At 63.3% G+C, this 57,671-nt stretch carries 48 protein-coding genes, 2 pseudogenes and 1 riboswitch (1 of these 51 running past the window's edge); of the genes and pseudogenes, 23 read left to right on the top strand and 27 right to left on the bottom strand.

All coding sequences use genetic code 11. The annotated features are described in order from the left end of the window. From DBO86_RS18120 to DBO86_RS18060, 13 genes are all read right to left on the bottom strand, one after another. A protein-coding gene (locus tag DBO86_RS18120) for a methyl-accepting chemotaxis protein (protein ID WP_108234429.1) crosses the window boundary here: on the bottom strand, positions 1-1,610 show its 5' portion. It extends 325 nt beyond the left edge of the window; the window shows 1,610 of its 1,935 coding nt (coding positions 1-1,610); its start codon is at positions 1,608-1,610; the stop codon falls past the left edge of the window. Between the two features lie 161 nt (positions 1,611-1,771). Continuing rightward, positions 1,772-3,067: an adenylosuccinate synthase gene (locus tag DBO86_RS18115; protein WP_108234428.1), complete on the bottom strand. Its 1,296-nt coding sequence runs from the start codon at positions 3,065-3,067 to the stop codon at positions 1,772-1,774. Positions 3,068-3,123: 56 nt separating this feature from the next. Beyond that, the gene (locus DBO86_RS18110; protein WP_074855073.1) at positions 3,124-4,311 is read right to left on the bottom strand and encodes an ATP phosphoribosyltransferase regulatory subunit; all 1,188 of its coding nucleotides are present in this window, start codon (positions 4,309-4,311) and stop codon (positions 3,124-3,126) included. Between the two features lie 37 nt (positions 4,312-4,348). Continuing rightward, on the bottom strand, positions 4,349-4,534 hold the full coding sequence (locus DBO86_RS18105) for a DUF2065 domain-containing protein (RefSeq protein WP_092379767.1): 186 nt from the start codon (positions 4,532-4,534) through the stop codon (positions 4,349-4,351). 105 nt (positions 4,535-4,639) lie between these two features. Further along, complete coding sequence (gene hflC / locus DBO86_RS18100) at positions 4,640-5,509, bottom strand: protease modulator HflC (protein WP_017678667.1); 870 nt, start codon at positions 5,507-5,509, stop codon at positions 4,640-4,642. Continuing rightward, a complete protein-coding gene (gene hflK, locus DBO86_RS18095; protein ID WP_075745215.1) occupies positions 5,509-6,675 on the bottom strand; it encodes an FtsH protease activity modulator HflK in 1,167 nt (388 codons plus the stop codon). Before hflK ends, hflC begins: the two co-directional genes overlap by 1 nt. 97 nt (positions 6,676-6,772) lie before the next feature. After that, positions 6,773-8,074 carry a ribosome rescue GTPase HflX gene (gene hflX, locus DBO86_RS18090; protein ID WP_108234427.1) on the bottom strand — a complete coding sequence of 434 codons (1,302 nt, stop codon included), beginning with the start codon at positions 8,072-8,074 and terminating at the stop codon, positions 6,773-6,775. A gap of 12 nt (positions 8,075-8,086) precedes the next feature. After that, complete coding sequence (gene hfq / locus DBO86_RS18085) at positions 8,087-8,347, bottom strand: RNA chaperone Hfq (RefSeq protein ID WP_003459200.1); 261 nt, start codon at positions 8,345-8,347, stop codon at positions 8,087-8,089. A gap of 100 nt (positions 8,348-8,447) precedes the next feature. After that, entirely contained in the window at positions 8,448-9,419 is a 972-nt protein-coding gene (gene miaA / locus DBO86_RS18080; protein ID WP_108234426.1) for a tRNA (adenosine(37)-N6)-dimethylallyltransferase MiaA, read from the bottom strand. A gap of 50 nt (positions 9,420-9,469) precedes the next feature. After that, entirely contained in the window at positions 9,470-11,341 is a 1,872-nt protein-coding gene (gene mutL, locus DBO86_RS18075) for a DNA mismatch repair endonuclease MutL (RefSeq protein ID WP_108234434.1), read from the bottom strand. An 8-nt stretch (positions 11,342-11,349) separates the two neighbouring features. Then, positions 11,350-12,777, bottom strand: a complete 1,428-nt coding sequence (locus DBO86_RS18070; protein WP_208630493.1) for an N-acetylmuramoyl-L-alanine amidase — start codon at positions 12,775-12,777, stop codon at positions 11,350-11,352. A 10-nt stretch (positions 12,778-12,787) separates the two neighbouring features. Next, positions 12,788-13,255, bottom strand: coding sequence for a tRNA (adenosine(37)-N6)-threonylcarbamoyltransferase complex ATPase subunit type 1 TsaE (gene tsaE / locus DBO86_RS18065; RefSeq protein ID WP_039964293.1), 468 nt, complete (start codon positions 13,253-13,255; stop codon positions 12,788-12,790). Continuing rightward, on the bottom strand, positions 13,243-14,742 hold the full coding sequence (locus DBO86_RS18060) for an NAD(P)H-hydrate dehydratase (RefSeq protein ID WP_108234424.1): 1,500 nt from the start codon (positions 14,740-14,742) through the stop codon (positions 13,243-13,245). Before DBO86_RS18060 ends, tsaE begins: the two co-directional genes overlap by 13 nt. 60 nt (positions 14,743-14,802) lie before the next feature. Here DBO86_RS18060 and queG point away from each other — a divergent pair, with 60 nt between their 5' ends. After that, positions 14,803-15,867 carry a tRNA epoxyqueuosine(34) reductase QueG gene (gene queG, locus DBO86_RS18055; RefSeq protein ID WP_104730128.1) on the top strand — a complete coding sequence of 355 codons (1,065 nt, stop codon included), beginning with the start codon at positions 14,803-14,805 and terminating at the stop codon, positions 15,865-15,867. An 84-nt stretch (positions 15,868-15,951) separates the two neighbouring features. On the opposite strand, the gene orn is transcribed toward queG, so the two are convergent. Continuing rightward, positions 15,952-16,494: an oligoribonuclease gene (orn, locus tag DBO86_RS18050; protein WP_003459177.1), complete on the bottom strand. Its 543-nt coding sequence runs from the start codon at positions 16,492-16,494 to the stop codon at positions 15,952-15,954. 29 nt (positions 16,495-16,523) lie between these two features. Beyond that, on the bottom strand, positions 16,524-17,318 hold the full coding sequence (locus DBO86_RS18045; RefSeq protein WP_108234423.1) for a class I SAM-dependent methyltransferase: 795 nt from the start codon (positions 17,316-17,318) through the stop codon (positions 16,524-16,526). 87 nt (positions 17,319-17,405) lie between these two features. Between DBO86_RS18045 and rsgA the strand changes: the two genes are divergently transcribed. Continuing rightward, a complete protein-coding gene (gene rsgA, locus DBO86_RS18040) occupies positions 17,406-18,437 on the top strand; it encodes a small ribosomal subunit biogenesis GTPase RsgA (protein ID WP_084340809.1) in 1,032 nt (343 codons plus the stop codon). Here the strand turns inward: rsgA and motB are convergent. Both motB and motA read right to left on the bottom strand, forming a co-directional pair. Then, complete coding sequence (gene motB / locus DBO86_RS18035; protein WP_108234422.1) at positions 18,431-19,426, bottom strand: flagellar motor protein MotB; 996 nt, start codon at positions 19,424-19,426, stop codon at positions 18,431-18,433. The two genes, rsgA and motB, sit on opposite strands and share 7 nt — an antisense overlap. A 3-nt stretch (positions 19,427-19,429) precedes the next feature. Further along, positions 19,430-20,281, bottom strand: a complete 852-nt coding sequence (gene motA / locus DBO86_RS18030; RefSeq protein ID WP_108234421.1) for a flagellar motor stator protein MotA — start codon at positions 20,279-20,281, stop codon at positions 19,430-19,432. A gap of 119 nt (positions 20,282-20,400) precedes the next feature. Here motA and DBO86_RS18025 point away from each other — a divergent pair, with 119 nt between their 5' ends. The 5 genes from DBO86_RS18025 to DBO86_RS18005 all read left to right on the top strand — a co-directional run bounded on the left by DBO86_RS18025 (position 20,401) and on the right by DBO86_RS18005 (position 27,823). Continuing rightward, positions 20,401-21,924: an HDOD domain-containing protein gene (locus DBO86_RS18025; protein WP_108234420.1), complete on the top strand. Its 1,524-nt coding sequence runs from the start codon at positions 20,401-20,403 to the stop codon at positions 21,922-21,924. Positions 21,925-21,974: 50 nt separating this feature from the next. Continuing rightward, positions 21,975-22,790 carry a rhodanese-like domain-containing protein gene (locus DBO86_RS18020; protein ID WP_108234419.1) on the top strand — a complete coding sequence of 272 codons (816 nt, stop codon included), beginning with the start codon at positions 21,975-21,977 and terminating at the stop codon, positions 22,788-22,790. Positions 22,791-22,860: 70 nt separating this feature from the next. After that, on the top strand, positions 22,861-23,721 hold the full coding sequence (asd, locus tag DBO86_RS18015; RefSeq protein WP_074855083.1) for an archaetidylserine decarboxylase: 861 nt from the start codon (positions 22,861-22,863) through the stop codon (positions 23,719-23,721). 167 nt (positions 23,722-23,888) lie between these two features. Further along, entirely contained in the window at positions 23,889-25,691 is a 1,803-nt protein-coding gene (locus DBO86_RS18010) for a molecular chaperone (RefSeq protein ID WP_108234418.1), read from the top strand. Between the two features lie 62 nt (positions 25,692-25,753). Further along, positions 25,754-27,823 carry an EAL domain-containing response regulator gene (locus tag DBO86_RS18005; protein WP_108234417.1) on the top strand — a complete coding sequence of 690 codons (2,070 nt, stop codon included), beginning with the start codon at positions 25,754-25,756 and terminating at the stop codon, positions 27,821-27,823. 226 nt (positions 27,824-28,049) lie between these two features. Here DBO86_RS18005 and serB read toward each other — a convergent pair whose 3' ends face one another. Further along, on the bottom strand, positions 28,050-29,264 hold the full coding sequence (gene serB, locus DBO86_RS17995; RefSeq protein WP_074855085.1) for a phosphoserine phosphatase SerB: 1,215 nt from the start codon (positions 29,262-29,264) through the stop codon (positions 28,050-28,052). A 174-nt stretch (positions 29,265-29,438) separates the two neighbouring features. Between serB and DBO86_RS17990 the strand changes: the two genes are divergently transcribed. Further along, positions 29,439-30,965, top strand: coding sequence for an AhpA/YtjB family protein (locus DBO86_RS17990; protein WP_108234416.1), 1,527 nt, complete (start codon positions 29,439-29,441; stop codon positions 30,963-30,965). A 65-nt stretch (positions 30,966-31,030) separates the two neighbouring features. Here the strand turns inward: DBO86_RS17990 and DBO86_RS17985 are convergent, their stop codons facing one another. From DBO86_RS17985 to DBO86_RS17970, 4 genes are all read right to left on the bottom strand, one after another. Next, the gene (locus tag DBO86_RS17985; protein ID WP_003459158.1) at positions 31,031-31,939 is read right to left on the bottom strand and encodes a hypothetical protein; all 909 of its coding nucleotides are present in this window, start codon (positions 31,937-31,939) and stop codon (positions 31,031-31,033) included. 145 nt (positions 31,940-32,084) lie between these two features. Beyond that, positions 32,085-32,894, bottom strand: coding sequence for an aldo/keto reductase (locus tag DBO86_RS17980; protein ID WP_017678645.1), 810 nt, complete (start codon positions 32,892-32,894; stop codon positions 32,085-32,087). Then, positions 32,891-34,066 carry an NAD(P)/FAD-dependent oxidoreductase gene (locus tag DBO86_RS17975; protein WP_108234415.1) on the bottom strand — a complete coding sequence of 392 codons (1,176 nt, stop codon included), beginning with the start codon at positions 34,064-34,066 and terminating at the stop codon, positions 32,891-32,893. Before DBO86_RS17975 ends, DBO86_RS17980 begins: the two co-directional genes overlap by 4 nt. 96 nt (positions 34,067-34,162) lie before the next feature. After that, on the bottom strand, positions 34,163-34,495 hold the full coding sequence (locus DBO86_RS17970) for a DMT family transporter (protein WP_108234414.1): 333 nt from the start codon (positions 34,493-34,495) through the stop codon (positions 34,163-34,165). Between the two features lie 89 nt (positions 34,496-34,584). Here DBO86_RS17970 and DBO86_RS17965 point away from each other — a divergent pair, with 89 nt between their 5' ends. Together DBO86_RS17965 and waaA are read left to right on the top strand one after the other, a co-directional pair. Then, positions 34,585-35,472 (top strand): LysR family transcriptional regulator, encoded by an 888-nt coding sequence (locus DBO86_RS17965; protein WP_108234413.1) that lies wholly within the window; start codon positions 34,585-34,587, stop codon positions 35,470-35,472. Between the two features lie 43 nt (positions 35,473-35,515). After that, positions 35,516-36,781 (top strand): lipid IV(A) 3-deoxy-D-manno-octulosonic acid transferase, encoded by a 1,266-nt coding sequence (gene waaA, locus DBO86_RS17960; protein ID WP_108234412.1) that lies wholly within the window; start codon positions 35,516-35,518, stop codon positions 36,779-36,781. A 246-nt stretch (positions 36,782-37,027) separates the two neighbouring features. On the opposite strand, the gene DBO86_RS17955 is transcribed toward waaA, so the two are convergent. After that, positions 37,028-38,467: a TolC family outer membrane protein gene (locus DBO86_RS17955; protein WP_108234411.1), complete on the bottom strand. Its 1,440-nt coding sequence runs from the start codon at positions 38,465-38,467 to the stop codon at positions 37,028-37,030. Positions 38,468-38,690: 223 nt separating this feature from the next. Beyond that, a riboswitch (TPP riboswitch) is annotated at positions 38,691-38,797 on the top strand. A 97-nt stretch (positions 38,798-38,894) separates the two neighbouring features. Between DBO86_RS17955 and thiC the strand changes: the two genes are divergently transcribed. From thiC to DBO86_RS17905, 10 genes are all read left to right on the top strand, one after another. Next, positions 38,895-40,778, top strand: coding sequence for a phosphomethylpyrimidine synthase ThiC (thiC, locus tag DBO86_RS17950; protein ID WP_108234410.1), 1,884 nt, complete (start codon positions 38,895-38,897; stop codon positions 40,776-40,778). Between the two features lie 104 nt (positions 40,779-40,882). Continuing rightward, entirely contained in the window at positions 40,883-41,482 is a 600-nt protein-coding gene (locus tag DBO86_RS17945) for an NUDIX domain-containing protein (RefSeq protein WP_003459150.1), read from the top strand. Further along, positions 41,473-41,925, top strand: a complete 453-nt coding sequence (locus DBO86_RS17940; protein WP_021487849.1) for a DUF1249 domain-containing protein — start codon at positions 41,473-41,475, stop codon at positions 41,923-41,925. Before DBO86_RS17945 ends, DBO86_RS17940 begins: the two co-directional genes overlap by 10 nt. Before the next feature lie 199 nt (positions 41,926-42,124). After that, positions 42,125-42,940 carry a 3',5'-cyclic-AMP phosphodiesterase gene (gene cpdA, locus DBO86_RS17935; protein WP_108234409.1) on the top strand — a complete coding sequence of 272 codons (816 nt, stop codon included), beginning with the start codon at positions 42,125-42,127 and terminating at the stop codon, positions 42,938-42,940. Between the two features lie 61 nt (positions 42,941-43,001). After that, positions 43,002-43,613 (top strand): YqiA/YcfP family alpha/beta fold hydrolase, encoded by a 612-nt coding sequence (locus DBO86_RS17930; protein WP_108234408.1) that lies wholly within the window; start codon positions 43,002-43,004, stop codon positions 43,611-43,613. 15 nt (positions 43,614-43,628) lie between these two features. Beyond that, positions 43,629-45,527, top strand: coding sequence for a DNA topoisomerase IV subunit B (gene parE / locus DBO86_RS17925; RefSeq protein ID WP_064493910.1), 1,899 nt, complete (start codon positions 43,629-43,631; stop codon positions 45,525-45,527). Next, positions 45,527-46,510, top strand: a complete 984-nt coding sequence (locus DBO86_RS17920) for an esterase-like activity of phytase family protein (protein ID WP_108234407.1) — start codon at positions 45,527-45,529, stop codon at positions 46,508-46,510. The genes parE and DBO86_RS17920 overlap by 1 nt, the downstream gene beginning before the upstream one ends. Positions 46,511-46,545: 35 nt before the next feature. Next, complete coding sequence (locus DBO86_RS17915) at positions 46,546-47,037, top strand: retropepsin-like aspartic protease family protein (protein WP_425266808.1); 492 nt, start codon at positions 46,546-46,548, stop codon at positions 47,035-47,037. Between the two features lie 28 nt (positions 47,038-47,065). Continuing rightward, positions 47,066-49,315, top strand: a complete 2,250-nt coding sequence (parC, locus tag DBO86_RS17910; RefSeq protein ID WP_108234405.1) for a DNA topoisomerase IV subunit A — start codon at positions 47,066-47,068, stop codon at positions 49,313-49,315. 172 nt (positions 49,316-49,487) lie between these two features. Beyond that, the gene (locus DBO86_RS17905) at positions 49,488-50,210 is read left to right on the top strand and encodes a PqiC family protein (RefSeq protein ID WP_039964285.1); all 723 of its coding nucleotides are present in this window, start codon (positions 49,488-49,490) and stop codon (positions 50,208-50,210) included. 183 nt (positions 50,211-50,393) lie between these two features. On the opposite strand, the gene hldE is transcribed toward DBO86_RS17905, so the two are convergent. After that, on the bottom strand, positions 50,394-51,815 hold the full coding sequence (hldE, locus tag DBO86_RS17900; RefSeq protein WP_108234433.1) for a bifunctional D-glycero-beta-D-manno-heptose-7-phosphate kinase/D-glycero-beta-D-manno-heptose 1-phosphate adenylyltransferase HldE: 1,422 nt from the start codon (positions 51,813-51,815) through the stop codon (positions 50,394-50,396). A gap of 98 nt (positions 51,816-51,913) precedes the next feature. Beyond that, positions 51,914-53,746, bottom strand: coding sequence for a lipid A export permease/ATP-binding protein MsbA (gene msbA, locus DBO86_RS17895; protein ID WP_108234404.1), 1,833 nt, complete (start codon positions 53,744-53,746; stop codon positions 51,914-51,916). Between the two features lie 110 nt (positions 53,747-53,856). Between msbA and DBO86_RS17890 the strand changes: the two genes are divergently transcribed. The 3 genes and pseudogenes from DBO86_RS17890 to DBO86_RS17880 all read left to right on the top strand — a co-directional run. Beyond that, on the top strand, positions 53,857-54,507 hold the full coding sequence (locus DBO86_RS17890; protein ID WP_108234403.1) for a lipopolysaccharide kinase InaA family protein: 651 nt from the start codon (positions 53,857-53,859) through the stop codon (positions 54,505-54,507). Between the two features lie 12 nt (positions 54,508-54,519). Beyond that, complete coding sequence (locus DBO86_RS17885; protein ID WP_423387486.1) at positions 54,520-55,722, top strand: O-antigen ligase family protein; 1,203 nt, start codon at positions 54,520-54,522, stop codon at positions 55,720-55,722. A gap of 67 nt (positions 55,723-55,789) precedes the next feature. Further along, positions 55,790-56,341 (top strand): annotated as a pseudogene (locus DBO86_RS17880) (CatB-related O-acetyltransferase); the annotation flags it as partial. Here the strand turns inward: DBO86_RS17880 and DBO86_RS17875 are convergent. Together DBO86_RS17875 and DBO86_RS17870 are read right to left on the bottom strand one after the other, a co-directional pair. Then, on the bottom strand, positions 56,331-57,209 hold the full coding sequence (locus DBO86_RS17875; RefSeq protein WP_108234401.1) for a glycosyltransferase family 2 protein: 879 nt from the start codon (positions 57,207-57,209) through the stop codon (positions 56,331-56,333). The pseudogene DBO86_RS17880 and the gene DBO86_RS17875 sit on opposite strands and share 11 nt — an antisense overlap. A 22-nt stretch (positions 57,210-57,231) precedes the next feature. Then, a pseudogene (locus DBO86_RS17870) lies at positions 57,232-57,671 on the bottom strand (IS1595-like element ISAchd1 family transposase); the annotation flags it as partial.

The following is a 57,671-nucleotide window of genomic DNA, read 5'->3' as shown; positions in this document are numbered from 1 at the left end:
AGGGCAGCGATATGGGTCTGGATATCGCCGGTGGACTGCTGAGTCTTGCTCGCCAGCGCACGCACCTCGTCAGCCACCACGGCAAACCCGCGACCACTCTCACCAGCGCGCGCCGCCTCGATGGCGGCATTGAGCGCGAGCAGGTTGGTCTGTTCGGCGATGGACTGAATCACCGTCAGTACCACCTCGATCTGCTCGCTCTGCTTGGCCAGCCGCTCGATCACCGCCGAACCATCAGCCACCCGCGCCACCAAGCCTTCGATCAGCGCTGACAGACGCTGAGCAATCGCCGCATTTTCGTGCGCGGCCTGGCGGATGGTGTCGACGCGCTGCAGCGCATCCTGCATGGCCTGGCTTTCCGCCTGCGCCTCATCGGCCATTTGCTCCAACGCCTGCAGGCTGCCCGCCACCTCATCGCGCTGACGACCAGCAGCGGCCTCGGCCGCCACGCCGCGCTGAGTCAGGCTGCGAATCTGCTCACCGGTACGCAACGCCACCTCACCCGACTCACGCACGATGGGTTGCAGCTTGGCGATGAAGCGATTGACTGCATCGGCCATCTCGCCGACCTCGTCCTGACTGTCGATGCTCACGCGCCGGGTCAGATCGCCCTCGCCCGCAGCCAGATCGTTCAGCGCCGCGCTGAGCAGGCGCAAGCGACTGAGCACTCGCCAGCCAAGCACCAGCGCCACCACGACCATTGCCAGCGCCCCCACGATCAACAGGCCGAGGGCGATGTTCCAGCGCAGCGAATCCGCCGCCACGCGCACCGACTCACCACCGTTGCGTGCCATTTCCTGGGTGTAGCGCTCAGCCGACTGCAGACGCTCGCGCAGCGCACCGGTCGCCTCCTCGGCAGCACCTGCCAGGCTGCTGTCGACCAACTCACCGGCACCACTGACCAACGACGCAAAGCGGCCGTCGAGCGCGGCCAGCTCCTTTTCCACCACATCCAGTGACAGGCCCATCTGCACCTTGCCGATCGACGCCCCCATCGGACTGATTTGCGCCTCGACCACGTATACACGCGGATCACGCGAGGCCGCCTCCACCAGCTTCTCCAGCGGCGAGTCACCCTGCCCGGCAGCGACCAGCTCACGCACCTGCGCATTACTGCGATTGAAGTTGCGCGTCAGGCGCTGACCATCGGCGTCATAGATGATGGCGAACAACACCGCCGGATCCTGCTGGGCGATTCGGGTAAGCGCAGTGAGCGCAGGAATATCCAGATCCCAAATGGACTTCGGCGCCACCCCAGCCAGCAATTGCGCGAGCGCCTGACCGGACTGTTTGAGATTGCCCTCGAGTACCACGCGCAACTGAGCCTGCTCATCCTTCAACTGCCCGGAAAGCCCCTCACCAAGGCGAGCCCGGGTACTGCCGGCCAACGCAGCGAGGCCCTGACTCATCTCACGCTCAGCCATGTTCAACTCTTCACCCAGGCGGCGGCTCTCACCGCCCAGACGCTGCGCCAGATCCTCGACCATGCCGTCGACCGAGGCGCGCATCAGCCAAACAGCCAAACCGACCTGCACCAACATGGCCAGGCCAAGCGCGACGAACACCGGGCGCAACAAACGGCTACGCAACATGGAAACGATGGCGAACACTGGGGACACTCCTCAACAACCGTAATAGCTATAACGGCGACTTCCGGGATTTATTGAATATAAGCAAAGCGCATGCCCAGCTCCTATGCAGGAGCGCCCGTACGGACGGACACAAAAAAGCCGCCCGAAGGCGGCTCCTGTGCGACTCGAGAGCATCTCGATCAGGCAAACGGATGACGCAGTACGATGGTTTCGTTGCGATCCGGGCCGGTAGAGATGATGTCGATCGGCGCACCAACCAGCTCTTCCACACGCTTGATGTAGGCACGAGCAGCGGCCGGCAGGTCTTCCAGGGTCTTGGCGCCCAGGGTGGATTCGCTCCAGCCGGGCATTTCCTCGTAGACCGGCTGCAGGCCGATGTAGCTGTCGGCGTCGGTCGGCGCATCGACCAGCACCTGGCCATTGGCGTCTTTGTAGCCGGTGCAGATACGGATGGTTTCCAGACCGTCGAGCACGTCCAGCTTGGTCAGGCACAGGCCGGAGATGCTGTTGATCTCGATGGCGCGACGCAGGATCACCGCATCGAACCAGCCGCAACGACGGGCACGACCAGTGGTGGCGCCGAACTCGTGGCCACGCTTGGCGAGGAAGGCGCCAACGTCATCGAACAGCTCGGTCGGGAACGGGCCGGAACCGACCCGGGTGGTGTAGGCCTTGGTGATACCGAGGATGTAGTCCAGGTACAGCGGACCGAAACCGGAGCCGGTGGCGATACCGCCAGCGGTGGTGTTGGAGCTGGTCACGTAGGGGTAGGTGCCATGGTCGATGTCCAGCAGCGAACCCTGGGCACCTTCGAACATGATGTCCTTGCCCTCACGACGCAGGTCATGCAGCACCGCGGTGACGTCAGCCATCATCGGCTTGAGCAGCTCGGCGTATTCCATGCACTCGTCGAGTGTCTTCTGGAAGTCGATGGCCGGCTCTTTATAGAAGTTGACCAGCTGGAAGTTGTGGTAGTCCAGCAGTTCACCCAGCTTGGCGGCGAAGCGCTCGCGGTGGAACAGGTCACCGACACGCAGGCCACGACGCGCGACCTTGTCTTCGTAGGCTGGGCCGATACCGCGACCGGTGGTGCCGATCTTGGCATCGCCACGCGCCTTCTCACGCGCCTGATCCAGCGCCACGTGATAGGACAGGATCAGCGGGCAGGCTGGGCTGATGCGCAGACGCTCACGCACCGGCACACCCTTCTCTTCCAGCTTGGTGATTTCGCGCATCAGAGCATCGGGAGCGACGACCACACCGTTGCCGATCAGGCACTCGACGCCGGCACGCAGGATACCGGACGGAATCAGGTGCAGGACGGTCTTCTCACCGTTGATCACCAGGGTGTGGCCAGCGTTGTGACCGCCCTGATAACGCACGACTGCAGCGGCATGCTCGGTGAGCAGGTCGACGATCTTGCCCTTGCCCTCATCACCCCATTGGGTGCCCAGGACGACGACATTCTTACCCATAAACTTGTCCTCTTCGCGCAAGCTTCGATGCCGGCCGCGGGCCGGCGAAAATGTATTCAGGACGCCAGGGGCGCCACCTGCCAACGTCCATCGCGCAGCGTCAGCAGGCGATCACAGCCTGCTTCGCGCGCATCCGCCTCGCTCTGCCCGGGCAGCGCCTGTACCACGCGCTCGCCCTCACCACGCAGACGACGAACGGCCTGCCACAGATAGAGGTCATGATTGTCCGGCGCCCAGACACCGCTGAGCGCCTCATCCACACGCATGTCACCCAGGGTTACCAGGGTCTTCAGGTCCGTGGAGAAGCCGGTAGCCGGGCGCGCACGACCGAATACCGCGCCAGTATCGTCATAACGCCCCCCCTGAGCGATGGCACCGCCCTCACCCGGCACGAAGGCCGCGAACACCACGCCGGTGTGATAGTTGTAGCCGCGCAACTCGCCCAGGTCGAAGTACAGCGGCAGCTCCGGATAACGCAGCTCCAGCGCATCGGCGATGGCCACCAGCTCATCGAGCGCAGCGTGCACCGCATCCGGCGCCTCGACCAGCACGGCCTGGGCCAGATCCAGCACTTCCCGGCCGCCACACAGCTCGGCGAGCGAACGCAGCATGCTGCCCAGGCCCGCCGGCAACGCGGCGGTCAGGCTCTCGATCTCATCCATGGCCTTGCGCTGCAGCGCATCGAACAGTTGCTGCTCGGCCTCACCGGACAGACCGGCGGCACGCGCCAGACCACGGTAGATGCCGACATGACCGAGATCCATGTGCACGTCCGGCACCGCAGCCAGCTCGAGGGTCTCGACCAGCAGGCTGATCACTTCGATGTCGCTAGCCGGACTGGCGTCGCCATAGAGCTCGGCACCCAGCTGGATCGGGCTACGCGAGGTAGTCAGTGCACGCGGCTGCGCATGCAACACGCTGCCGGCATAGCACAGACGGCTCGGCCCCTCACGGCGCATGGTGTGAGCATCGATGCGCGCCACCTGCGGGGTGATGTCGGCACGAAAGCCCATCTGCCGACCGGACAACGGATCGGTGACCTTGAAGGTACGCAGGTCGAGATCCTGGCCAGCGCCAGTCAGCAGGGATTCCAGGTACTCGATATGGGGGGTGACGACGAACTCGTAACCCCAACGTTGGAACAGATCCAGCACCTGACGGCGTGCCGCCTCGATGCGTGCCGCTTCCGGCGGCAGTACTTCTTCGATGCCATCTGGCAGCAGCCAGCGGTCTACCGTTGCCATTTCGCCATTCCCCTCTCGATCCGGGCGGCACAAGCCTTCAGTGAAGCAGATATAGAAGGGCCGAACCCAGCAGCATGCTGGCCAGCCCCATAAGGCGCAGTCGGCGGTCGGGCAGACGAGCTGCCTGCATGACCGCTCCGCGCCAATGGCGCGGATAGAGGAAGGGCAGGATGCCTTCCAGCACCAATACCAGACACAGTGCGATGCCGAGTTCCTGCCACATGATTCCCACAGACGCAAAAAAGCCGGGATTTTCCCGGCTGCCGCATGATACCACGTTTTACCTTGCGGTCACCCTGGCGACGCATCGCGCCGCCAGGGTTGCCGATCAAGGCCTGGATTTTTCCAGGTAGCGGAAGAAATCGCTGCCCGGGTCCAGCACCAGCACATCACGCTTGTCAGCGAAGCTTTCGCGGTAAGCCTGCAGACTACGGTAGAAGGAGTAGAACTCCTGATCCTGACCGAAGGCGTTGGCGTAGATGGACGCAGCCTGGGCATCACCGTCACCGCGCAGCTCTTCAGCTTCACGATAGGCTTCAGCCAGCAGTACGCGGCGCTGACGATCGGCATCGGCGCGAATACCTTCGGCCAGCTCACGACCCTTGGCGCGATGCTCGCGCGCTTCACGCTCACGCTCGGTGCTCATCCGCTCGAACACGCTGCGGTTCACTTCGCGCGGCAGGTCGATGGCCTTGACCCGAACATCGACCACTTCGATACCCAACTCACGCTCGGCGGCGCGGTTGAGGGTCGCGGTCACGTCAGCCATCAGCGCATCACGCTCGCCGGATACCGATTCGTGCAGGGTGCGCTTACCGAACTGGTCACGCAGCGATGCTTCCAGACGACGCGCCAGACGCTCGTCGGCGACCTGCTTCATGCCCGAGGTGGACTGATAGAAGCGCTCGGCATCCTTCACCCGCCACTTGGCATAGGCATCGACCATCAGCGCTTTCTTCTCCAGGGTCAGGAAGCGCGAGGACGTCGAGTCCAGCGTCAGCAGACGACCGTCGAAGATACGCACCTGGTTGACGTAGGGGATCTTCACATGCAGGCCGGGCTGCACATCAGGCTGAACCACTCGCCCGAACTGCAACAGCACCGCACGCTCGGTCTGCGCCACGATATAGAAGCTGTTCCACGCCACCAGGGCCACAACCACGGCCACGATCAGGCCGATCAGGGACTTGTTGTTCATCAACGGCCCTCCCGGGTACGCAGGTTACGCTGCGACATATCGCTGCTCAGCGGCACGGCCGGATCACGCGCTGTCGAATTGCTGCTGTTGGCAGAACTGGAGGAAGAAGCACCACCACGGCTGTCGATCATCTTGTCCAGCGGCAGATAGAGCAGGTTGTTCTGCCCCTTGTCACCGGTGACCAGAACCTTGCTGGTGTTGCTCATCACTTCCTGCATGGTGTCGATGTACAGACGCTCGCGAGTGATCTCGGGCGCCTTGCGGTACTCGGCGACCAGCTTGGTGAAGCGATCAGCCTCACCCTGGGCACGAGCGATGACTTCATCACGGTAACCGTTGGCCTCTTCCAGCAGACGCTGGGCCTGACCACGCGCTTCCGGAATCACGCCGTTGGCGTAGGACTCGGCCTGGTTCTTCTCGCGTTGCTCGTCTTCACGGGCACGGATCACGTCATCGAAGGCTTCCTGAACCTCACGCGGCGCCGCAGCGCTCTGGATGTTCACCTGAGTGATGGTGATACCGGTGCGGTAGTTGTCGAGGAAACGCTGCAGGCGCTCACGCACCTCGCTGGCTATCAGCTCACGACCTTCGGTCAGCACCTGATCCATCTCGGTGGAACCCACCACATGGCGCACGGCACTGTCGGTAGCGTGCTGCAGACTGACTTCCGGCTGCTCGACGTTGAGCACGAAGTCCTGCAGGTTGCTCACCCGATACTGCACGGTCAGCGGCACTTCGATGATGTTCTCGTCTTCGGTCAGCATGGCGCCCTGCTTACTGTAGGCGCGCTCACGCGTGACGTTTTCCTGGAACTTGCGATCGATTGGCGGGAAATAGATATTCAGGCCCGGACCAACGGTCTCGTGGTACTTACCGAAGCGCAGCACCACGGCCTGCTCCTGTTCGTCCACCACGTAGATCGCGCTGTACAGCCATACCACCGCCAACAGGCCGAGACCGACGAACAGCAGGCCGAAGCCACCGCCGCCACTGCGACCAGAGTCGTCGTCACCACGTTTCTTGCCACCGCCAAACAGCCCGTTGAGGCTTTCTTGCAGCTTGCGGAACGCTTCGTCGAGATCCGGCGGCCCCTGCCGGCCACCGCCTTTGCGGCCGCCCCAAGGGTCTTGATTGTTCGAGTTGCCACCCGGCTCATTCCAAGCCATAGCGTTCACCGTACTAATAAAGCGAAGGCGCGCCCACGGCGCGCCGGCCAATGCTACCCAAAGCCCTATGGTGACAGCAAAGCCACCGTCCCAGGCTTTATTGCAAAGTATGTTGCTCGATGAAGGTTTGAGGCTCCAAACCTTCGCGACTCACCAGGCGATTGAGCTCGACTCGCGGCAAACGTACCGCCAGCAAGCTGCGCCCCAACTCGTCATGTTCTTCGCTCTGCACCGCCCCCAACGCGAAGAACTGCGCACGCAGTCGCCCCAAACGTTGCGGCAGCTGCAGCGTGGCGACGAACAAATCTTCGCCCAACAGCTCCGCCACTGCTTGACGCAACAGCTCAAGACCACGCCCCTCGCGGGCCGACAACCAGACACGCAGCGGCTTGCCATCAGCATCGCGCTGGATCTGCGGCTCGACACCATCCAACAAATCCAGCTTGTTGTATACCTCGAGCATCGGCAACTCGTGTGCGCCGATCTCCTTGAGCACGTTCTGCACCTGCTCGATCTGCGCCATGCGCTCAGGCTCATGGGCGTCGATCACATGCAACAGCAGGTCGGAATTGCTCGATTCTTCAAGCGTAGCGCGGAAAGCCTCGACCAGCTTGTGCGGCAGATGGCGAATGAAACCCACGGTATCGGCCAGTACCACGGGACCCAGGTCGTCGAGCTGCAGACGGCGCAGGGTCGGATCGAGTGTGGCGAACAGTTGATCGGCCGCATACACCTCGGAGGTGGTCAGGGCATTGAACAAGGTGGACTTGCCGGCGTTGGTGTACCCCACCAGGGAGACCGATGGAATATCCGCGCGCCTGCGCCCACGGCGCGCCTGCTCGCGCTGACTGCGCACCTTCTCGAGCTTCTGCTTGATCTGGCGAATACGCACGCGCAACAAGCGGCGGTCGGTTTCCAGCTGGGTTTCACCCGGACCACGCAGGCCGATACCACCCTTCTGCCGCTCGAGGTGGGTCCAGCCACGCACCAGGCGCGTGCTCATGTGATCAAGCTGAGCCAACTCGACCTGCAGCTTGCCTTCGTGAGTGCGCGCACGCTGGGCGAAGATATCGAGGATCAACCCGGTACGATCGAGCACACGGCATTCGAAGGCACGCTCGAGGTTGCGCTCCTGGCTGGGCGTCAGGGTGTGATTGAAGATGACCAGGTCGGCCTCGGCGGCCTTGACGTGGTCGCGCAGCTCCTCGACCTTGCCGCTGCCGATAAGGAACTTGGCAGTCAGACGACTGCTGGGCACACTGAAGAAAGCGACCATGTCGGCGCCTGCCGACATGGCCAATTCCTGGAACTCCTGGGGGTCTTCGCTCGCCTCGGAGTCTTGGCCTTCCAGATGAACCAGGATGGCCCGCTCACCGCCCTCATGACGCTCGAAGAACAATGCAGCCCCCTATCAGGCGTTACCTGGCTCGCCATCGGCCTGCTCGGCATCGCCAGCACTCGGCAGGCGCACCGGACGGCTGGGTACGACGGTGGAAATGGCGTGTTTGTAGACCATCTGGCTGACAGTGTTCTTCAGCAGGATGACGAACTGGTCGAAGGATTCGATCTGGCCCTGCAGCTTGATGCCGTTGACCAGATAGATGGAAACAGGGACGCGTTCCTTACGCAGGGTATTCAGGTAAGGGTCTTGTAGCGAATGCCCTTTTGACATGTGCCGCACTCCTTTCGAGGATCAATTTCAATAATTTTAGTAGGTAAACAATGGCTTCAGGCCGTCCCACCCCCAAGGATAGACGACCAGCGGCAAGGTCTCATTTCAATATGGAGACGCTTTCCAGGTATTTCAAGACGCGAGACAGATTGTCGCAGGCCAGGCTATCGAGCCAATGCAAGTTCTCCCAACCGCGTAGCCAGGTGAACTGACGCTTGGCCAATTGCCGCGTGGCGATGATGCCCCGCTCGACCATCTCGTCCCGGGACAGCTCGCCATCGAGGTATTCCCATACCTGGCGATAACCCACCGCCCGTATAGACGGCAATCCCGCGTGCAAGTCACTTCGTCTACGCAGGGCTTCGACCTCTTCCACGAAACCCTGTTCCAACATCACCCGAAATCGTTGAGCGATGCGGTCATACAAAACCTGACGCTGCGCTGGTGCGATAGCAAGCTGAGCAACAGTATAGGGTAATTGCCCGGCGCCTGATGTACCCGCATCGGGATTTCCTGCAGCCTGGCGCAGGCGATGCTCGGTCATGCTCAGGCCGCTCACGCGATAGACCTCAAGCGCCCGAGTCAGACGCTGCGGATCGTTGGGATGGATGCGCGCGGCGGACTCTGGATCGACCTCAGCCAGCTCCCGATGCAGCGCCTCCCAACCTTCGGCTGCAGCCCTTGCTTCCAGCTCGGCACGGATGGCCGGGGCGGCGCTGGGCATATCGGCCAAGCCCTCCAACAGCGCCTTGTAATAGAGCATGGTGCCGCCTACCAGCAGCGGAATACGGCCACGCGCCGTGCTCTCGGCCATGGCGGCCAGCGCATCGGCGCGAAACTCCGCCGCCGAATAGCTCTCGGCCGGATCACGAATATCGATCAGGGCGTGAGGAAACGCGTCGAGAATGACGCGCTCAGGCTTGGCCGTGCCGATGTCCATGCCACGATAGATCAGCGCCGAATCAACGCTGATCAGGTCACACGGCAAGACGCGCGCCAGCTCCAGGGCCAGGTCAGTCTTGCCAGCGGCTGTCGGGCCCATCAGGAAGATTGCAGGAGGAAGCGCAGGCATCGATATAACTCGGCAACAAAGACGGGAGCCCTCGGCGGGGCATTGCTCAATTACTGACCACGCATGAACAACTTGTCGAGCTGATCCATGCTCAATTGCGTCCAGGTCGGACGCCCGTGGTTGCACTGGCCGCTGCGCTCGGTCTGTTCCATATCACGCAATAGGGCGTTCATCTCGGGAATGGTCAGGCGCCGGTTGGCGCGCACCGCACCATGGCAGGCCATGGTCGCCAGCAGCTCGTTGAGGTGCGCCTGGATACGGTCGCTGGTGCCATATTCGAGCAGATCGGCCAGCACGTCGCGCACCAACTGGGTCGCTTCGGCCTGCTTGAGCAGCGCCGGAATCTGGCGGATCGCCAGCGTCTCCTCTCCCAGGCGCTGCAATTCGAAGCCCAGACGCTGGAACCACTGGCCATGCTCCTCGGCGCAGTCGGCTTCGCGCTGACTGAGAGCGATAGACTCCGGTACCAGCAACGGCTGGCCGCGCAACCCCTCACTGGCCATCGCATGCTTCAGGCGCTCGTAGGTGATGCGCTCATGCGCGGCGTGCATGTCCACCACAACCATGCCCTGGGCATTCTCGGCGAGGATGTAGACCCCCTTGAGCTGCGCCACGGCATAGCCGAGCGGCGGAATGTCGCCCTGCTCCTGCGGCAGCGCTGCGGACGACGCAGCGGGCAGCGGGGCGAAATACTCGCGATAGGTGGCTTGCGCTTCGGCAGCCGGTACGCCGGGGTTGCTAGCTTGTTGCTGATAACCAGCACCTGCACCACGCCAGGCCGGCTGCGCATTGGCCACCGGGGTTTCCAGCACACTGGCAGCCAGACCCATTTCGCCCTGCGGGCCAAATTCTCCGGCGGCCAGGCCGCTTGCACGCGACATGGGGGAGATGGCCGCCGGAGCGGCCACCTGATCTTCCGGGCGTACATCGGCCAGCGCACGGTGCAACGTACCGTAAAGGAAGTCATGTACCATGCGGCTGTCACGGAAGCGCACTTCGTGCTTGGTCGGGTGAACGTTGACGTCCACCGTGCTCGGGTCGATTTCCAGAAACAGCACAAAGGTCGGGTGACGGCCGTTGAACAGCACGTCGCGATAGGCCTGGCGCACCGCATGAGCGACCAGCTTGTCGCGCACCATGCGGCCGTTGACATAGAAATACTGCAGATCCGCCTGACTGCGCGAGAAGGTGGGCAAGCCGACCCAGCCCCACAGGCGCAGACCGCCGCGCTCGATCTCGATGGGCAGCGCCTGCTCGAGGAACGCCGGGCCGCAAACCGAGGCCACACGACGCGCCCGGCTGATCTCGTCACCCGCCTCGTGCAGGCTGAGCACCGTCTTGCCGTTATGGCGCAGGTGAAAGCCGACATCGAAACGGGCCAGCGCCAGGCGCTTGATCACTTCCTGCAGGTGATCGAATTCGGTTTTCTCGGCGCGCAGGAACTTGCGCCGTGCCGGGGTATTGAAGAACAGATCTCGTACTTCCACCGAGGTGCCCACCGGGTGCGCAGCTGGCTGCACCCGTGGCTCCATGTCACGCCCCTCGGTTTCCACCTGCCAGGCCTGGTCGGCGTCGGCGGTACGCGAGGTCAGGGTCAGGCGCGACACCGAGCTGATCGAGGCCAGCGCCTCGCCGCGAAAGCCCATGCTGAGCACGGCCTCGAGATCTTCCAGCTCGCGAATCTTGCTGGTGGCGTGGCGAGCCAGGGCCAGCGGCAGGTCGTCCGGGGCGATGCCGCTGCCGTCGTCACGCACCTTGAGCAACTTGACGCCGCCCTGCTCGACGTCGATATCGATACGCCGCGCACCGGAGTCAAGGCTGTTTTCCAGCAGTTCCTTGGCGACCGAAGCCGGACGCTCGACCACCTCGCCCGCAGCGATCTGGTTGGCCAGGCGCGGGCTGAGCAAATGAATACGGGACATGACACTCACTACTGGGCTGCCAGCGCTGTGGCGGGTATCTGCAATGTCTGGCCGACTTTGATCACGTCACCATTGAGCTTATTGGCACTGCGCAATGCCACCAGACTGATCTGGTAGCGCTGGGCGATCAGCGCCAGGCTCTCGCCGCGTGCCACCACATGCTCACGCGGGCCGGCAACGATCTTGCCTTCATCACGCAGCCAGGCTACGTAGGTGCCGGGCGGCGGATTCTCGTGGAAGAACTGCTTGACCCCGGTGGTAATGGAGCGCGCCAGTGCCTGCTGATGGCTGGCAGTGTGCAGCTTCTTCGCCTCATTGGGATTGGAGATGAACCCGGTTTCCACCAGGATCGAAGGAATATCCGGCGACTTCAGCACCATGAACCCTGCTTGCTCGACGCGCCGCTTGTGCAGCGGGGTGATGCTGCTCATGTTCGACAACACCTTCTGCCCGACATTCAGGCTGGAAGACAGCGACGCAGTCATCGACAGGTCCAGCAGCACGCCGGCGAGCATCTTGTCCTTGTCGTCGAGACTGACGTTGCCGGCACCGCCGATCAGGTCAGACTGGTTCTCGGCATCGGCCAGCCAGCGAGCGGTCTCGGAGGTTGCTCCGCGCTCGGACAAGGCATAGACCGACGCACCGAAGGCCGAAGCGCGCGGCGCTGCATCGGCATGAATGGACACGAACAGATCCGCGCCCTTCTTGCGCGCAATCTCGGTGCGCTTGCGCAGTGGAATGAAGTAATCCCCCGTGCGTACCAACTCGCCGCGAAAGCCTTTCTCGGCATTGATCTGTCGCTGCAATTCCCTGGAAATGGCCAAGGTCACGTTCTTCTCGTACTGCCCTTTGACCGGCGACAGCGCACCAGGGTCTTCGCCACCATGGCCGGCATCGATGGCGATAACAATATCGCGCTTGCCGTTGGGCACAGGCGTCAGCTTGGGTGGCGGCTGGGTCGGCGTGACCGGCACGGGCGGCGCGCTGGCGGCAACGCTGGAGGTCGGCGCAGAGGGCGGCGCACTGCCCTGATCGAACAGGTCGACAACCAGGCGATGGCCGTACTGCTGATTGGGCGCCAGGGTAAAGCTCTTCGGCGAAACCGGTGCCGACAAATCGATGACCACGCGCAGGTCATCAGCGCTGCGCTGCGCCGAGCGCACACCGGTGATCGGGGTGTTGGCCAGCGAAAGTTGCTCGAGACTGGTAGCCAACTTGGCGCCACTGACGTCGATAACGATGCGATCAGGTGCGGCAAGGGTGAACACGCTGTGCTGTACCGGGCCAGACAGATCGAAGACCAGACGGGTATTGTCCGGGGCACGCCACAGACGCACGCTCCGTATATCGGAGGCAGCCAGGGCCTCGGCAGCCAGGGCCGCCAACAACACCCCCACAGCTGTAACCAGCGCGCCTATGCGCATAACCAACCCCATCGCTTCTTATTCATTCCTTGCTGCTCAGGGCCTTGCACCAGGCCTCCCCTCGAGCCCCATACCCCTGCAGCAACAGCGAACGGCCGCTCGCTTGAGGGCTAATGGTAATGTCCAGGTCGGGCTTTGGCAAAACGCCCGCGCCACGCTGCGGCCACTCGATCAGGCACAGAGCGGCACCTTCGAAGTAATCGCGAATCCCGAGAAACTCAAGCTCCTCGGGATCGACCAGGCGATACAGGTCGAAGTGGAAGGCGCGTACGCCACCAATCTCATAGGGTTCGACCAGGGTGAAGGTCGGGCTCTTGACTGCCCCGACATGGCCCAGGCCGCGCAGAATACCGCGTGACAGGGTGGTCTTGCCGGCCCCCAGATCACCATGCAGATAAATCGTGCCGACACCTCCACTGACCTCGGCGATCGACGCGCCCAACGCCAGCATCGCAGCCTCGTCGGCCGCCTCGAATCTCACTTCGTACAAGGACACACCTCCTCCAATAACTGACGAATGGTACAGGGCAGATCACCGGCAGCCAGCCCGCGCCCCTGCGCAGCCAGCACCTCACCGGCACGTGCATGCAGCCATACCGCCAGGCAGGCCGCATCATACGCGGCCATGCCCTGCGCTAGCAGCGCACCAATCAATCCAGCCAGAACATCACCCAAGCCGGCTCCTGCCATCGCTGGATGGCCGCGATCACACAGCGCCAGACGTCCATCCGGCGCGGCGACCAGACTACCGGCGCCCTTGAGCACTACCACCAGACCAAAACGTTGCGCCAGGGCCCGCACGGCAGCCGGCCGATCAGCCTGCACGCTTGCGGTATCGATACCCAGCAAACGCGCCGCTTCACCCGGATGCGGCGTCAACACGCCATGACGCGGAGCACTGACCTGCCCAGCCGCAAGCAGATTCAACGCATCGGCATCCCATACCTGCGGCTGATCGCTACCCGCCACGCCAGACAGCAAACTACGGCTCCAGGCCCCCTGACCCAGGCCAGGCCCTACCACGCAGACATCGGCGCGCTCGACCAGTCTCAGCAACTGATTGGCCGAGGCTAGCGCGGCACACATGATTTCTGGCCGACGTACCAGGGCGGCAGCAACATGTTCAGCGCGCGTGGCCAACGACACTAACCCGGCACCGGCACGCAGCGCGCTATCGGCGCACAGCAACGCAGCGCCGCCCATTCCCAGGTCACCCCCAACTACCAGCAGGTGACCGAACTGACCCTTGTGTGCCACTGGCGAGCGGGCGGCCAGACGCGGCAGGTTAGCTGGATCGAGACGCTGCGCCACGCTGGGCGCCCGAGCCAATAGCTCAGCGTCGCCCTGTAGATCGTCGAACTGCAACTCGCCGCACAACTGCGGGCCGACACCCGTGAACAGGCCGAGCTTGAGCGCGATAAAGGTCACCGTCAGGTCGGCGCGCACCGCCACCCCCAGGCGCGCGCCGCTATCGGCGTGCAAACCAGAAGGAATATCCACCGCCAGCACCGGCAAGCCACTCTGGTTGAGCATGCGCATCGCCTGGGCATAAGGCTCACGCACCGCACCAGCCAGCCCCGTGCCGAGCATCGCATCGACCACGATGCCAGCCAGTGGCGCGCATTCGCTCCAGGGCAGCACATCCACGCCCGCCCTTCGCGCCTCGGCGCAGGCCTGCTCAGCATCGCCACTCAGAGCAGCAGGATCACCCACCGCCAGCACGCGCACGCGCCAACCGGTACGCTGAGCCAGAGCCGCAATCAGGTAGCCGTCACCGGCATTGTTACCACGCCCGGCCAGCACGGTGATTTCGCCGGCATCCGGCCAGCGTCTGCGCAAGGCGCGCCAGGCCGCGTGGGCGGCGCGTTGCATCAACTCGAAACCGGGCGTGCCGGCGGCGATCAACTGCGCATCCAGCGCACGCACCTGTTCGGCACTGTGCAGGCTCAACGGTAAAGAGGCTGGTAGTAGATGCATGGCTCGCTCACCACGGATGTCTGGCAGAATTATACCTACGTCCATCGCCTGCGCCCGCCCATGTCCGATCAAACCCTCGACCTCAATGCTCTGGCCCTGTCCATCAAGGACTGGGGGCGTGAGCTGGGCTTTCAGCAAGTCGGCATCACCGATGTCGAGCTGGGCGAACACGAGGCGCACCTGCAACGCTGGCTGGCAGCCGGCTATCAGGGCGAGATGGACTACATGGCCGCCCACGGCAGCAAGCGCTCACACCCGGACGAACTGGTACCTGGCACCCTGCGCGTGGTGTCGCTGCGCATGGACTACCTGCCCGGCGACACGCAGATGGCCCAGCGCCTCAACGAGCCGGAACAGGCCTACGTGTCGCGCTACGCCCTGGGCCGCGACTACCACAAACTGATCCGCAAGCGCTTGCAACAACTGGCCGAACGCATCCAGCAGCAGATCGGTCCGTTCGGCTACCGCGCCTTCGTCGACAGCGCCCCGGTGCTGGAAAAGGCCATCGCCGAAAAAGCCGGTCTCGGCTGGATCGGCAAGAACACCCTGGTGCTCAACCGCAAGGCCGGCAGCTATTTCTTTCTCGGCGAGCTGTTCGTCGACCTGCCACTGCCGGTGGATGTCCCACACGCCAGCGAGCATTGCGGGCGCTGCAGCGCGTGCATGGATATCTGCCCCACTGCGGCCTTCGCCGGGCCCTACGCGCTGGATGCCCGGCGCTGCATTTCCTACCTGACCATCGAGCTGAAAGGCTCGATCCCCGAAGAGTTGCGTGCGCCCATCGGCAACCGGGTGTTCGGCTGCGACGACTGTCAGATCGTCTGCCCCTGGAATCGCTTCGCTCGCCCCACCGAACAGGGCGACTTCCAGCCGCGCCACGGCCTGGACAACAGCGGCCTGGCCGAGCTGTTCATGTGGACGGAAGAGGAGTTTCTCAGCCGCACCGAAGGCTCGCCGCTACGCCGTGCCGGCTACGAGCGCTGGCTGCGTAACCTGGCGGTCGGCCTGGGCAATGCGCCCTCCACCATCCCGGTACTACAGGCTCTGCAGGCGCGCCGCGAACACCCTTCAGCGCTAGTGCGCGAGCATGTGGCGTGGGCCCTGGAGCGGCACGGCGCTTTGTAGCCTGGACGAAATCCGGGAGTGGCGCCGCCCGTTTGCCCGGATTACATCTGGGCTACGCACGCGCGACGCGCCGGGGTGGCTCATTTACACCTTGAGGAAATGCTCACGGTAGTGGCGCAACTCGGCGATGGACTCACGGATATCGTCCAGCGCCTGGTGGGTGGCGGTTTTCTGGAAGCTGTCCCTGACCTGCGGCGCCCACAGGCCGGCGAGGATCTTCAGGGTCGAGACGTCCAGGTAGCGGTAGTGGAAGTAGGCTTCCAGGGCCGGCATGTACTTGTAGAGAAAGCGGCGATCCTGGCCGATGCTGTTGCCGCAGATCGGCGACTGGCCCTTGGGCACCCACTGTTCGAGGAAGGCGATGGTCTGTGCTTCGGCCGCCGCCGTGTCGATCTTGCTTTCACGCACGCGCTGGGTCAGGCCGCTCTGGCCATGGGTGCGGGTGTTCCATTCGTCCATGCCGGCCAGAGCCTCGTCGCTCTGGTGAACGGCGATCACCGGGCCTTCGGCCAACACGTTCAGCTCGCTGTCGGTGACGATGGTGGCCATCTCGATGATCACGTCACGCTCCGGCTCCAGGCCGGTCATCTCCAGGTCGATCCAGATCAGGTTGTTGGGGTTTTGCATGGTTAGGCTCCTTGGCTCAGGCGCCAAGTCTAGCGGATCTCAGCGCCCTTCATGTGCCAGAGAAACAGGGACGTTTGCCGTCCTTCGTTGATCTCGAGCTCGCGATCAGCCGGCACGCCCGGAATCTCGAAGGTGTTGCTGATCAGCCAGCTATTGGCGTGCATCTCGACTTGCGCCTTGTTCCACAGGCGCGCCATCGGCACCGGCGAGAGAAAGCAGTAGACGACATCGAAGTCGCCGAGCTCGACCTGCCACAGACTCCGATAACGAATGCTGCAGTTCTCCTGTAGCAGGCAGCGTAGCCAGGCGAAAACGAAGAGCAGCGGCGCCGTCTCGACACCAACGAACTGCCCGCGCGGAAACCGTCTGGCCAGCTGTAGCACCGTGCCAGCAGTACCACAACCCAGGTCAACAAAGCGCAGCGGCGGCTCACGCTCGCTCAAGCACTGCTGCAAGCGTTGCTGCGCCTTGCGCCCACTCAGGTAGAGCGGCACCTGTTCGCGCAGACTGTTCCAGTTGACCAGTAGCAGCAGGACGAAGCCCAGCAGGAACAACCAGGCCGGTAAATCGGCGCGCTGCATCACCAGCAGCGCGGGCAGAAACGCCAGATTGATCCACAACCACCAGCGTGACAGGCCCAAGCGCCAGCCGATCCCGGCGGCCACAACACCTTGCAGCAGCGCCACCGAAAACAACGACATGCGCCAGGGCAGCAACGCCAGCAGATAGACCAGCACCACCACCAGCGCCAAGGCCAGACCCTGCGCTAAAAGAGCGCGCAATAACGGTAGCCGCAGCACCGTTCGTTCCTCGCCTGCCGTCATTCCCGACCTCTGTTCCTGACAGCCGAATGGCCGCCGAGCGCTCATGCTAAACTCGCCGCGATCAACACTCCACTACCCGGATGCTCCATGGCCAAACGCCAACTCAACCGCCGCCAGAACTGGCGGATCGAAAAGATTCAAGGCGAGCGCGCCGAGCGCGCCGCCAAGCGTGAATCGCGAGCAATGGAAGCACTGGAAGGCGGTGACCTCGGCCCGGAACAGACCGGCCTGGTAATCGCCCACTTCGGCGTACAGGTGGAAATCGAAGGTTTGCAGGGCGAGATGGCCGGCCAGGTGTTTCGCTGCCACCTGCGCGCCAACCTGCCGGCACTGGTCACCGGTGATCAGGTGGTCTGGCGCCCCGGCAATCAGGGTGACGGCGTCATCGTCGCGCAACTGCCGAGAAACAGCGAACTGTGCCGCCCCGACATGCGCGGCCAACTCAAGCCGGTGGCGGCCAACGTCGACCAGATCGTCATCGTCTTCGCGCCGCTGCCCGAGCCGCACGCCAACCTGATCGACCGTTATCTGGTTGCCGCCGAGCACGCGGGCATTCGCCCGCTACTGCTGCTGAACAAGGCCGATCTGATCGATGAGCAGAACCAGGTAGCGCTGGACGCGCTGCTCAAGGTCTATCGTGAGCTCGAGTACCCACTGCTGGAAGTCTCGGCCCATCAGGGCGATGGCATGGAGCAGCTGAAACATCGCCTGAACGGAAACGTCAGCGTATTCGTCGGCCAATCTGGCGTGGGCAAGTCATCCTTGGTCAACAGCCTACTGCCCGGTGTCGATACGCGTGTCGGCGCGCTGTCGGAGTTGACCGGCAAGGGGACGCACACCACCACCACCGCACGGCTTTTCCACTTTCCCGGTGGTGGCCAATTGATCGACTCCCCGGGCATTCGCGAATTCGGCCTCGGCCATGTCAGTCGTGATGACGTGGAAGCGGGCTTCATCGAATTCCACGACCTACTCGGGCGCTGCCGCTTCCGTGACTGCAAGCATGATCGCGAACCCGGGTGTGCGCTTTTGCAGGCCCTGGAAGACGGCCGCGTGCAGCCACAGCGCATGGCCAGCTACCGACACATCATCGCCAGCCTACCGGAAGACGATTACTGATTATTCAGTTGATCGAACTGCAAGGCGCCTTCTTCGAAGATATTCAGGCGCTGCTGCAGTTGCTCTGGCGCTAGCGGTTCACTCGCCGCGTCCGCCGGAGCTTCGCCTGGCGCGGGCGCAGCGCCTTCCTCAACGCCTTGTTCGCCCTCGATGGCGCGCTGCGCCTTCTTGGTCAGCACAACGATATCGATGCGCCGATTGACCGGATTGAATGGGTCCTCGCGGTCGAACAGCGCCGACGAGGCATAGCCGACCACCTGCGCCACCTGCTCGTCCGGGTAGCCGCCCGCCACCAATGTGCGCCTCGCGGCGTTGGCACGGTCGGATGACAGCTCCCAGTTGCCGAAATCGCCGCGCCCTACGAACGGCTTGGCATCGGTGTGACCGCTGATGCTGATCTTGTTCGGCACCGCGCGAATGGTGTCGGCCATGGCCAGCAGGATGTCTTCGAAATAGGGCTGAAGACTGGCACTACCGAGGGCGAACATCGGTCGATTCTCGGCGTCCATGATCTGGATGCGCAGGCCATCCTGGGTGATTTCGAACAGTATCTGGTCCTTGAAACGCTGCAGCTCGGGATTCTCTTCGACCTTGTTCTGCAGCTCCTGCAACAGCAGCTCCAGACGTTCCTGCTCCATCTTTTCAGCCAGGGTTTCGATCTGATCGGTGCTGACGCCGGACTCATCCGGTTGACTCTCCGGCGTCTCGGAGATGTCCGGATTGAGAGTGCGCTCGGGCGCTGGCGTAGGCGTGCCGCCCAGGTCGATAACGTATGGACTGGCACTCTCGGTGAAACCGATCGGATCCTGGAAATAGCCGGAAATGGCTTTCTTCTGTTCCGGAGTGGCCGATGTCATCAGCCACATGACCAGGAAGAACGCCATCATGGCGATTGCGAAGTCGGCAAAAGCGATCTTCCAGGCACCGCCATGGTGTCCGCCAGCGGTCTTTTTGACCCGCTTGACGATGATAGGTTGGTTATTTTCCATGGCTTAGCTGCCGCGCATGGCCTGTTCGAGCTCGCTGAAGCTCGGACGATGCGCCGGATACAACACCTTTCGCCCGAACTCTACAGCCAGGGTCGGCGGCATGCCGGACGCCGATGCAACCAGGGTCGCCTTGATCGCTTCGTAGAGATTCAGCTCTTCCTTGGCATCATGCTCAAGGGCGTTCGACAGTGGGCCAAAGAAACCGTAGGACGCGAGAATGCCGAGGAAGGTACCGACAAGGGCAGTACCCACCTTTTCACCGATCTGCGCGTTGTCCGCCTCGGCGAGGATCGACATGGTGATCACGATGCCCAGCACGGCCGCGACGATACCCATGGCCGGCATGCCGTCGGCGACCTTGGCCACGGCGTGCGCCGGGTGCTCCACTTCCTCCTTGAGACTGGCCAGTTCCATGTCGAACAGGCCTTCGAGTTCGTGCGGCGCCATGTTGCCGGAAGACATGATGCGCAGGTAATCGCAGATGAATGCAGTCATCCGCGCATCCTTGAGCACGCCTGGATACTTGCTGAAGATCGGGCTGGCGTTGGGATCTTCGACGTCTGCCTCGATGGCCATCATGCCCTCGCGGCGACTCTTGTTGAGGATCTCGTACAGCAGTTTGAGCACTTCGAGGTAATAAGCGTGGGTAAAGCGACTGCCAAACATGCTCAGCGATTTCTTGAAAACCTGCATGAACATGCTGCCGGGGTTGGCCTGGAGGAATGCACCCAGCGCCGCGCCGCCAATAATCAGAACCTCGAAGGGGTGGACCAATGCCATGAACTGCCCACCCGAGAGTATGAACCCGCCGAGCACGCAGCCAAAAACAACAATGATGCCGATGATTTTTACCATGAAAGGAACGCTTGTAGAGCCTAGTGGACGGGTTATTAAAAACAACCCTTCTAATTATCGGAATTTATACGCCAGACTATAGCCAGTTATGGTCAAAAGCCAGTTCGACTCGAGCCAATATGCCGACGTCAAAGTCTCTGCCACGCACGCTGGACACCTGGGTACAACATCTGGGCAAGTTGCCACTGCCTATCGAGCAGCAGCAGCATTTGCGCCTGCGTCGCATCCTGGGAGACAGTCGCCGAACCTGGCGCGAAATTGCCGAGGCGATAGAGTCCAGCCCCTCTTTCGCCCTGCAGGTACTGCGCGAGGCAAACCAATCGAGCAACAGCCTCAGCGATCCAGCCGAGAGCATCGAGACCGCGCTGTCGCGCCTGGGCCTGAGCCGCTGCGAAGCCCTGCTCAGCCAGGCGCCTGCCCTGCCAGAAAGCGACATCCCTCTAGCATTCAAGCAGATTTTGCTGATCAGTCAGCATGCCAGCCAACAGGCTCGTGGCCTGTTCGGTGCACGCCTGGCACGCCTGTGGAATGAACTGCACGGCTGCAGCCTGCTGTTTCTTTCACCCATCTGGCCATTGCTGTGCGCCCATCCGCAGCTGTTCGAGGCCTGGGAGCAACGCGTGCTGCTCAAGGGCGAACGGCCCGCTGCAGTCGAGAAAGAGCTGCTCGGCGTCACCTTGATCCAGCTGTGCGTCAAACTGGCCGAGCGCTGGCGACTTCCAGAATGGATCGTGCGCGGCTACCGCCTGCTCGAGCGTGATCGTCGCCAACTGGTCCGGGCGCTGCACATCGCTCGCGACAACGAGCATCCCCTGCATCAACAGCAGATGCTCGACGCCGACATCCCCCTGCGCCACTGGCTCACCCATCCGAGCAACTGCGTGCTGCTGGCCAACGGTTTGGCAGTATCCGCTCACCACGCCTGGGATACCGCGCACAGCCTGCGCTGGCAGCGCCTTACCGGACTTTACCTGCAGATCCCTCTGAATGAGCTGCAACAGGAAGTGCACCAGCACGCCGTGAGCAGCGCACGCCTGATTCACGATCCCGCGCTGTGGCACCCGGCTCAGGCGCTGATCTGGCCATGGGACGCCCATCGCCTGAAACCAGCCGTCAGCGCCGCAGCACCACCCAAGCGCGATGACCTTGCCGCCTGGCGCCAGCACTGTGCACGTTTGCTTGCCGACCCCAGCACCTTTGCCAATGTGCCGCAGCTGACTGCCTGCGCCCGCGACGCCTTGCAGGCCTGCGGCCTGAAGCGCGTACTGCTGCTTCTTGCCGATCGCCAACACACCCGCCTGCAAACCCAACAACAGGCGGGGCTCAATGCCAGCGCAGCCACCCTCAGCCTCGACCCGGCACAAAGTCAGGTGTTGAAACGCCTGCTCAGCGCGCCAGGACAACTGCGCCTGACGCCCAGCAACGTGGCGCAGTTTTCGGCACTGCTGCCAGGCAACCTCAAGGCCATGTTTCCCAGCGAGCATCTGCTGCTGCGCTCTGTGGCCAATAATGGTCGGGTAGTGATGCTGGTCGTGGCCGACCAGGGCGGCCAACCACTCAATGACGTCTGCCTGCAGGCGTTCGGCAAGACCATGCAGTGCATCGAGCGCGCGCTGGGCAGCTTTTCCAGGCGCGAGCGCTGACGCGCTCTGTTTCCGCTACAATCGACCTCTTTTCATTCAAGGAGGCCGTCATGTCCGCCTTCGACAACTTGCCACTGGTGATCGAGCCTGCCCAACTGGCCGAACGCCTGGATGCAGCCGACCTGATCCTGCTCGATCTGAGCAGCGCAGCGCGCTACGCCGCCGGCCACATACCGGGCGCGCGCTGGGTGGATGCCAAGCGCACGCAACTGGGCCTGCCGCCCGCCCCCGGCCTGCTACCCGAGCGAGCGCAGCTCGAAGCGCTGTTCGCCGATATCGGCCATCACGCGAATGCCGTTTATGTGGTCTACGACGATGAGGGCGGTCCCTGGGCCGGTCGTTTCATCTGGCTGCTCGACGTGATCGACCATCAGCGTTACCACTTCCTCAACGGCGGTCTGCAGGCCTGGATCAGCGATGGCCTCGAGCTGAGCCAGGAGGAGCCCGCAGTGACCCGCACCGAGGTATCACTGACGCTGAGCGATGCCCCCACCGCCACCCGCGAGTACCTGCAATCGCGCCTGGATGCCGCCGATCTGGCCATCTGGGACGTGCGCGGCGCAGACGAATATCGCGGCGAAAAACTGAGTTCAGCGCGCGGCGGGCATATCCCCGGCGCCACCCATTTCGAATGGACCGCCGGCATGGACCCGCAACGCGGTATGCGCATTCGCACGGATATCGCCGAAGTCCTGCAAGGCCTGGGCATCACGCCCGACAAGGAAGTGATCACTCACTGCCAGACACACCGTCGCTCCGGCTTCAGCTACGTGGTGGCCAAGGCACTCGGCTATCCACGCGTGAAGGCCTATGCCGGCTCCTGGTCCGAGTGGGGCAACCTGCCCGACACGCCCATCGAACGCTGAGTCCGTCGACCATTCAGTTGCACCCGGCCTGGCCACGCCAGTGTCGGTTCAGAACCTTCAAGGAAACACGATGAAACAACGTCTTTTTATCCTCAGCCAGTACCTGCTGCCTCATCACCTGCTGTCGCGCCTGATCGGCTGCGTTGCCGAATGCCGTATCGCCTGGCTGAAGAATCCGCTGATCTCGTGGTTCGCCAAGCAGTACCAGGTCAACATGAGCGAAGCGCAAGTCGAGGACCTGCGTGCTTACGAGCATTTCAACGCGTTCTTCACCCGCGCCCTGAAAGACGGCGCGCGCCCGCTGGATGAAACTCCCGGCGCCATTCTCAGCCCGGCCGACGGGGCGATCAGCCAACTCGGCGCCATCGAGCACGGCCGCATCTTCCAGGCCAAGGGCCACAGTTTCAGCGCTGTCGAACTCCTCGGTGGCGACGCCGAGCGTGCAGCGCCATTCATGGGTGGCCAGTTCGCCACCGTGTACCTCTCGCCGAAGGATTATCACCGCGTCCATATGCCGTTGGGCGGCACGCTGAAAGAGATGGTCTATGTGCCGGGCCGCCTGTTCTCAGTCAACCAGACCACCGCAGAAAACGTGCCGGAACTGTTCGCCCGCAACGAGCGCGTGGTCTGCCTGTTCGACACCGAGCGCGGGCCGATGGCCGTGGTACTGGTGGGCGCGATGATCGTGGCCAGCGTGGAAACCGTATGGGCCGGCCTGGTCACGCCCCCCAAGCGCGAGCTGAAGAGCACACGCTATGACGCGCAAGCACGCGGGCCGATCGAACTGGCCAAGGGCGCAGAAATGGGCCGCTTCAAACTGGGCTCCACTGCCATCGTCCTGTTCGGCCCGAATCAGGTGCAATGGGCGCAAGAGCTGGGCGCTGGCAGCGCGGTGCGCATGGGCCAACTGATGGGCACGGCTCAGGACTGAACCGTTGAGAAAAGGAACCCGCATCTCGACCGTTCGGTCATAGATCCGTACTCTGGCGAGGCAGGCCGTCCGCGCGGATGGGCTGCCAGCACAGGCAGATACTGTTAGAGTTCGCAAGACTATTACTAGAGCCGCTTGGTATTGCGTGGCCGGAGTATCCGAGTTTGATGGATAGACAGAGTACCCACCTTCAACTGTTGCGCGTTCCCACGCCGAGCAAGCAGAGCCTCAGTTTCTGCGACGGCAGCCCCCGTGATCTGAAACGCTGGATCGCAGGCCTGCCCAAGGCGAACATCGGTGAAACTGCACGTCAGTTGTATCAGAGCCTGGTGGAACTCAATCAATTCCTCACCCCTTCGGAAAATCGCCTGCAGTTGCTCGAATTGCTGCGCCCGGAAGTCAGCTTCGTCTGCCAACACCTGGAGCGTCACTTTCTCAACCAGGCCATCGTTCTCGACGAGCGCCCGCGCAAGGTGGCCAACCTGTGCCAGGCGCTGCAGAACCACCTGGCCGTCGGCTACAAGCTGATCATTTCCCGCGTGATCGCCCGCAGCGGCAAGGATCGCGACCAGTTGCTCGCCGTCTCCCTGCAGCGCGCCAGCCACAGCCTCTGCAAGGCGCTGATTCGTGCCAGTCAGCTTTACTGCCCGGTTCCGGAAGGGCTCTGGCTGGAGCTGCACCAGCTCTATCAGATTGCCTGCGAGCAGCGCCTGCAGCGCCAGGTCATTCGTGACCCGCTGGCACGCCATACTCCGGGCATGAGCACCGAGCAGACCTACGTGACCGCACTGCTGCTCGGCTGCGCGCGCACCAACCAGATGCGCCAGAACGGCATCGCCCGCCTGGCAGAAGCGCTGGAGCCCTGGAGCGCGCAGGTCAAGCTGCAGCCAGGCGACCATGCCGACAGCCTGTTCGTACTGGCGCCGCAGATCGACGGCCCGCCACGCTACAAGTCCCTGTATCAGAGCAGCGAATTGCACAACCTGCTGGGCATCGACACGCAACCGCTGGTCGATGCCATCAAGGAATACCTGGAACTCCCGGAAGAAGAACGCAGCAAATCGCGCCTGATGATTCCGGAAGGCATCACCCTCGATCTGCTGCAGCACGTTGCCGCAGCCTGGGGCGACATCGCCGAGCGCACCTTCCAGCGCACGCCGGGGCAAGGCAGCCTGACCCTGTGCATCGGCATGACCGCGCTGCATTTCTTCCTCTCCGGATGCCGCTCGTTCGCAGAAGTGCTCAAACGTCCGGTCGAGCTGGGCGCTGCGGTATTCAAGCCTGCCACGGGCGAGCCTGATGTCTGGTCTAACGCCTTCGATGCCCAGCGCAATGCGGCTGACGAAATCCACTTCGAAGAGATTCAGTACACCAAGGTAACCCCCGATGAACAGGCGCAGCCTGAGAACAATGGCAAGAGTTACCCGACCTTCCCCCTGCCCATCGTCAATCACAGCCCAGGCGGCTATTGCCTGTCCTGGCCCAAGGACGTCCCCAGCCAACTGCAGGCCGGTGAACTGCTGGGCGTACAAGACAACCCCAGTCAGGGCTGGAGCGTGGCCGTCGTGCGCTGGATTCGCCAGGTGCGCGGCGGCGGCACGCAGATGGGTATCGAGCTGATCGCGCCGCACGCACGCCCCTGCGGCCTGAAACTGCTACGCAAGGCCGAGCAGAACAGCCAGTACCTGCGCGCCCTGCTGCTACCGGAAATCAGCGCCATTTCTCGTCCCGCCAGCCTGATCACGCCGCGCCTGCCCTTCCAGGAAGGCAGCAAGGTACTGATCAACGACCACGGCGAAGAGCACCGAGCGGTACTGACGCGCAAGCAAGTCAGCACCGGCAGCTTCAGCCAGTTCGAGTATCACCGAGTGGGCGTGGAAGAAGCCTCAGCCGGGACACCGGTCACAGCCTCGCAAAGCCAGAAGCCTACGGGGGAGGAAGATTTTGACTCACTCTGGAAGTCGCTGTAGGCTCCGGCGAACTCACCATTTGTCGCCTTTTCGCGTCCGTTCGGCGCGGTATTAACCCCCCTATGGCCATCGAAAAAAAAACCATCCGCCTGCTGATTCTCGAAGACTCGCAGAACGAAGCAGAGCGCCTGGTCAGTCTGTTCCGCAACGCCGGGCACGCCACGCGCGTGCATCGCCTGACCTCCAGCGATGACCTTGCTGAAAGCCTGCAACAGACCTGGGACTTGCTCATCTGCGCCCCCAGTAGCGAGCACCTCGAACCCAGCGAGGCGATAACCGCCATCCGCCGCCAGGCCAAGGACATCCCTGTCATCCAGCTGGTCGAGGACAACGACTCAGAGATGATCACCCAAGCCCTGCTGTTCGGTGCACAGGACGCCCTACCGCAAGGCGAGGACGAACGCCTGGTGCTGGTGGCCAAGCGCGAGCTGGCCAACCTTGAAGAGCGTCGCGCCCGCCGTGCTGCGGAAGTGGCACTGCGTGAAGCGGAGAAGCGCTGCCAGCTGCTGTTGGAAAGCTCGGTGGACGCCATCACCTACGTCCACGAGGGCATGCACATCTACGCCAACCGTGCCTATCTCGAGCTGTTCAGCTACGAGGATGGTGACGAGCTGGAAGGCATGCCGATGATCGACCTGATCGCCAGTGCCGATCACGCTGCGTTCAAGGATTTCCTGAAGAACTACCAGAGCGCCGAAGGCAATGCCGAGCTCAATTGCCAGGGCGTACGCGCCGATGGCAGCAGCTTCGCCGTGCAAATGACCTTCTCCCCCGCCACCTATGATGGCGAGCCGTGCATTCAGGTGGTGATCCGCGCAAAAACCTCCAATGCCGAACTGGAAGAAAAACTACGCGAGATCAGCAGCCAGGATCTGGTCACCGGCCTGTTCAACCGCAATCACTTCCTCGAGCTGATGGACAACGCCGCCGAGCGCGCCGTCAACACCGGTCAGCCCTCGACCCTGGCGTACATCCGTGTCGACCGCTATGCCAGCATGCAGGGCGAGATCGGCCTGGCCGGCATCGACCTGCTGCTGACCGACCTGGCCGGCCTGCTGCGCGAACATTTCCCGGCGGATACCCAACTGGCCCGTTTCGGTGACGACGTGTTCACCGCCCTGCTCCCGGGCCAGACGTCCGAGCAGTGCCAAGCCAGCCTGGCGACCCTGCTGAAGAAGGTCGAAGCCCACCTGTTCGATGTCAGCGGCCGCACCGCGCAGACCACCCTGTCGATTGGCGTAGCCGGCCTCAGCGAGAAAACCGCCAAGGCGCAGGAAGTCCTCGATCGCGCGCACCGCTGCGCCGACGAGCTCAATGACGGCAATGCCATCAAAGTGTTCAACCCGGCCGATGAGCTGGCCGCAGCCGCCAACCGCGGCAACCTGCTGGCGATGGTGCAGCAAGCACTGGAGAACAACAGCTTCCGGCTGCTGTTCCAGCCGATCATTAGCCTGCGTGGCGACGCCCACGAACATTACGAAGTGCTGCTGCGCCTGCTCAACCCACAGGGTGAAGAAGTGCCGCCGGCGCAGTTCCTCGCCGCGGCCAAGGACGCGGGCCTGGGCGAGAAGATCGACCGCTGGGTGATCCTCAACTCGATCAAGCTGCTGGCCGACCACCGCTCCAAAGGCCATAACACCCGTCTGTTCGTGCACCTGTCCAGCGCCAGCCTGCAGGATCAAACGCTGCTGCCCTGGCTCAGCGTGGCACTCAAGGCCGCTCGCCTGCCGTCGGACTCGCTGGTGTTCCAGTTCAGCGAACCGGACGCCATCGCCTACCTGAAGCAGGCCAAAACCCTGACCCAGGGCCTTGCCGAACTGCACTGCAAAATCGCCCTGAGCCAGTTCGGCTGCGCCCTGAACCCGTTCAACACGCTCAAGCACCTGCAAGTGGACTTCGTCAAAGTCGACGGTTCGTTCTCCCAGGACCTGAGCAATGCAGAGAACCAGGAAGCGCTGAAAACCCTGCTCAGCAGCTTGCATGCCCAGGCCAAGCTGACCATCGTGCCCTTCGTCGAAAGTGCCAGCGTACTGGCGACGCTATGGCAGGCCGGGGTCAACTTCATTCAGGGCTACTACCTGCAGGGCCCGAGCCAGTCGATGGACTACGACTTCTCCGCTGGCGACGAATAAATCCCGCCGACGAAAAAGCCACCTGAACAGGTTAATGCCGATCAGATAAGGTGGCCGTGGCCAAAGCGGCTTTTCGTAGGAGCCCCGCCTCGGGGCGAAGTTTTTCGATGGCGCGTCACCCTGGTTCGCGGCGGGGCGCCGCTCCTACCCATTGGCTGCGTCGACGCTTAACTGACTGGCATTAACCTGAACAGGTGGCTTTTTATATCCGAGACGGCGCCGGTGCTTATTCCTGCCCCTCACGGTCGCGAAAACCCAGCAGATAAAGAATGCCATCCAGCCCCAGGGTGGAGATCGCCTGCTTGGCCGATTGCTTGACCAGCGGCTTGGCGCGGAAAGCCACGCCGAGACCGGCCAGACCGAGCATCGGCAGGTCATTGGCACCATCGCCGACGGCGATGGTCTGTTCCAGCTGCAAACCTTCCTTCTGCGCCAGCTCACGCAGCAAATCGGCCTTGCGCTGCGCGTCGACGATGGGCTCGACGGCCACGCCGGTGACCTTGCCGTTCTCGATCTGCAGTTCGTTGGCAAACACGTAGTCGATGCCCAGCTTGGCCTGCAACTGCCTGGCGAAGTAGGTGAAGCCACCAGAAAGGATCGCGGTCTTGTAACCCAGGCGCTTGAGCTCGGCGAACAGCACCTCGGCACCTTCGGTCAGACGCAGGGACGCGCCGATCTCTTCCAGCACGTCTTCCGACAGGCCCTGCAGCAAGCCCAGACGCTCCTTGAAGCTGGCGCGGAAATCCAGCTCGCCACGCATGGCGCGCTCGGTGATCTCGGCCACCTGCTCGCCAACACCGGCAGCCTTGGCCAGCTCGTCGATCACCTCGGCCTCGATCAGCGTCGAATCCATGTCGAACACCGCCAGGCGGCGGTTACGGCGGAACACCGAGTCACGCTGGAAGGCGATATCGACGTTGAGCTCCTGCGCCACGCTGAGGAATTCGGCGCGCAACGCCGCCGGGTCGGCCGGCTCGCCGCGCACGGAAAACTCGATGCAGCCCTTGCCCTGCTCAGCCGGCATATCCAGCGGCATGCGCCCGGAAAGGCGGTCGATATGGTCGATGTTCAGACCGTACTTGGCGGTGATCGCGCTGACGCGTTGCAACTGCTCGGCGCTGACCTTACGCGTCAACAGCGTCACGATATGGCGCGCCTTGCCCTGGCCACCGACCCACTGGCGGTAGTCGTCTTCGGAGACCGGGGTGAAACGTACCTGCTGATCGAGCTCGTAGGCGGTGAACAGCAGATCCTTGAGCACCGACTGGGAGCGGCCGTTGTCAGGAATCTCGATGAGGATGCCGAACGACAGGGTGTCGTGGATTACCGCCTGGCCGATATCGAGGATGTTCACCCCGCCCTGAGCCAGCACGCCGGTGATGGCTGCGGTAAGTCCGGGGCGATCCTCGCCGGTGATATTGATCAGGACGATTTCGCGCAAGACGCACCCTCCAAGGCAAACGATTGAGGCAGGCAAGCAGCGAATTGGCCACCGACCGACGAAAAGGCGCACATTCTACCCAGTTTCCCGTCGATCCGGGCAGCCATGCGCTTTGCCCACCCCAGACCGCTCGCTATACTGCGCGGCAACTTCAGTCGACAAGAGCCGTGCTCTGTGAACCGGCCTGCGCCCGTCAAACCCGATAACTTCTTCATCCTGATCTTCCACGCGCTGCGTCAGCGGCGCGTGCCTCTGGTGCTGCGCATCGCCAGCCACAGCCTGCTGCTGGTGGCCTTGGCGATGGTCATCTACGCCTGGGTCATGGGCATGCAGTTCAAGCAGGCCATGCAGCAGCAGGCCGATGCACTGGGTCAGGCGCTGATCACCCAGACGGCGGCCTCGGCCACCGAACTGCTGGTGTCCAACGACATCCTCAGCCTCAACGTGCTGCTGAACAACCTGGCGAAGAACCCGCTGGTGGCCCATGCGGCCATCTACAGCGTGGACAGTCGCATCCTCGCCGAAGCCGGCGCGCGCCCGACACGCAGCGTGCTGGGTGAAACCGAAGGTTTGTACTCCACCTCCATCACCTTCCAGGAAGTGATGGCCGGGCAGTTGCGCATCAGCCTGGACATGAGCCAGTTCCAGCAGCCGATGACCATCAGCCTGCAGAGTATGGGCATTCTCAGCCTGATCCTGCTGGCACTGACCCTGTCGCTGAGCATGCGCCTCGGCCGGCATATTTCCACGCCACTGCTGCAGATGCGCCTATGGCTGCGCGACCCGGACGACCCTGCACCGGGCGCCGGACGCAACGACGAGATCGGTGACCTGGCGCGCCAGCTACAGGCGCGCCTGGTACCGGAAAAACCGGAGCCCGCACAGGAACTGGATGACGAACAGCTGCTCGATGACAGCGAGGACTATCTGCACGAAGAAGACGACGAGCGCTTCGACAAGCAGGAGAAGATCCCAGCCGAACATGCTGCCCTCAATGCAGCGGACATCAGCGATAAGTATGGCGATGACGAGCCGCTCAAGCCCTGGCCTGACACGATAGAGCCGGATGATCCCTTTGCCGACCTGCGTGACGAGTCCGAGGCGCCTGCGCCGGTCGCCAAGGCTCCGCGCCCATCGCAAGCTAGCGCCGTACTAGCCATTCAACTCGGTGCTCAGGAGCAGCTGCGTCGCCTGCCGCGTACGCGCCTGCTGGACCTGCTGGATCGTTATCGGGGTTGCCTGGAACAGGCTGCTGCGCTCTATCAGGGACAACTTCATACCCTCAAGGACGGCAGCAGCCTGATGCTGTTCCACGAGCGCGAGTGCGGCGAGGATTACCTGACCCACGCGATCTGCTGTGGCGAGCTGATGCGCGCCTTGGGCCACGCCCTGCAGATCGAGGTCGCCGACAGCGGCATCACCCTGCAACTGGGGCTGACCCTGGGCAGTGATCTGGAAGAGCTGGGTCAGGCCGACCTGTTGCTCAGCGACAGCGCCCTGGACGCCCTGGCCTTGTCGCAACACAGCCGCAATCTGCTGCTGGTCGAGCAACGCGTCGCCCAGGATGCCCTGGCCCGCCAGCGTGCGCGCATCCGCCCGATTGCCAGCCCGGAAGGAGCCAGCTGCGTGGAGCGCCTGCTCGACCCTTATCCGGCGCTGCTGGAGCGGCAACTGACGCGCATGCGCGACAGCCGAGTGTGAAAGCGGCGCAGCCCATGTAGGGCGCGTGTAACCCGCCAGACGGCCAACGGCGGGTTACACCCGCCCTACGCGCTGGCCAATGCTCGCCGCTGCGGGGGTTTCACACCGTAGCGCTGCAGCCAGTCCTTCCAGCGAATCCGCTCGTCACGTACCAGCCAGCCATCCTGTTCGGCAAAGCTCTCCGACAGCCACACCCCTCGGGTGCTGGCAGGCAGCAACTCGCCCTTGCGTAGGGTGAACAGCCCACCGCTGGGCACGCCGCGCTGCAATGCCAGCAGATAGATGTCCGGCCGGCGACGCTCCAGACGCGCCACCAGGCGGCCGTCTTCCAAACATTCATCGACGTGGAACAGACTCAGCTGACGGGCATCTCGCGGCAGCTCCAGGCTCAGGTCGTAGACCAGCTGCAAGGATGCCGTAGGCAGATGCACATAGGCGCGCGGGCGCTCGAGCAAGGTCAGGTTGCCGCACTGCACGGGCCGCGCAGCGCCGGACAGCGGGCTGAGGCGAAAGTGACTCGACTCGCGATAACGCAGCGCGCCCTGATAGGGCGTGGGCAACCAGGTATCGGAGAAACGCCCGCCCAGCCAGCCATCGGCACACTCCAGCAGGCATTCCTCGGCTACTTCCTGAACCGCGGTAAGCAGCGGCAGATTCAACTCGTGCGCCGGCACATAGCCGGAAATCAGCTTGAGCACGGTATCACCACGATCCGGCCGCCGCTGGCGCACCAGCAACCAGTAGTCACGGCCATGCAGGCGCAGGGTCAGACGCACCGAAACTCCGAGGTTGGCCAGCTCGACGGAAAACCGTGAGCTGTCCGCCACCTCGACCGGGCGGCGGCGTTCGAGCATCTGCTGGAAATTCAGCGGCTGCCCGAGGCTCTGGTAGCTCAGCCCATCAGGGCCGGCTTCGACGAACAGCGGCAGGGTCTTGAAGTTACTCGGGTCCTTGCGGATCAGCGTACGCGGCATCTCGACTCCTTGTTCCAACTGGGCGTGAGACGGCTCGGCAGCCAGCGTTCACGCGAGGGTCAGGTTGAAGCGAAAACCGCTCAAGGCTGCCCCAAGCCGACCGCCCAGCACAACCCAAGGCTGTAAGAGGACGTGACCGGGGACCTTAGCGGATGCCCTGTAAAACCGCCGCCACAGTCGCGACATTGGCCGCCAGGTGCGCGGGCGTGATGGTGCCGACGATGGCGCTGCTGACGCCCGGATGCGCGAAGATCAGCTCGAAGCTGGCGCGCACCGGGTCGACACCCTCGGCCAGGCAGGCATGCCCGCTGGCCAGCGCCTTCTTGATCAGGATGCCCTTGGCATGACTGGCAGCGTAGTCCAATACCGGCTTCTCGCCCTGCTCACTGAGGTTATAGGTGACCATGGCGCAGTCGCCTTGTTCCAGCGCCAGCAGCCCACCCTCGACGGTCTTGCCGGAAATCCCGTAGCCGAGAATCTTGCCCTCGCGCTTGAGCTCGGCCAGCGTCTCGTACACACCTGTCTCGCGCAGCACGGCAAGATCGTTGCCGTCGGAGTGCACCAGCAGCAGATCGATACGATCGGTCTCCAGGCGCTTGAGGCTGCGCTCGACCGAAAAGCGAGTATGTGCGGGGGAGAAATCGAAGTGCGATCGGCCCTGCTCGAACTCCTCGCCGCTCTTGCTGACGATCACCCACTCATCACGCTGGCCACGCAACAGCGGGCCAAGGCGTTGCTCGCTGATACCGTAGGCCGGCGCGGTATCGATCAGGTTGATACCCAGCTCGCGCGCCTGCTGCAGCAAGGCCCGCGCCTGCGCATCGTCGGGAATGGTGAAGCCGTTGGGATACTTGACGCCCTGGTCGCGCCCCAGCTTGACCGTACCCAGGCCCAGCGGCGAAACCCGCAAGCCGGTGGAGCCCAGCGGGCGATGCAGATCGTGCAGAGTGCTCATGGCAGCAAAGCCTCCCATACCGGCTGGCCCAACGCAGGGCGCGGCAGCTCAGGCAACGGCGCATGGCCAGCCGGTTGCACCTTATCCCGCTGCAGCGTGGCCAGTACGCGGTCGGCGAAGTCCGGCGCCAGCGCCAGTTTGGTCGGCCAGCCCACCAGCAGACGCTGTTGCTCGGCCAAAAACGCGTTATCAGGGCGCACCAGACCCGACTGCGCGGGTTCGGCGCGATCGACGCGCAATGTGGCCCAGCGCGTCTGACTCTGGTCGACCCAGGGCAGCAGCGAAGCCATCTCCTTTTTCGCGGCCTCAATCTGCGCCGCCTCGTCGCGGGCGACGCCATCGGCTTCGGCCAGATCGCCGCCGAGGTACCAGACCCATTGGCCATCGGCCGCCGGATGGGTGGTCACGGTAACCCGAGGCTTAGGCCCGCCACCAAGGCAATGGGCGTACAAGGGTTTCAGCGCCGGCCCCTTGGCCAGCACCATATGCAGCGGGCGCAACTGCTGCGCGGGCTGCTCGACACCCAGTGCGGCGAGCAGGTCGGCATTGCCGGCCCCCGCGCTGAACACCACGCGCTGCGCACGAATCTCGCGACCATCGACGATCAGCCCGCACAGCTCATCGTTCTCCTGCAGCGGTTCGATACGCTCGGCGGCCAGCAGGCTATCACCGGCGAGCTCAGCCAGGCGTGCGATCAGGCTCGGTACATCGAGCACCAGCTCGGCCAGGCGATAGACCTTGCCCTTGAATTTCGGATGCTGCAGTGCAGGCGGCAATTGCTCGCCCTTGACCTGATCGACGCGGCCACGCACCGCCTTGCTGGCGAAGAAGCTGGTGAGGTTACCGGCCAGGGTGCCAGGGGACCACAGGTAATGCGCGTCGGAGAGAATGCGTACGCCGGACAGATCCAGCTCGCCGTTTCCGGCCAGCGCCTCGCGCCAGCGGCGCGGCATGTCGGCTATGGCCTCGGAGGCACCGGTCAGCGCGCCATGCAGGGCGTATTTGGCGCCGCCATGGATGATGCCCTGTGACTTCAGGCTCTGCCCACCGCCCAGGCTGCCGCGCTCCACCAGAACGGTGGCGAAGCCCTGCTGACGCAGGCGCGCATTGAGCCAGAGGCCGGCAATACCGCCGCCGACGATCAGGACATCGGTGCTGAGAGCTTGGGACATGAACGCGCCTCGCAGAAAAACAGGCGCGCAGTATAACCCTCGGGGCCGCTACACGCGGCAAGCTTCAGGACGCAAACGTAACCCTGACGCCCCGCTTCAATGGCCGGTGGAACTGGAAAACAACTGGATCACCACCACGCCACTGACGATCAGGCCCATGCCAAGCACGGCCGGCAAATCGAGTTTCTGCTGATAGATGAACATCGCCGCGATGCTCACCAGGACGATGCCCAACCCCGCCCAGATGGCGTAGGCGATGCCCACCGGGATGGTACGCACCACCAGAATCAGCATCCAGAAAGCGATCGCGTAACCGCCGATCACCAGCAACAACGGCAAGGGTTTGTTGAAGCCGTCGATAGCCTTCATCGAGGTGGTGGCAACCACTTCGGCCGCGATGGCAATGGCGAGATAGAGATATCCGGGCATGATGGCGACTCCTGAAAGATGAGCGCAATTCTAAGTTCTTCCATGATGGGATAAAGTCATTACCTATCTGTATTTGAGATAGGTCAGCCATGAACTGGAATCTCGATCAACTGCAACTGTTCGTCCGTACCGCTGAGAGCCGATCCTTTTCTGCTGCAGCTCGGCAAACCGGACGCGCGCAATCGGCGGTCAGCACCGCCATCGCCCTGCTCGAAAGCGATCTCGGCGTCACCCTCTTCGAACGCAACAGCGGTCGCCAGCCACAGCTGACCGAGGCAGGCGCGGCGCTGCTGGAGCAGGCCCGCAGCGTGTTGCAGCAGTGCGAGCGCCTGGATGGTCGCGCACTGGGCCTGGCACGCGGCGAGGAGGCACGCCTGAGCCTGGCGCAGGATGAGGCCATGCCCTATCAGCCAGTGCTGGCCAGCCTGGAAGCACTGGCGGCTGCCTTCCCCCTGCTTGAAGTGCAGCTTTCCAGCGGCGCCCAGGGCGACGTGGCGCGCAAGCTGCTGCAGCATCAGGCCGATCTTGGCCTGCTGTTTCATCACGAACAGATGCCACGCGCACTGGAAAGCCAGCGCCTGGGCACCATCGAGATGGTCACGGTGTGCAGCCCGCACCACCCGCTGGCCGAGCTCGACAGCGTGGAACGTCGCGACCTGGCCGAACACCGCCAACTGCTGATGACACCGCAGGACAGCCACTACCCCGGTGGCGAGCAGATCAGTCCGCTGGTGTGGCGCGCCGACAGCTTCTACGTCATGGCCGAGTTGGTGATACGTGGCGTTGGCTGGGCCTGGCTGCCACGCCACGTAGCGCAGTACCCGACCTACCAGGGTCACCTGCAGGAACTGCGCAGCGACTGGGCGCCACTACCACTGGTAGTGGAGCTGGTCTGCCGTCGCGACGGTGCGCTCGGTCCTGCTGCCAACTGGCTGGCCGACTGCCTGGCGCGTGAACTGCTGCGCCCGCAGGCATGATCACGCTTCCAGAGGATGACCGGCGGCGATAAGCTGCGCCCCCATGAACAGACTCCTCTACACCCTGCTGCTGCACCTGGCCCTGCCCCTGATTGCCCTGCGTCTGGCCCTGCGCGCACGCAAGGCGCCGGCTTACGCGCGGCGTATCAATGAACGCTTCTCCCTCGGCCTGCCAGCAATGAAACCGGGCGGCATCTGGGTACACGCGGTATCGGTCGGGGAAAGCATTGCCGCCGCGCCGATGATCCGCGCGCTGCAGGCACGCCATCCCGAACTGCCGATCACCGTCACCTGCATGACGCCGACCGGCTCCGAGCGCATCCAGGCGCTGTTCGGTGAAAGCGTGCAGCACTGCTACCTACCCTATGACCTGCCCTGGGCTGCCGCGCGTTTTCTCAACCGTGTGCAACCGCGCCTGGCCGTGGTGATGGAAACCGAGCTATGGCCGAACCACATCCACCAATGCGCCAAGCGCGGTATCCCGGTGGCCCTGGCCAATGCGCGCCTTTCCGAGCGCTCGGCACGCGGCTATGCGCGCTTTGGCAAACTCACCGCACCGATGCTTGCCGAACTGTCGCTGATCGCCGTGCAGACCCAGACCGAGGCACAGCGTTTTCTGACCTTGGGCGCACGCCCCGAGTGCGTGGAAGTGACCGGCTCGATCAAGTTCGATCTGAAGATAGATGCCGAACTGCTGCAACGCGCCATCGAGCTGCGCCGCCAGTGGCAGGCCGAGCAACGACCGGTGTGGATCGCTGCCAGCACCCACTCGGGCGAAGACGAAATCGTCCTCGCCGCCCATCGCCAGTTGCTGAAGACGCAGCCGGATGCACTGCTGATTCTGGTGCCACGTCACCCTGAACGCTTCAACTCGGTCCATGAGCTGTGCATCAGTGAAAGGCTGACCACTCGCCGCCGCTCCACGGCTGAAGCCGTGCAAGCCAGCGACCAGGTGCTGCTGGGCGACACCATGGGTGAGCTGCTGTTTCTCTACGCGCTGGCGGATATCGCCTTCGTCGGCGGCAGCCTGGTGGCCAACGGCGGCCATAATCTGCTGGAGCCGGCAGCACTGGGCAAGCCGGTGCTGAGCGGCCCGCACCTGTTCAACTTCCTGGAAATCGCCGCGCAGTTGCGTGAAGCCGGCGCCCTAAGCGAAGTGGAAAACGCCATGCAGTTGGCGGACAAGGTTGCGGCGCTGCTGAATGAACCGAGCGAGATGCAGCGCATGAGCCAGGCGGGCCTGAGCGTGCTCAAGGCCAACCAGGGCGCGCTGCAGCGCTTGCTGGAGGGTTTGCAGCGTCTTCTGTAGCCCAATGAGATGCAATCCGGGACAAGCATCACGCCGTTTGATAATCCCCGGAGTCCATCTCATTGGGCTACGGCTGGCAATCATCAGGGCGGGTAGGGTGGGATTCAGCCCACCACATCTAGAGCGGCCACTGTTGGTGGGCTGAAGCGGTTCGCTGCCCGCTCCACCCTACGCTCAGCCTGTTACGCCACCGCGCTTAAAAACAAAAGCCCGACTCGCGTCGGGCTTTTCGTCTCTGCGCCTGGCTCAGAAATCCTGATTGTTCTGCAAGCGCGCTTCGGCGGCCGAGGCCAGATCCAGCGGCAGGAAGTCCTTGTCCGGGTTGTAGTCCGGCTTGAGGAAGCTACCCAGCGCTTCCAGATCAGCCGGGCTCAAGGTGCCGGCTGCCTGCTTCAGGCGCAGGTTGTTGAGGATGTAGTCGTAACGCGCGTCGTTGTAATTACGCACGGCGCTGTACAGCTGACGCTGGGCGTCGAGCACGTCGACGATGTTGCGGGTACCGACCTGATAGCCGATCTCGGTGGCCTCCAGCGCGCTCTGGTTGGAGATGATCGACTGGCGACGCGCCTGCACGGTTTCCACGTCGGTATTCACCGCACGGAACAGGTTGCGGGTGTTCTGCACCACCTGGCGGCGCAGGCTCTCGCGCAGTTGCTCAGTCTGCCCCAGGCGCTGGTAGGCCTCGCGTACCTGCGAGCTGGTCAGGCCACCGCTGTAGATCGGAATGTTCAGTTGCAGACCGATGGAACGCTGTGAAACGTCGCCACTGAAGGGACGCCCAGTCGCCGCACTGTTGGTAAAGCCCAGGCTGTCGTTGTCGCCCTGCTGGTAACTGGCCACGGCATCCAGGGTCGGCGCATGGCCGGCCTTGCGCTGCCGCAGGTTCTCTTCGGCAGCCGTCACCGCATACAAACTGGCCTGCAGGTTGAGGTTCTGCGCCGCCGCCGTATCGACCCAGGACTTGGCATCGTTCGGCGTTGGCGCCAGCACTGGCAGGCTGTGCACGATCCCTTCGACCGCCACGTAATCGCGGTTGGTCAGGGTCACCAGCGCTTCGAAGGCATCATCTACCGCGCGCTCGGCGAGCAGGCGATTGGCACGGGCGGTATCGAAACCGGCCTGCGCTTCGAGCACATCGGTCTTGTCGGACAGGCCGACGTCGAAGCGCTCGTTGGCCTGATCCAACTGACGCTTGAAGGCCGCCTCTTCGGCCCTGGTCGAGGCCAGGCTGTCCTGGGCGCGCAGCACAGCGAAATAGGTTTCGGCGCTCTGCAGGATCAGGTTCTGTTCGGTGGCAGACAATTCCAGCGCAGCCTGCTCGCTGGTGGCCTCAGCCGCCTGCAGTTGGAACCAGCGGTCGGCACGGAACAGCGGCTGGCTGAGGTTGGCCTGATAGACCAGACCGCTACGCGAGACAGTGGCGCTGGGCGAATCTATTTCGGTGCGCGTATCGCCGTAGTTGGCGCCCGCGGACAGGTTGGGCAGCAGGCCGGCACGTGCTTGCGGCACCACTTCACGGCGAGCCTGATAATCGGCGCGAGCGGCAGCGATATCCGCGTTGTTCTTCGCCGCGTCCTGATACACGGTGACCAAGTCGGTCTTGCTGGACAGCGGGGCCTCTGCGGCCTGAACCAAGCCCACCGAAGCGACGGCCACGGCGATTGCCAGGGAAAGTCTGCGCAACATGATGGTTGTCGATCCTTGAATAGGCGGTAATCGGCAAGGCTACGGGGCGCCGCAGGCGGGGGTCAAGCGCGCCATGAGCAGCATCAGTCTAGCTGGCGGCAAGCTATGTTGCTCGTCGGGAACAATCCATCATTCGCCGCGCCAACAGTCGTTTTCCGACGCATGGGTCGATATTTATTGACCACCGAGTTGGTTTTCTCCCACCAGCTTGTTTAGACTGCCCGAGTTCTTGTCGGGGTGCCCCAAATGCGGGGCTGAGATTGGCAGCTGCCGGATCCCGTTGAACCTGATCAGGTTAAGGCCTGCGTAGGGAACAAGATGTCCTCGCCAGTAGATCGGCGAGTCCTCTCGGCACCACCCTTGGTGCATCTCGCGCCCTTCGTCCGCTCAGGTTCCAACTCCGACATCTATCCCGGAGAGAGCCTTGATGAGCGCACAACAACAAAAGAACCTGAGCGAATCTGCACAGGTCGATCAACAGTCGGTAAAGCCCTTCCCTCGTTCGCAGAAAGTCTATGTCCAGGGCTCGCGCCCGGATATTCGCGTGCCGATGCGTGAGATCAGCCTGGACGTGACGCCAACCGACTTCGGTGGTGAAATCAACGCCCCGGTCACCGTCTACGACACCTCCGGCCCCTACACCGACCCGAACGTCACCATCGACGTGCGCAAGGGCCTGGCCGACGTGCGCAGCGCCTGGATCGAGGATCGCGGCGATACCGAAAAGCTGCCGGGCCTGTCCTCGGAGTTCGGCCAGCGCCGCCTCAACGATGCCGAGCTGTCGGCGATGCGCTTCGCCCACGTGCGCAACCCGCGCCGGGCCAAGGCCGGGCACAACGTCAGCCAGATGCACTACGCCAAGAAAGGCATCATCACTCCGGAGATGGAATACGTCGCCATCCGCGAAAACATGAAGCTGGCCGAAGCGCGTGAAGCCGGCCTGCTCAATGAGCAGCACGCCGGCCACAGCTTCGGCGCCAGCATTCCGAAAGAAATCACTCCCGAGTTCGTGCGCAGCGAAGTCGCCCGTGGCCGCGCCATCATCCCGGCCAACATCAACCACGTCGAATTGGAGCCGATGATCATCGGCCGTAACTTCCTGGTGAAGATCAACGGCAATATCGGCAACTCGGCGCTGGGATCGAGCATCGAGGAAGAAGTGGCCAAGCTGACCTGGGGCATCCGTTGGGGCTCGGATACGGTGATGGACCTGTCCACCGGCAAGCACATCCACGAGACCCGCGAGTGGATCATCCGTAACAGCCCCGTGCCGATCGGCACCGTGCCGATCTACCAGGCCCTGGAAAAGGTCGGCGGCATCGCCGAGGACCTGACCTGGGAGCTGTTCCGTGACACCCTGATCGAGCAGGCCGAACAGGGTGTGGACTACTTCACCATCCACGCCGGTGTTCTGCTGCGCTACGTGCCACTGACCGCCAAACGCGTCACCGGCATCGTTTCGCGCGGCGGCTCGATCATGGCCAAGTGGTGCCTGGCGCACCACAAGGAAAACTTCCTCTACACCCATTTCGACGACATCTGCGAAATCATGAAGGCCTACGACGTCAGCTTCTCGCTGGGCGACGGCCTGCGTCCGGGCTCGATTGCCGACGCCAACGATGCCGCCCAGTTTGGCGAACTGGAAACCCTCGGCGAGCTGACCAAGATCGCCTGGAAGCACGACGTGCAGTGCATGATCGAAGGCCCAGGCCACGTGCCGATGCAACTGATCAAGGAGAACATGGACAAGCAGCTGGAATGCTGCGATGAGGCGCCGTTCTACACCCTCGGCCCGCTGACCACCGACATCGCCCCCGGCTACGACCACATCACCAGCGGCATCGGCGCGGCGATGATCGGCTGGTTCGGCTGCGCCATGCTCTGCTACGTCACACCCAAGGAGCACCTGGGCCTGCCGAACAAGGATGACGTGAAGACCGGCATCATCACCTACAAGATCGCCGCGCATGCCGCCGACCTGGCAAAAGGTCACCCGGGCGCACAGATCCGCGACAACGCACTGTCCAAGGCGCGCTTCGAGTTCCGCTGGGAAGATCAGTTCAACCTGGGGCTGGACCCGGACACTGCACGCGCTTACCACGATGAGACGCTGCCCAAGGATTCGGCCAAGGTCGCGCACTTCTGCTCCATGTGCGGGCCGAAGTTCTGCTCGATGAAGATCACCCAGGAAGTGCGTGAATACGCCAAGGATCAGCGCATCGACGCCGTCGACCTGGACGCCGAACAGGGCATGCAGGCCAAGGCTGCGGAGTTCAAGGCGCAGGGTAGCCAGCTGTACCAGAAGGTGTAACGGCGTACTTTCCTTCAGCCAGGCTTGATCGGCGGGGCGGATGCTCGCTAGTGTGATGCGTAACGGGCCGCAGTTTGGCCCGTTACGACCATCTGGGGAGTGCAATGAACAAAGACGACATCGACATCATCGAGCGCGAGAACTGCTTTCGCGGCTTCTATCGCCTCGACCGGATCAAGCTGCGCCATCGCCAGTTCGCCGGCAACATGGGCCCGCAACTGACCCGCGAGCTGTTCGTGCGCCACGATGCCGTCTGCGTGCTGCCTTACGACCCGCAGCGCGATGAAGTGGTGCTGATCGAGCAGTTCCGTGTCGGTGCCATGGACAAGGCCGACAATCCCTGGCTGCTGGAGCTGGTCGCCGGGCTGATCGACAAGGACGAGGAGCCCGAGGAAGTCGCCCGCCGCGAAGCGGTCGAAGAAGCCGATCTGATTCTTGGCCCGCTGTGGCCAATTACCCAGTATTTCCCCTCCCCTGGCGGCTCCGATGAGTTCGTCCATCTGTTTCTGGGTCGCTGCGACAGTAGCGGTGCCGGTGGCGTGCATGGCCTGCCCGAGGAGGGCGAGGACATTCGCGTGCATGTGATGCCGCTGGCCGATGCCCTGGCAGCCGTACGCGACGGACGCATCAACAACGCGGCCAGCATCATCGCCCTGCAATGGCTGGCGCTGAACCGCGACGAAGTGCGGGGCATGTGGTCGTGAATCTGCTACGCGAGCGCTATCGGGTCGACCTGGTCGAGCTGCAAGCGGCTTGCGAGGCCAACTACGCGCGCCTGATGCGCCTGCTGCCGAACATGCGTGAGCACACGGAAAGCCGCCGCGTGGCGCTGAGCCAGGGTGAGCATCTGCTCGGCGTGCTGGCGCTGGACGTGTTGGAAAGTTGCCCCTACACCACCACCCTGTGCGTGCGCCAGGAACACAGCCTGCCCTGGCTGCCGGTGCCGCAGCTGGAAGTGCGGGTGTATCACGATGCGCGCATGGCCGAGGTCGTCAGCGCAGAGAACGCGCGCCGTCTGCATATTCGCTACCCCTATCCCAACGCGGCCATGCACCAGCCGGACGAGAAGAGTCAGCTCAACCTGTTCCTCGGCGAATGGCTGAGCCATTGCCTGGCCTGCGGGCACGAACCGCAGCCGGTGATGTAAGCCGGCGATCAAGCTTTTCGGTGCCTGGCCGATAGCGCGGCGTTGTATTGTTTGGATGGCCCGCCCTGCCTGACGACTGTCGCGAACGATGGCAAACAGCGCTTCTGGTGTTTTTTCTGTGACCTGCGTCTGCTTCCCGGGTTTTCCCTTTACTGCAGCAACCACCATAATTCACCCGATTGCGCCCTAGGAGACGGTCTTGCCGAGCCTGCCCACCCAATCCACTGATTCCTCGGTACTGCTGGTGCAGTTGTCCGACAGCCATCTGTTCGCCGAAGCGGACGGCAAGCTGCTGGGCATGGATACGTGCGACAGCCTGCAGCGGGTGATCGAACGGGTCCTGCAGGAGCAGCCGCAGATCGACCTGATTCTGGCTACAGGTGATCTTTCGCAGGATGGCAGCGAAGCGTCGTATCAGCGCTTTCGCCAACTCACCTCAGCCATCGACGCACCAACCCGCTGGCTGGCCGGCAACCATGACGAAATCCCCCCCATGCAGGCTGCCTGCCAGGGCAGCGAGCTGCTGGAGCCAGTAATCGACCTTGGCGCCTGGCGCATCGTCATGCTCGACTCCTCGATCCCCGGCGCGGTGCCCGGCTTTCTTGCCGACGGCCAACTCGAACTGCTCGAACGCGCCCTCAGCGAAGCACCGCAGCGCCATCACCTGATCTGCCTGCACCACCATCCGGTCGCCATCGGCTGCAAGTGGATGGAACCCATCGGCCTGCGCAACCCCGACGCCCTGTTCGCCGTGCTCGACCGCTACCCGCAGGCGCGCACCGTGCTCTGGGGGCATATCCATCAGGAGTTCGACCAGCAGCGCGGCAATCTGCGCCTGCTCGCCTCGCCTTCGACCTGCGTGCAGTTCGCGCCGGGCAGCGAGGAGTTCCAGGTGGACAGCGAAGCCCCCGGCTATCGCTGGCTGCGCCTGCATGCCGACGGCAAGCTGGATACCGGTGTATCGCGCGTCACCGGCATCCATTTCGAAGTGGACTACAGCGTCAAGGGTTACTGACATACCCCCAATCAGCTTGAAGCTTGCAGCTTGAGGCCCCGGACGAGTAGCCTCCCGCTCCATGACCGCATCCATCCTCTATATACACGGCCTGAACAGCTCGCCAGCCTCGCACAAGGCCAGCCAGCTGAGCCGCGCCATGGTCCATCTGGGCCTGGAAAACCAACTGCGCGTGCCCGCTCTGCATCACCACCCACGCCAAGCCATCGTCCAGTTGCAGGCGCTGGTCGCCGAACTGGGCGATCCTGTTCTGGTGGGTAGCTCGCTAGGCGGCTTTTACGCTACCTACCTGGCCGAGCAGCACGGGCTCAAGGCGCTGCTGATCAATCCAGCCGTAAAGCCGCACCTGCGCTTCGATGGCTACCTGGGCCCGCAAAAGAACTACTACAGCGACGAGACCTGGGACCTGACCGCGGATCACGTCCACGCCCTGGCCGAACTGGAGGTGGCGCCGCCATTGGACGCCAGCCGCTACCAGGTATGGCTGCAAACCGGCGACGAAACCCTCGACTACCGCGACGCCGAGCGTTACTACCGTGCCTGCGCCCTGCGCATCCAGGCCGGTGGCGACCACGGTTTCCAGGGTTTTGCCGAACGCCTGCCGACCCTCTTCGCTTTTGCCGGTATTAACGCCACACTCTGGCGTGATACCGACTTTTCCGTATTCAATTGACGAACAAGAGACCCTATGGCCCAGCAGAACGCCTATAACGCAGACGCCATCGAAGTCCTTTCCGGCCTCGACCCGGTGCGCAAGCGCCCGGGCATGTACACCGACACCACACGCCCCAACCACCTGGCCCAGGAAGTGATCGACAACAGCGTCGACGAAGCCCTGGCCGGGCACGCCAAGTCGATCCAGGTAATCCTCCACGAGGACAATTCGCTGGAAGTGCTCGACGATGGCCGCGGCATGCCGGTGGATATCCATCCGGAAGAAGGCGTGCCGGGCGTCGAGCTCATCCTTACCAAGCTGCATGCCGGCGGCAAGTTCAGCAACAAGAACTACCAGTTCTCCGGTGGTCTGCACGGCGTCGGCATCAGCGTGGTCAACGCCCTGTCGACCCGCGTGGTGGTCACCGTCAAGCGTGACGGCAACGAATACCAGATGAGCTTCGCCGACGGTTTCAAGGCCAGCGAGCTGGAAGTCATCGGCAGCGTCGGCAAGCGCAACACCGGCACCAGCGTGCATTTCTGGCCAGACGCCAAGTACTTCGACTCCTTCAAGTTCTCCATCAGCCGCCTCAAGCATGTGCTCAAGGCCAAGGCCGTACTCTGCCCAGGCCTGAACGTCAGCTTCGAAGACAAGGCTTCGGGCGAGAAGGTCGAGTGGCATTACGAGGACGGCCTGCGCTCCTATCTGGTCGATGCCGTCAGCGAGTTCGAGCGTCTGCCGGTAGAGCCCTTCGTCGGCAGCCTGGCTGGCAACAAGGAAGCCGTGGACTGGGCCCTGCTGTGGCTGCCTGAAGGCGGCGACGCGGTGCAGGAAAGCTACGTCAACCTGATCCCCACCGCGCAGGGCGGCACCCACGTCAACGGCCTGCGTCAGGGCCTGCTCGATGCCATGCGCGAGTTCTGCGAGTTCCGCAACCTGCTGCCGCGTGGCGTGAAACTCGCCCCGGAAGACGTCTGGGAACGCATTGCCTTCGTTCTCTCGATGAAGATGCAGGACGCGCAATTCTCCGGCCAGACCAAGGAGCGCCTGTCCTCGCGCGAAGCCGCCGCCTTTGTCTCCGGCGTGGTCAAGGATGCCTTCAGCCTGTGGCTCAATGCCCATCCGGAAACCGGCCTGGCGCTGGCCGAACTGGCCATCAGCAACGCCGGCCGTCGCCTCAAGGCCGGCAAGAAGGTCGAGCGCAAGAAGATCACTCAAGGCCCGGCGCTGCCCGGCAAGCTGGCCGATTGCGCGGGGCAGAATCCGCTGCGCTGCGAGCTGTTTCTGGTCGAGGGCGACTCCGCCGGCGGCAGCGCCAAGCAGGCACGCGACAAGGAGTTCCAGGCCATCATGCCGCTGCGCGGCAAGATCCTGAACACCTGGGAAGTGGACGGCAGCGAAGTCCTGGCCTCGCAGGAGGTGCACGATATCGCCGTGGCCATCGGCATCGATCCAGGCTCGAGCGACCTGAGCCAGCTGCGCTACGGCAAGATCTGCATCCTCGCCGACGCCGACTCCGACGGCCTGCACATCGCCACCCTGCTCTGCGCCCTGTTCGTGCGCCACTTCCGTCCGCTGGTGGATGCCGGTCACGTCTACGTGGCCATGCCGCCGCTGTACCGCATCGATCTGGGCAAGGAGATCTTCTACGCCCTGGACGACGCCGAGCGCGACGGCATCCTCGACCGCCTGGTGGCCGAGAAGCGCCGTGGCAAACCACAGGTCACCCGCTTCAAGGGCCTCGGCGAAATGAACCCGCCGCAGCTGCGCGAAACCACCATGGACCCCAACACCCGACGTCTGGTGCAACTGACCCTGGATGATTTCGAAGGTACCCGCGAAGTGATGGACATGCTGCTGGCGAAAAAACGCGCCGGTGATCGCAAGAGCTGGCTGGAAACCAAGGGCAACCTGGCCGAGGTACTGGCCTGATGCGTAATCACCTCCTTGCACTCGGTCTGTTGGCCGGCGTCGCGAACGCCGAGCCAGTGGTGCTGGAAGAGCTCAAGCTGGAGGCCGAATACCCGGTGACAGAAATGCCGGGCGGCAACCTGTCCGGCCTGGCCCTGTGCGGCGAAACGCTGTGGGCGGTTTCCGACCGTGACGACGACCGCCTCTATCAACTGCATAGAGAGGAACGGCTGCTGCGCGCCGAAGCAGAAACCTTCGTCGCCCCCGAACCGCCCGAGAGCGCGCTGCCCTGGGGCCTGCGCATGCGCAACTGGGTGGCCGGCCTGGTACGCGGTGGCGCACTGGATTTCGAGGGCCTGGCGTGCGACGCACAAGGCAACCGTTACCTGGTCAGCGAAACCCGCGCCGCCGTGCTGCAGGTAAGCAGCAACGGCAATGCGCAGTGGCTCAACCTGCCCAGCGGACTGGTGCGCCAGGCTCGCGCCAGCGGCATGCTGCTGCACTTCAACCAGGGTTTCGAAGGCATCGCCATCGATCCGGCCGGTGATCGCCTGTGGCTGGCTGCCGAGCAGCGCCGCCGGGGCCTCACTGTACTGCATCGTCGCGGCAGTGGCTGGCGCTGTACCGGCGGCTGCGTGCTGACCAGCGAAAGCGGTGACGAAGCGTCGCCCGAAGCGCTCGGCGGCCATATGGCGCCACGCGACTTCTCCGGCCTGGCCTATTTCGATGAAAAGCTCTTTACCCTGGAGCGTCAGGCCCACCGTGTCTGCCGGCGCACCTTGAGCGACGGTGTCGCGGAGATCTGCTGGTCGTTCGCCAGCGAAGCCCTGAGCGAACCACGCCGCTACGCACCAGACTACGGCATGGCCGAAGCGCTGTGGATCGACAAGGATGGTGCCTGGATCGGCGTCGACAACGGCAGCCAGACCCGCACCGATGGCGAAGAGCGTCCCATCGTCTGGCGTTTTGCCGCGCCCAAGGGCGGCTGGAGCCGGCGCCCGTGAGCGAACAGACGCCGGGCCGTCGTGCCGGACGAGTGATGTTGGTGCTCGCCTGGGGCGCCGGCCTGCTGCTGGCCACGCACTTCTTCGGTAACTGGGAAGATCGCCAGCGCAACCCCAACCAGACACCGCAGTCGGTGCATGGCGATGGTTTCGTCGAGGTGAGCCTGGCCAGCAGTCGTCAGGGTCACTACCTGGTCGACGGGCAGATCGATGGCCAGAAGGTCACCTTTCTGCTCGACACCGGCGCCACCCAGGTGGCAATACCCAGCTCGGTGGCCGAGCGACTCGGCCTGCAACGCGGCGCCCCGATCATCATCAGCACCGCCAACGGCCGTGCCACCGGGCATCGCACGCGCCTGGACAGCCTGCGCCTGGGCGATATCGAACTACGTGACGTCGCCGCACTGATCGCCCCAGGCATGGACGGCGACGAAGTGCTGCTGGGCATGAGCGCCCTGAAACAACTCGAATTCAGTCAGAAGGGCGGCACCCTGGTGCTGCGCCAAACTGTTTTGCCGCGTCACTGACGCTTCACTTTTTTGCAATGAGGCCCGCATGAGCGAATCCCTCGATTTGAGCCTGGAAGGCGTTGAACGCCGGTCACTCGCCGACTTCACCGAGCAGGCTTATCTCAACTACTCCATGTACGTGATCATGGACCGCGCCCTGCCGCACATCGGCGACGGCCTGAAGCCGGTACAACGGCGCATCGTCTACGCCATGAGCGAACTGGGCCTGGACGCCGACTCCAAGCACAAGAAATCCGCGCGTACCGTCGGTGACGTGCTCGGCAAGTTCCACCCGCACGGCGACAGCGCCTGCTATGAAGCCATGGTGCTGATGGCGCAGCCGTTCAGCTACCGCTACACGCTGGTCGACGGCCAAGGCAACTGGGGGGCACCGGACGATCCCAAGTCCTTCGCCGCCATGCGCTACACCGAGGCGCGCCTGTCGCGCTACTCCGAGGTGCTGCTGTCCGAGCTGGGCCAGGGCACCGTCGACTGGGTACCCAACTTCGACGGCACCCTGAACGAGCCGGCGACCCTGCCGGCGCGCCTGCCCAACCTGCTGCTCAACGGCACCACCGGCATCGCCGTGGGCATGGCCACCGATGTGCCGCCGCACAACCTGCGCGAGGTGGCCGCGGCCTGCGTACGCCTGCTCGATGAGCCGGGCGCCACGGTCGAGCAGCTCTGCGAGCATATCCAGGGCCCTGACTTCCCCACCGAAGCCGAAGTCATCACGCCCAAGGCCGACCTGCTGAAGATCTACGAAACCGGCCGCGGCTCGGTGCGCATGCGCGCCGTCTACAGCGTCGAGGACGGCGACATCGTCGTCACTGCCCTGCCGCACCAGGTCTCCGGGGCCAAGGTACTGGAGCAGATCGCCGCGCAGATGCAGGCCAAGAAGCTGCCGATGGTCGCCGACCTGCGTGACGAGTCGGACCATGAGAACCCGTGCCGCATAGTCATCATCCCGCGCTCCAGCCGTGTCGATGCCGACGAGCTGATGACCCACCTGTTCGCCACGACCGACCTGGAATCCAGCTACCGGGTCAACACCAACGTCATCGGCCTCGACGGCAAGCCGCAGGTCAAGGACCTGCGCACCCTGCTCAGCGAGTGGCTGGTGTACCGCGTCGGCACCGTGCGCCGCCGCCTGCAGTTCCGCCTGGACAAAGTCGAACGCCGCCTGCACCTGTTGGAAGGTTTGCTGATCGCCTTCCTCAACCTCGATGAAGTCATTCGCATCATTCGCAGCGAGGATTCGCCCAAGCCGGTGTTGATGGAGCGTTTCGGCCTCACCGACGTGCAGGCCGACTACATTCTCGACACTCGCCTGCGCCAATTGGCTCGCTTGGAAGAGATGAAGATCCGTGGCGAGCAGGACGAACTGGCCAAGGAGCGCGAGAAACTCCTGGCCCTGCTCGGCAGCGAAGCCAAGCTGAAGAAGCTGGTACGCAAGGAAATCATCGAGGACGCGGAGAAGTACGGCGATGACCGCCGCTCGCCGATCGTCGCCCGCGCCGAGGCCAAGGCCCTTTCGGAAACCGAGCTGATGCCGACCGAGCCGGTCACCGTGGTGCTCTCGGAAAAAGGCTGGGTGCGTTGTGCCAAGGGCCACGACATCGATGCCACCGGCCTGTCCTACAAGGCCGGCGACGGCTTCAAGGCCGCCGCGCCCGGGCGCTCGAACCAGTACGCGGTGTTTATCGACTCGACCGGCAGGAGCTATTCGCTCGCGGCCCACTCACTGCCTTCGGCACGTGGCCAGGGCGAGCCGCTCACCGGTCGCCTGACCCCACCGCCGGGTGCCACCTTCGAATGCGTGTTGCTGCCGGAAGACGGCGCGCTGTATGTGATCGCCTCGGACGCCGGCTACGGCTTCGTGGTCAAAGGCGAGGATCTGCAGGCCAAGAACAAGGCGGGCAAGGCCCTGCTTAGCCTGCCAACCGGCGCCAGGGTGGTCGCACCCAAGCCGGTCACCAGTCTGGAAGACGACTGGTTGGCCGCGGTGACTACCGAAGGTCGCCTGCTGCTGTTCAAGGTCACCGATCTGCCGCAACTGGGTAAAGGCAAGGGCAACAAGATCATCGGCATTCCCGGCGAGCGCGTAGCCTCGCGTGAGGAATATCTGACCGATCTGGCCGTGCTGCCCAGCGGCGCCAGTTTGGTTTTGCAGGCCGGGAAGCGTACCCTGACACTCAAAGCCGACGACCTCGAGCATTACAAGGGCGAGCGCGGCCGCCGCGGTAACAAGCTGCCGCGAGGCTTCCAGCGCGTCGACCAGCTGCTGGTGGAATAGCGTCGGCAACACGCCCCGTTCGTCCGGGATATCCGCGCTACCAGCCAGCAGGCAAGGCTGGAGTCATCGCGCGGTTTGACGGATGATACGCGCCCCGGGTCATGCGCAAATGACCCCACAGCATGATATGGGATCGATATGCAGCTGCCCCAGAAGCGGCTGCCTGGAATTAATGATGACTGTAGTACGCCCTGTGGCTCTGCTTCTGACCACGCTGCTCGTATTGAGTGGTTGCAGTCTGCTGCAGCAGAAGCCGGTGCCCCTTTACCAACTCGACAGCGGCCAGGCCGTGACGCCGACCCAGGACAACGGTGTGACCGTACTGGTCGGCCCGATCAGCGTGGCCGATTACCTGCGCCAGCAAAATCTGCTGCAACGTCAGGCCGATGGCAGCCTGGTGGCCGCGCAGGACGCTCGCTGGGCCAGCGGCCTGGCCAACGACATCGACCAGCAGTTGCTGCGCCAACTGGCCTGGCGCCTGGACAGCCAGCGCCTGGCCCTGGCGCCGGCGGCACCAGGCTTCAGTGCCGATGCACAGGTCATGCTGACCATCACCCGCCTGGATTCCGGCCCGACTCAACCTGCCGTGCTGGAAGCTCAGTGGCGCTTGCTCGACCGCCGCGGACAACTGCGCGACAGCCGGCTGATTCGTTTGGAAGAAGCGCACGGTGGGCCCATGGCCGAACAGGTCAAGGCGCAGAGTGTCTTGCTGCAACGTCTGGCGGCTGAACTGGCTGTGGCCATTCAACCCATCGCTGCAGCCGAGCCTACCCCTGAGCCGCCGCGCAAGAAGCCTCCGGTGGCCAAAGCCAAACCGCAGGACCCAGCCGCTGCCGGGCCGAAGATCCCGGTGGCAGAACCGATCAAGATCGATACGGAAGTCTTCCGTTTCTAGGAATATCCTCCATCCATTCAACGGCACTCCCGCAAAAGCGGGAGCCTGAATGGAGGAGTTGGCTGTGAATGCCCATCTGCGCAGGCATACAGACCTGTTCGGTGTGTGCCCGAAGAAATCTCTGCTGCCAACTGACAGACATTGCGCACACCAGAGCCAACGGGCGATGCCATACGCAATGCGTTACTTGCTGCGGATCTTCTCGACGATGGCGGTGGTGGAGCTGTTCTCCACCAGCCCGAGTACGCGCACTTCGCCGCCATAGGCCTGGACGATATCGGCACCTACCACCTGATCAATACCGTAGTCGCCGCCCTTGACCAGCACATCCGGCTGCACCTGCTTGAGCAGGCGCTCGGGCGTGTCTTCACCGAAGCTCACCACCCAATCCACCGCCCCCAGGCCGGCGAGCACTGCCATGCGCCGGTCGACGGCATTGATCGGACGCCCCGGACCTTTCAGGCGACTGACCGAGGCATCGTCATTGACCGCCACGATCAGGCGGTCGCCCTGCGCGCGGGCCTGTTCCAGATAGGTCACGTGGCCGGCATGCAGAATATCGAAGCAGCCATTGGTGAATACGATCTTCTCGCCGTGAGCCCGCGCATCCTCGATGGCGATGAGCAGTTGATCCAGGCTCAGCACACCACGCTCGGAACCTTCCTCGCGCTGCACGGCGCGGCGCAGTTCCGGTGCGCTGATGGCCGCCGTGCCCAGTTTGCCAACCACGATGCCGGCCGCCAGATTGGCCAGAGCCACGGCGTTCGGCAACTCTTCGCCAGCGGCGATCGACGCAGCCAAGGTAGAGATCACCGTATCGCCGGCACCGGTGACGTCAAACACTTCGCGGGCACGGGCCGGCAGATGCAGCGGAGCATGCCCCGGGCGCAGCAGGGTCATGCCGTGCTCGCCGCGGGTCACCAGCAGGGCTCCGAGCTCCAATTCGCGCATCAGCGTCGCGCCTTTTCTGACCAGCTCGGCTTCATCGGCGCAACCGCCAACGATGAGTTCGAACTCGTGCAGATTGGGGGTGATCAGGCTGGCGCCACGGTAGATGGAAAAGTCCTTACCCTTGGGATCGGCCAGCACCGGGATGCCTTTCTTGCGCGCAGCCTGGATCAGCGCCTGATGATTCTGCAGCGCCCCCTTGCCGTAGTCCGACAGCACCAGCACCTTGACCCCGGCGAGCAGCGCCTCGACCTCGCGCGCCATGGCCGCGGCATCGGTATTGAAGGGCTCTTCGAAATCCATGCGCAGCAATTGCTGGTGCCGGCTCATGACGCGCAGCTTGACGATGGTCGGCTGATCCTCGATGCGCTGGAAATGCGCCTCGACGCCAGCGGCAGCCAGGCTGTCGGTGAGGCTGTCGGCGGCCTCGTCCTCACCGGTCACGCCCACCAGCAGCGCCGGCGCGCCGAGCGCGGCGATGTTCAGCGCGACGTTGGCCGCACCGCCCGGACGGTCCTCGATCTGTTCGACGCGCACCACCGGCACCGGCGCCTCCGGCGAGATGCGCGAGGTGCCGCCATGCCAGTAGCGGTCGAGCATGACGTCGCCCACCACCAGGACGGGGGCTTGATCGTAACGGGGCAGGGTCAGCTTCATGGTGGCTCCGAGGGCGGCAAAATCGTCGCGGATCATAGCATAGCGGCGAAGACGGCCCAGGCAACGGGCCGCCGCTCGCCGATGTTTAGCGCAGCGCCTCAGGCATCCTGCACGCAATCGACTGACTCGCCATCCTCCTCGAACTGCCGGGCGTGCAGGCGCGCATAGTAGCCATTGCGCGCCAGCAGCTCGGCGTGGCTGCCGCGCTCGACGATCTGCCCCTGGTCCATCACCAGGATCAGGTCGGCCTTCTCGATGGTGGACAGGCGGTGGGCGATCACCAGGGTGGTGCGGCCCTGCATCACCTTATCCAGCGCGGCCTGGATATGCCGCTCGGATTCGGTATCCAGCGCCGAGGTGGCCTCGTCGAGCACCAGCAGCGGCGCGTCCTTGAGCAAGGCGCGGGCGATGGCCAGGCGCTGGCGCTGACCGCCGGAAAGCAGCACGCCGTTCTCGCCGACCAGGGTGTCGTAGCCCTGCGGCATCTTCTCGATGAATTCGGCGGCGTAGGCATCCGCGGCGGCCTGCTTGACCGCCTCCAGCGGCGCCCCGGCCAGGTCGCCATAGGCGATGTTGTTGCGCACCGTGTCGTTGAACAGGGTGACGTGCTGGGTCACCAGGGCGATGTGCCGGCGCAGGTTGCGCAGCGTGTAGTCCTCGACATCGACGCCGTCGAGGAGGATCTGCCCCTGCTCGTGGTGATAGAAACGCGGAATCAGGTTGGCCAGGGTCGACTTGCCGCTACCGGAACGGCCGACCAGGGCGATCATCTGACCCGGCTCGGCGGTGAAGCTGACGTCGGCGAGCACGGCCTTTTCGCTGCCGGGGTAGCTGAAGCTCAGGTTGCGCACCTCGAGACGGCCGCCGACCCGCTCGCGCTCGACGCTGCCGCGGTCCACCTCGGCGGCCTCGTCGAGCTGCTGGAAGATGCTCTCGGCGCCGGCCAGGCCCTTCTGGATGGTCGAGCTGACCTCCGAGAGCTGGCGGATCGGCTTGGGCAACAGGCCGGCCAGGGTGATATAGGCCACCAGATCGCCGGCCGAGGCATCGCCGCGCATGAACAGCACCAGGAACATCAGCACTGCCATGGCGCTGTAGATCACCAGTTGCAGCATCGGCGTGTAGATGGCGCCAGTCTTGGTCATGCGCAACTGCTTGCGGGTGTTGTCGCTCGAGGCGAAGCGGAAGCGCTGCGACTCGTAGGTCTCGCCACCGAAGCTGCGCACCACGCGATAACCCTGGATAGTCTCGGAGGCGACATGGGTAACGTCGCCCATGGCCACCTGGATCTTCTTGCTCTGCTTGCGAAATTTCTTGCTGGCACTGCTGACCATCAGGCCGATCACCGGCAGGATCGCCAGCATCACCAGGGTCAGCTTCCAGTTCATCAGCAGCAGGGTGGTGAACAGGAACACCACCGTCATGCCTTCGCGGATCACCACCTTGATCGCGTCGGTGGCCGCGCCGGTGACCATGGTCACGTTGAAGGTGATGCGCGAGATCAGGTGCCCGGAGTTGTGGCTGTCGAAATAGCGGTTGGGCAGCACCAGCAACTTGTCGAACAGCTCCACGCGCAGGTCATGCACCAGTCCCAGGGAGACCTTGGCCAGGAAATAGTTGCCCAGGTAGGAGCCGATGCCCTGCCACAGCGCGATCAGCACGATCAGCAGCGGCACCGTCTGCAGCAGCTTCAAGTGGGCGAGGAAGGGGATCTCCGACAGGTAGGGGACGCTGGCGAAGAAGCTGGCCTCGGGATTCGACAGACCGTCGACGAAGTACTTGAGGACGTAACCCAGCATGGGCTGGGTTGAGGCGAAGATGACGAAGCCGACGATGCTGAGCATGAAGAAGCCGATATAGGGCTTCACATAACCCAGCAGACGGAAGTAGACCTTCAGGCTGGAGGGCTCGGACTGATCGTTGCGGCTCATAGGCTCTGCGCTCTAAAAGGGGGGCGGGAGTGTAACACAGGGCCTTTTTTCCTCTTTCAACAGGATGACTGAGTTAATATACGCGGCCTTCACACGAGACCCATTGATTGATGCAAGCCCTGGATCACGACGCTTACCTTAGATTGAGCGCTGACGCCAAAGTCCTGGAGGCCGACCGGTACGGTGACAAGGTACTGCGCCTCGCCGATGGCAACTTTCTTAAGCTGTTTCGCCGTAAGCGCCTGCTTTCCTCGGCCCTGTACTATCCCTACGCCCAACGCTTCGCTGATAACGCCAAGCTACTGCAAACACATGACATCCCCTGCCCCAAGGTGCTTGCAGTTTATCGGGTGAGTACCCTGGCGCGAGATGTCGTGCATTACCAACCGCTCCCCGGGGAAACCTTGCGTCAGCTCTACCTGCATCGCTCCGACAGCGCCGACCGGCACCTCAAGGAACAGCTGGGAGCCTTTATCGCCACTCTGCACGACCGGGGGATTTACTTTCGTTCCCTGCACCTTGGCAATATCGTGCTGACCCCTGACCACACTCTGGGTTTGATTGACATCTCCGACCTGAAAGGCCAGACAACGCCCTTGGGTCGACACAAACGCCTGAGGAATTTTCGCCACATGCTGCGCTACACCGAAGATCGACGCTGGTTACTGAATGATGCCGGGCAGGCTTTTTGGAATGCCTATATTGCCGCCAGCACACACCCGGCAGCGCTGGCCTTGGCCAACCAACTAAAAACGCTTTGACCTGAGAACTCCGTGACTGCACTCCTCGCTTTTGGCAATCGGCTGACCAAGACCTCTACTTGGCTGGTTCAATACATTCTGCCCACGGGCTGGTTCGCGCTGCTCACCGGAATGTTCTGGATAGGGGACAGGGCGCTCTACCACAAATTGTATTACCTCCTGCTGGCCGCCCCAACGCTGCTCGCCTTGCTCGGCCGCCCCCGAGATATCAAGGATCTGTTCACATCCCCGCTGATCGCCGCATTCTTTCTATTCGGCCTGTACACAGCCATTAGTCTTGCCTGGTCCAGCACCGACGACGCCTTCGGCTCACTGGTCAAAAGACCCATATACGTGCTGTTCCTGTTCTTCTCTGCAGCCCTGCTGGCACAACAAGCGCCGCAGCGACTGCTTTTCAGCCTCAAAGCCAGCGCCATTTTCGCCAGCCTGGCCGGCGCAGCAACCCTAGGCTTCCATCTGTATAACGGTGGGGCAGGACGCCTGTCTGGCTATGGTGCCCTATACAATCCCTTGCTCAGTTCGCACGTCTATGGCTTCTTCGCTGCGCTATGGGCCGGTTACTGGTTCAACGGCAAGAGTGTGTTCAACCCACTGGCACTGATCTCGCTAAGCACATTAGGCGTCCTGCTTCTGGAGACGGGGTCGCGAACCCCAATCATGGCCCTGACTGCTTGCCTGCTATGGCTGGTAATCGCCCACTGGAACAGGCGCAGCCTTATCGCACTGGCCGCCGTCGCAGTGATCGGCATCCTGCTCATCAATCTCTACCCCGACGAACTCACCAGCAGAGGGCTATCGTCTCGCCCGGAAATCTGGGGCAAGGCCTGGCTGCAAATCCTCGAGGCCCCCTGGCTAGGCCAGGGTTATGACGCCCCCCTGAGCATCTGGATCACAGCGCACAACTACGCGATGGCGGATCCGCACAACATGCTGCTGGCCGTCCTCTACTACGGTGGGACCGTGGGTTTGGCGCTCTGGCTCTCACTGTATGCAGTTGCCTTTATATTTGCCTGGCGCAACCGCAAGGTGCCCTCGGTGATGATCTGCTCAGGTCTATTGGTCTTTGGTTTGGCAGCCAGCATGACCGAGGGCGGCGCCTTTCTCTCGCGCCCCAAGGAGCATTGGTTCCTAATCTGGATCCCCATGGCTCTACTGACTGCCACCTGGTTCATCTGCAGAGGTAAGGAGCAGGCCCGTGAAATGGAAGGAACTTGAGCAGCGCATCAGGAAAGCCTAGAAACGCTGGCGGAAAGGCCCAGAGCAACCCCGTTTCTACCGGCCGCAAATCCGTTTTCGCCAGCGCTACCCCCAATATCAGATAGGCCTCGGCAGCTACGGCCTGCCACTGGTTCACGACTGGGACGAAGGCAGCACACTCAAGATCGGCAATTTTTGCTCAATTGCCGACAACGTGCAGATATTCCTCGGTGGCCACCACCGCATCGACTGGGTCAGCTGCTACCCATTTCCGGCCTACCTTCCGGAAGCAGCCCATATTACCGAGTACGGCGGGACCCGCGGCGACGTGATTATCGGCAGCGATGTCTGGCTCTGCGCGAACTGTACGATTCTCTCAGGCGTCACAGTAGGCCACGGCGCGGTGGTTGCCAGCGGTGCAGTCGTCAGCCGCGATGTTCCGCCCTACTCTGTAGTCGCTGGCAATCCAGCCAGGCACGTGCGCTGGCGCTTCGATGAGAAAACCCGAAACGAACTGCTCGACAGCGCGTGGTGGAACTGGCCCGAAGCAGAAATAAGACAAACTGTCGAAAAACTGTGCAGCAGCGACATACAGGGCTTCCTCGCTTATGCCCGCTCCCGTCCCGTCAGTGAGTAGGTAGCAGCATCCGCGCCAGGCCACGCAGCGTTTTCCAGCGCCAGAAGCGCGGCGGAATCTCGCGCAACAGGGCCCAGGCCAGGGCGCGGTCGCTGCGCGCGCACTTGAGCAGCATCGAGTTGCGAAAACGCGCGCATACTTCGGGGTAGGCCGGGTGGTCGCTGAAACGGGCATAGGTCTTCAGCACGTTGTCGACCATGAAGCGGTAGTTCTTGTAGGTGTTGCTGTCATGCACCCGGTAGAGCGCCAGGGGCTCGCCGAGAATATCGATGAAGTAGCCGGCATGGGTGATCTTCAGCTCGATCATCAGGTCCTCGAGACGCACCTCGGGTTCGAAACCGCCGACCCGCTCCAGCGCCTCGCGACGGAACAGCAAGGTAGGCGCCGGCGCGCCCGGCTTGCGGTCCATGAATACATCCTCGAAATCCAGCCGCCGCAACGGCAGCGCGCGCGGCTTGGCGCCGGGCCTGCCGTCGGCGTCGATGGTCTGGATAGCGCCGGCGCAAATTCCCACTTCGGGCTTGTCGGCCATATAGGCCACCTGGGTGGCGATACGCTGCGGCAGCATGATGTCGTCGGAGCCGAAGGGAGCGATCAGGCTGCCCCTGGCCCGCTCGATGGTCTCGTTCAGGGTGCGCGAGAGGCCCTTGTTGGCCTGCACGCGGAAGTCGAAGCCATGCACCTTCTGCAGCGCCTCGATGCGCGCCACGCTGTCGTCGCGGGAACCATCGTCCACCACCAACAGCTCGATGTTCGGGTAGCTCTGCTGCAGCACGCTCTCGATGCTCGCCTCGATATAGGGCGCATGGTTGTATGAGGCGATGATCACGCTGACCAGCGGCTGCGAGGAATCACTCGTGGACGTCATGGAGGCTACTCAAAAGAAATGGCTATGTCTGAGTTAACTGTTGCATATCCCTATACCCCAACGCCTCTTTCAAGCAAATCAATGGGTTGAGCTGTGTTTTGTAGCGCTCAAGCAGGCGGCGCCAGCCCAGATAGTTCGTTAGGTACTTGGTGGCCACACCATGAAAAGGAATCATCCAGCTCTTGAGTCGGCTGTCGTAGGCATTCACGTTCTGGATGTGGAAAGCACCATCAACCCGTCGATTCTGGCTCGGGTTAATCGGTCGGTGAGTGATGCCTTCAACCTTGGCGAAATGGGCGTAGACACCTGCGCTGTCAGTACAGAGAATCGCATCCGCGTCTATCAGCGGGCGTAGCCGCTCCCCTATGTGCTGTGCATCCAGCTTTTCCAACTTGAAGTCTGCCTGCTGACCACTGCGATCTCTTACCACCAGCACAGGAATTTGCTCGGCAGACAGTCCGC

It is taken from the genome of Ectopseudomonas oleovorans (genome assembly GCF_003052605.1).
Lineage (GTDB): Bacteria > Pseudomonadota > Gammaproteobacteria > Pseudomonadales > Pseudomonadaceae > Aquipseudomonas > Aquipseudomonas oleovorans_A.
The sequence above is the reverse complement of the archived record's forward strand: the minus strand, read 5'-3'. Positions and strand labels throughout refer to the sequence as shown.

What these genes read in the sequence shown, in the direction of transcription:
- DBO86_RS18115 (WP_108234428.1), bottom strand. Translation starts at nt 3,067, where the DNA reads ATGGGTAAGAATGTCGTCGTCCTGGGCACCCAATGGGGTGATGAGGGC.
- DBO86_RS18110 (WP_074855073.1), bottom strand. Translation starts at nt 4,311, where the DNA reads ATGGCAACGGTAGACCGCTGGCTGCTGCCAGATGGCATCGAAGAAGTA.
- DBO86_RS18105 (WP_092379767.1), bottom strand. Translation starts at nt 4,534, where the DNA reads ATGTGGCAGGAACTCGGCATCGCACTGTGTCTGGTATTGGTGCTGGAA.
- hflC (WP_017678667.1), bottom strand. Translation starts at nt 5,509, where the DNA reads ATGAACAACAAGTCCCTGATCGGCCTGATCGTGGCCGTGGTTGTGGCC.
- hflK (WP_075745215.1), bottom strand. Translation starts at nt 6,675, where the DNA reads ATGGCTTGGAATGAGCCGGGTGGCAACTCGAACAATCAAGACCCTTGG.
- hfq (WP_003459200.1), bottom strand. Translation starts at nt 8,347, where the DNA reads ATGTCAAAAGGGCATTCGCTACAAGACCCTTACCTGAATACCCTGCGT.
- miaA (WP_108234426.1), bottom strand. Translation starts at nt 9,419, where the DNA reads ATGCCTGCGCTTCCTCCTGCAATCTTCCTGATGGGCCCGACAGCCGCT.
- mutL (WP_108234434.1), bottom strand. Translation starts at nt 11,341, where the DNA reads ATGTCCCGTATTCATTTGCTCAGCCCGCGCCTGGCCAACCAGATCGCT.
- DBO86_RS18070 (WP_208630493.1), bottom strand. Translation starts at nt 12,777, where the DNA reads ATGGGGTTGGTTATGCGCATAGGCGCGCTGGTTACAGCTGTGGGGGTG.
- DBO86_RS18060 (WP_108234424.1), bottom strand. Translation starts at nt 14,742, where the DNA reads ATGCATCTACTACCAGCCTCTTTACCGTTGAGCCTGCACAGTGCCGAA.
- queG (WP_104730128.1), top strand. Translation starts at nt 14,803, where the DNA reads ATGTCCGATCAAACCCTCGACCTCAATGCTCTGGCCCTGTCCATCAAG.
- orn (WP_003459177.1), bottom strand. Translation starts at nt 16,494, where the DNA reads ATGCAAAACCCCAACAACCTGATCTGGATCGACCTGGAGATGACCGGC.
- DBO86_RS18045 (WP_108234423.1), bottom strand. Translation starts at nt 17,318, where the DNA reads ATGACGGCAGGCGAGGAACGAACGGTGCTGCGGCTACCGTTATTGCGC.
- rsgA (WP_084340809.1), top strand. Translation starts at nt 17,406, where the DNA reads ATGGCCAAACGCCAACTCAACCGCCGCCAGAACTGGCGGATCGAAAAG.
- motB (WP_108234422.1), bottom strand. Translation starts at nt 19,426, where the DNA reads ATGGAAAATAACCAACCTATCATCGTCAAGCGGGTCAAAAAGACCGCT.
- motA (WP_108234421.1), bottom strand. Translation starts at nt 20,281, where the DNA reads ATGGTAAAAATCATCGGCATCATTGTTGTTTTTGGCTGCGTGCTCGGC.
- DBO86_RS18025 (WP_108234420.1), top strand. Translation starts at nt 20,401, where the DNA reads ATGCCGACGTCAAAGTCTCTGCCACGCACGCTGGACACCTGGGTACAA.
- DBO86_RS18020 (WP_108234419.1), top strand. Translation starts at nt 21,975, where the DNA reads ATGTCCGCCTTCGACAACTTGCCACTGGTGATCGAGCCTGCCCAACTG.
- asd (WP_074855083.1), top strand. Translation starts at nt 22,861, where the DNA reads ATGAAACAACGTCTTTTTATCCTCAGCCAGTACCTGCTGCCTCATCAC.
- DBO86_RS18010 (WP_108234418.1), top strand. Translation starts at nt 23,889, where the DNA reads ATGGATAGACAGAGTACCCACCTTCAACTGTTGCGCGTTCCCACGCCG.
- DBO86_RS18005 (WP_108234417.1), top strand. Translation starts at nt 25,754, where the DNA reads ATGGCCATCGAAAAAAAAACCATCCGCCTGCTGATTCTCGAAGACTCG.
- DBO86_RS17985 (WP_003459158.1), bottom strand. Translation starts at nt 31,939, where the DNA reads ATGCCGCGTACGCTGATCCGCAAGGACCCGAGTAACTTCAAGACCCTG.
- DBO86_RS17980 (WP_017678645.1), bottom strand. Translation starts at nt 32,894, where the DNA reads ATGAGCACTCTGCACGATCTGCATCGCCCGCTGGGCTCCACCGGCTTG.
- DBO86_RS17975 (WP_108234415.1), bottom strand. Translation starts at nt 34,066, where the DNA reads ATGTCCCAAGCTCTCAGCACCGATGTCCTGATCGTCGGCGGCGGTATT.
- DBO86_RS17970 (WP_108234414.1), bottom strand. Translation starts at nt 34,495, where the DNA reads ATGCCCGGATATCTCTATCTCGCCATTGCCATCGCGGCCGAAGTGGTT.
- DBO86_RS17965 (WP_108234413.1), top strand. Translation starts at nt 34,585, where the DNA reads ATGAACTGGAATCTCGATCAACTGCAACTGTTCGTCCGTACCGCTGAG.
- waaA (WP_108234412.1), top strand. Translation starts at nt 35,516, where the DNA reads ATGAACAGACTCCTCTACACCCTGCTGCTGCACCTGGCCCTGCCCCTG.
- DBO86_RS17955 (WP_108234411.1), bottom strand. Translation starts at nt 38,467, where the DNA reads ATGTTGCGCAGACTTTCCCTGGCAATCGCCGTGGCCGTCGCTTCGGTG.
- thiC (WP_108234410.1), top strand. Translation starts at nt 38,895, where the DNA reads ATGAGCGCACAACAACAAAAGAACCTGAGCGAATCTGCACAGGTCGAT.
- DBO86_RS17945 (WP_003459150.1), top strand. Translation starts at nt 40,883, where the DNA reads ATGAACAAAGACGACATCGACATCATCGAGCGCGAGAACTGCTTTCGC.
- DBO86_RS17930 (WP_108234408.1), top strand. Translation starts at nt 43,002, where the DNA reads ATGACCGCATCCATCCTCTATATACACGGCCTGAACAGCTCGCCAGCC.
- parE (WP_064493910.1), top strand. Translation starts at nt 43,629, where the DNA reads ATGGCCCAGCAGAACGCCTATAACGCAGACGCCATCGAAGTCCTTTCC.
- DBO86_RS17920 (WP_108234407.1), top strand. Translation starts at nt 45,527, where the DNA reads ATGCGTAATCACCTCCTTGCACTCGGTCTGTTGGCCGGCGTCGCGAAC.
- DBO86_RS17915 (WP_425266808.1), top strand. Translation starts at nt 46,546, where the DNA reads ATGTTGGTGCTCGCCTGGGGCGCCGGCCTGCTGCTGGCCACGCACTTC.
- parC (WP_108234405.1), top strand. Translation starts at nt 47,066, where the DNA reads ATGAGCGAATCCCTCGATTTGAGCCTGGAAGGCGTTGAACGCCGGTCA.
- DBO86_RS17905 (WP_039964285.1), top strand. Translation starts at nt 49,488, where the DNA reads ATGATGACTGTAGTACGCCCTGTGGCTCTGCTTCTGACCACGCTGCTC.
- hldE (WP_108234433.1), bottom strand. Translation starts at nt 51,815, where the DNA reads ATGAAGCTGACCCTGCCCCGTTACGATCAAGCCCCCGTCCTGGTGGTG.
- msbA (WP_108234404.1), bottom strand. Translation starts at nt 53,746, where the DNA reads ATGAGCCGCAACGATCAGTCCGAGCCCTCCAGCCTGAAGGTCTACTTC.
- DBO86_RS17890 (WP_108234403.1), top strand. Translation starts at nt 53,857, where the DNA reads ATGCAAGCCCTGGATCACGACGCTTACCTTAGATTGAGCGCTGACGCC.
- DBO86_RS17875 (WP_108234401.1), bottom strand. Translation starts at nt 57,209, where the DNA reads ATGACGTCCACGAGTGATTCCTCGCAGCCGCTGGTCAGCGTGATCATC.